Here is a 54,789-nt window from a genome sequence, read left to right as displayed (position 1 = left end):
ATCACGACGGTGGTGCCCGCGGCGTGCAGTTCTCTCAGCAGCCGCATCACCCCCGCCCCCGAGACCGAGTCGAGCGCGCCGGTCGGTTCGTCGGCGAGCAGCAGCGGGGGTTCGCCCGCCACCGCGCGGGCGATGGCGACGCGCTGCCGCTCTCCTCCCGACAGCTCGTGCGGCTCGTGGTCCATGCGGTGGGCCAGGCCGACCCGTTCGAGGGCCGCGGCGGCACGCCGGCGGCGCTCCGCGGCGCGAAGCCCGGAGTACAGGAGTCCGTCGGCCACGTTGTCCAGGGCCGGAACGCCGGACGCGAGGTGGAACTGCTGGAACACGAAGCCGATGCGGCTCGACCGCAGCGCGGACAGCTCTGCGTCGCCGAGCCGTCCCACGTCGTGGCCGTCGATGTGCACGCTCCCCGAGGTGGGCCGGTCCAGGGTCCCGAGCACGTTGAGCATGGTCGACTTGCCGGACCCCGAAGGGCCGACGATGGCGGTGAGTTCGCCCCGCCCGACACGCAGGCTGACCCCGGCGAGGGCGGCGACACCGCCCGCGTAGACCTTGGTGACGTCCGTCAGGGAGATCATGGCGGCGCTGCCGCTGGTGCCGTTCACTTCGGCATCCCCACGGTCGTGCCCTCGGTGATCCCGTCCCCGGTGATCTCGACCTTGCCGCCCGCGAAGAGCCCGGTGGTGACGGGCACGTACCGCGTCGACTTCCCCTTGACGACCTCCACGCCGAATCCGCCCTCCTCCAGTGCGACCAGGGCGGCGACGGGCACGGTCAGGACGTCCTCGCGCTCGCCCGCGGTGAAGGCGACGTCCACCGAGGCGAGGGTGTAGGCACCGGCGGCCTTCTGCGCTTTCCCGCCCTTGAGCCCCACGACCACCTCGATACTGGTCTGCGCCTCCTCGTTCTGGCCGCTGCCCGGCACGATCACCGTGGAGACCTCGTCGACCGTGCCGTCGACGGTGGTGTCGTCGGGGAGCGTGACCTCGACGTCGGCGCCCTTCTTCGCCAGTCCCTGGTCGGCCGGTTCGAGTGCGACGGTCACGGCCCGGTCGGTGCCGGTGTACGAGAGGACCTTGCGGCCGGGGGACGCCGGGTCCCCCTCGGCTGCCTCCAGGCCCTCGACGCGCACCGCGCCGGGCGCGAACACGACGCGGCCGAGCTCGACCCGGCCGGTCTCCTGAAGGCCCCGGTCCTCCTGCCAGGCGCGGACCGCGTCCGCGGTGCCGGAGGTGTACGCGTCGTCCACCGTGAACCCGTCGTAGCCGAGCTTGCTCAGGTTCTTCTCCAACTGCCGTACGTCGGAGCCCTCCTGGCCCTCTTCCAGGGCGCGGTAGGCGGGGCGTTCGCCGTACATCAGGGTCACCGGCTTCTCGTCCACCTCGTACAGATCCTGGCCACGGGTGATCTCCTCGCCCGTGTCGGGCAGCCGGGTGACGGTGCCGGGCAGCCGGCCCGTGACGGTGGCCGCGGGTCCGTGACCGAGCTCCCCGTCTGCGCTCTGGGTGTCCTGGAGCGTCTGCCGGGCCACGTCGGCGGTCTTGGGCGGCAGCCCGCCCGCCGAGTCGCCGCCGGCCGCGCTGTTCCCCCCGAGACCGAGCGTGGCCACGGTGACCCCGCCCGCCGCGACGAGCGCCGCGACGGCGATGGCGACCGTCTTGACGCGGCTGCGCCGACGGGGCCGGCCGGGGCGGGGGGTCACCTTCTCGGCGGGCTCGCGGTCCTCCGCGGACTCGGGCTCGGACTCCTCCGCGGACTCGGGCCCGGGCTGCTCCAAGGGCTCGCGATCCTCCCCCCGCTGCTGCCGCTCCGCCACCCCCTCACTCATCCTTGCCGCCCTCGTCCGGGCGGGCCTCGGCGAGGATGGTGTCGCACTTCTTCTTGGCCTTCGGGAAGTCGGGGTCCTTCGTCAGCTCCCCCTTGAGCATGATCCCGCCGCCCGGTTCCGGGTCCTCCATGTTCACGCCGTTCTTCCGCATGCACTCGGCGAACTCGCGTCCCGCCTCTTCCATCTTGGGGTTGCCGGCCCCACCCCCGTTCGCCTGCGGGTTGTACTTCCGGCAGGCCTCCATGGCCTTCTTGACCGTCGTCTGGTCGGTCTCCGGGCCGAACCTCAGCGCTACGGGCTTGCCCGGCTCCGGATCGTCGACGTCCAGGCCGTTCTCGCGCAGGCACTGGGTGAACTTCACGCCCATCTCCTGCGGGCTCAGGCTCTCTTTCGCGTCCGCCGCGTTCTTCTTGTCGTCGCCCGCCGAGGCCACGCCTTTGCCGTTGTCGTCGCTTCCACAGCCGGTCAGGGCCAGGGCGAGCGCCAGCGGCAGGGCCGCGAGGGCGCTGCCGGTCCGCAGTCGCTTCACGACTGCCTCCTCCTGTCGGGGCCGGTCGTTGCCCGTCCGGCCGTCGGAAGGCGATGCAACGCGGCGCGGCGTTTCCCCCGCGTTTCCCCGTGCCCCTCTCCCCTTTCACAGGAATCACTGACGAAAAGGAAACAGCCCGGCGGCAACCATGGGCCTCCTGACGTCCTGACGCAGCAAGCCGCACGCTGGGGGCCGCACATGCGCGTACTGGTGGTGGAGGACGAGCCGATGCTCGCCGACGCGATCTCGGAGTGGCTGCGGGAGGAGGCGCACGCGGTCGACGTGGCGTACGACGGCGCGGCGGCCGTCGAGCGTGCCGGGGTCAACGACTACGACGTGGTCGTGCTCGACCGGGACCTGCCCGTCCTGCACGGCGACGAGGTGTGCCGGGAACTCGTCGCATCCCCTTCAGCGGCCCGGATCCTGATGCTGACCGCCGCGGCCGATGTCACGGACCGCGTGCACGGGCTGCGGATCGGCGCCGACGACTACCTCACCAAGCCGTTCGCCTTCCCCGAACTCGCCGCCCGCGTCCAGGCGTTGGGGCGCCGCTCGCGCCCCGCCGCGCCGCCCGTCCTGCACCGCGCGGGCATCACCCTGGATCCCGCGCGCCGCGAGGTGTTCCGGGACGGCCGCTACGTACCGCTGGCGAAGAAGGAGTTCGCGGTGCTCGCCGAACTGCTCCGCGCGGACGGGGCGGCCGTCTCCGCCGAGCGGCTCCTGGAGAAGGCGTGGGACGAGAACGCCGACCCGTTCACGGGCGCGGTCCGCCTGACCGTCCTCAAGCTGCGCCGCAAGCTGGCGGATCCGCCGGTGGTGGCGACGGTCACGGGCGTGGGGTACCGCATCCCGTGAGCCGCACGAGCCCACCCGGCCACTCCCGCCGCTCAAGTCGCCCGCGCCGTCCCGGCCTCACCCGTCGCCCCCGACCACTCCCCCGCCTGCCCCGCCGCATGTCCCTGCGCACCCGCCTGTCCCTGGTCTACGGCGGCCTCTTCCTCGTCGCCGGCGTCGTCCTGCTCGGAGTCACGTACGCCCTGTTCAACCAGCAGCTCTCCGGCAGGACGATGAAGTTCGTCAACGCGAGCCCGCCCGGCGCCACCACGGCCGACGAACGCTTCCGCAAGGCCGAGGAGTGGATGCGCGGCCAGCAGGACTCGCTGCACGAGGCGGCGACGACGTCGCTGCTCACCCAGGGCGGCATCGCCCTTGCCGTGGTGGGCTGCGCGGCGACCGGGCTCGGCTGGCTGATCGCGGGCCGGGTCCTGGCGCCGCTGCACCGGGTCACCGACACCGCGCGGCGGATCGCCGCGGCGTCCGGCGCCGACCGCGGGCTGCACGAGCGGATCGCCCTGGCGGGGCCTCAGGACGACGTGAAGGATCTCGCCGACACCTTCGACACGATGGTCGAACGGCTCGACCGGTCCTTCGACGGACAGCGCCGCTTCGTCGCCAACGCCTCGCACGAACTGCGCACCCCGCTCACCCTGGGCCGCGCCCTGGTGGAGGTGGCCATGCACCGCAGATCGGCGTCCGAGGACGTCAGGCAGCTCGGCGAGAACCTGCTCCAGATCAACATCCGGCACGAGCGGCTGATCAACGGCCTGCTGCTGCTCGCGGGTTCGGAGAACGAGATCGCCGAACGCCTGCCGGTCGACCTGGCCGACATCGTCACGCACGTGGTCGCGCAGACCGCGCCGGAGGCCGGGGAAGCCGGAGTCACGGTGCACGAGGAGGCGGCCGAGGCGGTGGTCGCCGGTGACGCGCTGCTCCTCGAACGCCTCGTGCAGAACCTGGTGGAGAACGGCATACGGCACAACACCGGGGCCGGCGGCAAGGTGAGCGTCACATGCCGTACCCGGAGCGGCGGCGGGATCGAGCTGGAGGTGGGCAACACGGGCCCCGCGATTCCGCCGTACGAGATCCCGGTCCTCTTCGAGCCGTTCCGGCGCCTGAACGCCGACCGGCTCGTCACCGCGAAGGGAGCGGGCCTCGGCCTTTCGATCGTCCGCTCCATCGCACGGGCCCACGACGGCGAGGTCACGGCCCGCCCCCGCGAAGGGGGCGGCCTGACGGTGACGGTCACCCTGCCGGAGGCCCGCTAGGCGTCCACGTCCGCCCGCCCGCTGTCCACCGGAGCCGCGGCGGACGGCAGGTGGGTGACGACGAGTACGAGGCCCGTGAGCGTCACGATCCGGGTGGCCGCGTCGAGGCCGTTCCAGTCCTCCGACTGCCACATGGCGAACCATTCGCCGCCGATCCCGATGAATCCCACCCCGAACAGGGCGAGGAGCATCAGCAGGCCGATCGTGCCCGCCCGGCGTGCTCGGCGCAGCCCCTGCGGGCGGCGCAGGGCCCCGGCCCACAGGACCGTCGCCGTGAGAAGGATCAGCGCGGCCAGGGTCTCCCAGACGATGATCCCGACGTACGCGGCGTCCTGGAGCGCGGTGGACTCCACCGCGCGCCACATCAGGTCGTCGTCCTTGAAGGTGGTGTCCATCGCCAGGACATGGCGTACGAACTGCTGGTTGGAGTCGAAGTCGGTGATGTTCCCGAACGCGACGAGCGTGATGTAGAGCGCCACCGTTCCGGTGAGCAGCGTCGCGGCCACGGGCAGCGTCCCGGCCGTGAGTATGCGGTCCGCGGGACGCGTTTTGTTGGCTGGTGTCGGCATGAAGTCCCCTCCCCTGTCCGCCCAGTTGTATCGCGTCCCGTCCGGCACGCGAGCACGCACCCCGGAAGAAGGCCCGGCGGAGCGGGTTCAGGCGTCGATCGCTGCCCGCCACCGGGCGACGGCGTCGGCGCAGACCGGCGCCGACCAGCCGTCGGGCCGCGAGGCGCCGCCGATGTGGAACGCGTCCACGCCGGCCGCCCTGAGCTGCGGAAGGTGGTCGAGGCGGAGGCCGCCGCCCACCAGGATCTGCTGCTCGTAACCCGGTTGGCCGGAGCGCGCGGCCTCGGCGAGCAGCGTGGGCAGGCCCTCGTCCACGCCGGTGGCCGAGCCCGCGGTGAGGTAGGTGTCGAGGCCGGGGAAGTCCCCGAGCTGCTTGCGCAGGGCGTCGCGGTCGGGGGTGCGGTCGATGGCCCGGTGGAACGTCCAGCGGCAGCCGTCGACCGCGCCCGCGAGGGCTTCGACCGCGGCCAGGTCGGGGCCGCCCGTCTCGTCGAGGAAGCCGAGCACGAACTCGTCGGCGCCCTCGCTCCTGAGCTCCCGCGCGCGGCGTACGAGAGTGTCGACGTCGCCCGCGGCGAAGCCGTCGGCGAGGCGCAGCATCACGCGCAGGGAGATGTCCACGGCGGCGCGGATCTCGGCAAAGGTCTCGCGGGACGGGGTCAGGCCGTCCGCGGCCATGTCGGTGACCAGCTCGAGGCGGTCCGCGCCTCCGGCCTGGGCGGCGACGGCGTCCTCGGCATCGAGGGCGATCACCTCCAGGACTGCACGCTTGCTCATGGATGTCTTCCTTCGGGTCCGGGGCCGCGGGGGCGGTCCGCGAAGGTCTCCGCAGAGTCTCCGCAGCCGCCGCACATAGGTCTAGTCCAATTACCCAGCCTACGCGCAGATCAGCCCGGCGCGCCCCAAGCGCACCGGGCTGATCGTAAAGACATGTACATGCCGCCCTTCGTGCCGTCCGTCACGCCGCCCGTTCCCGGGGCTCAGCTCAGCGGCTTGAACCCCCGCAGGCGCAGGCTGTTGCCGACCACGAAGACCGAGGAGAACGCCATCGCCGCGCCCGCGATCATCGGGTTCAGAAGGCCGGCCGCGGCCAGCGGCAGCGCGCCCACGTTGTAGGCGAAGGCCCAGAAGAGGTTCGACTTGATCGTGCCGAGGGTGCGGCGCGAGAGGCGGATCGCGTCGGCCGCCGCGCGCAGGTCCCCTCGTACGAGCGTGAGGTCGCCGGCCTCGATCGCCGCGTCCGTACCCGTGCCCATCGCCAGTCCCAGGTCGGCCTGCGCGAGCGCCGCGGCGTCGTTCACGCCGTCGCCGACCATCGCCACGCTCCGGCCCGCCGCCTGGAGCCGCTTGACGACATCCACCTTGTCCTGCGGCATGACCTCGGCGATCACGTCGTCCGGGGCGATGCCCACCTCGGCGGCGACCGCTGCCGCGACCGCCTTGTTGTCGCCGGTCAGGAGGATGGGCGTGAGGCCCAGGGCCCGCAGCCGCTCGATCGCCTCCGGGCTCGTCTCCTTCACCGCGTCCGCGACCTCCAGGACCGCGCGCGCCTCGCCGTCCCACGCGACCGCGATGACCGTACGTCCGGCCGCCTCGGCCTCCGCCTTCGCCCGCTCCAGATCCACCGGCAGCGGGATCGCCCACTCCGCGAGCAGCGCCTCGCGGCCGACCAGGACGGCGTGCCCCTCGACGATGCCCTGGACGCCCAGGCCCGGCACGTTCGCGAAGTCCTCGGGGACGGGCAGTTCGCCGACCCGCTCGGCAGCGCCGGCGGCCACCGCCCGGGCGATGGGGTGCTCCGAGGCATGCTCCAACGCCCCCGCGAGGCGCAGGACTTCGGCCGCATCGGTGTTCCGCGCCGCATGCGTGGCCAGCAGGGTCATGGTGCCGGTGGTGACGGTGCCGGTCTTGTCCAGGACGATCGTGTCGACCTTGCGGGTCGTCTCCAGGACCTCCGGGCCCTTGATCAGGATGCCGAGCTGGGCGCCGCGTCCGGTGCCGACCATGAGGGCGGTCGGCGTGGCGAGGCCCAGGGCGCAGGGGCAGGCGATGATCAGTACGGCGACCGCGGCGGTGAAGGCCGCCGTCAGACCGGAGCCGTTGCCGAGCCAGAAGCCGAGGGTGGCGACGGCCAGGGCGATGACGACCGGCACGAAGACCGCCGAGATCCGGTCGGCGAGGCGCTGGGCCGCCGCCTTGCCGTTCTGCGCGTCCTCGACGAGCTTGGCCATGCGGGCGAGCTGGGTGTCCGCGCCAACGCGGGTGGCCTCGACGACCAGGCGTCCGCCGACGTTGAGGGTCGCGCCGGTGACGGAGTCGCCCTCGGCGACCTCGACCGGCACGGACTCGCCGGTGAGCATGGAGGCGTCCACGGCGGAGGCGCCCTCGACGACCTTGCCGTCGGTGGCGATCTTCTCGCCGGGCCGTACGAGGAAGCGGTCGCCGACCCTCAAGTCGCCGACGGGGACGGTCTCTTCGCGCCCGCCGTCACGCATGACGGTGACTTCCTTGGCGCCGAGCTGGAGCAGGGCCTTCAGGGCCGCGCCCGCCTTGCGCTTGGAGCGGGCCTCGAAGTAGCGCCCGGCCAGGATGAAGGCGGTGACGCCCGCCGCGGCCTCCAGATAGATGTTCCCGGCGCCGTCCGAGCGGGAGATGGTCAGCTCGAAGGGGTGGGTCATGCCGGGCGTACCGGCCGTGCCGAAGAACAGCGCCCACAGCGACCAGATGAACGCGGCGGACGTGCCGACGGAGATCAGCGTGTCCATCGTCGCCGCGCCGTGCCGCGCGTTCGTGAAGGCGGCCTTGTGGAAGGGCCAGGCCGCGTACGTCACGACCGGCGCCGCCAGGGTCAGGGACAGCCACTGCCAGTACTCGAACTGCAGGGCCGGGATCATCGCCATCGCGACGACGGGCACGGAGAGCAGGACCGCGGCGACCAACCGCTCGCGCAGGGACCGCAGCTCGTCATCGCCGCGCCGGTCGCCGCCGCCCTCGCCGCTCCCGCCACCTCCCTCCTCACTGCGAGGCGGGGCGGGCTCCTGTGCGGTGTAGCCGGTGGCCTCGACGGTGGCGATCAGGTCCTGGACGGCGACGTCCTGGCCGCGGTAGCTGACCTTGGCCTTCTCGGTGGCGTAGTTGACGGTCGCCTCGACGCCGTCCATGCGGTTGAGCTTCTTCTCGATCCGGGCGGCGCACGAGGCGCAGGTCATCCCACCGATGGCGAGTTCTACTTCTGCCACCTCGGTGGTGCCGCCGGTGGTGCCGGGTGTGGTGGGCATGTCCGCGGGCTCCTCGATCGGGGATGGGGGGATACCCGGGCCGGGTACCCTTACCGTCGTGACCATGTATACCCCTAGGGGGTATCATTCGCAAGGGCGTCCCGCTCCTTGACTTCATACCCTATGGGGGTATCTTCGGAGGCGTAAGGGCCTAAGGCATAAGGCATAAGGGACAAGAGATCCACGCGGGAGCTGAACCGTCATGAACACAGGACTGAAGATCACCGCTTTCGCCGCGGCCGTCGCCGCCACCTTCGGCACGGCGTACGGAGTGGGCCAGGGCGTCGACCCCGTGACCGCGGAGAAGGAGAAGAAGCCCGCGAGCGAGCACGGCGGGCACACGGACCCGGGCGGGGAGAAGAAGCCGGGAGGAGGCGAGGAGGCCGGCGGGGGCCACGCGGACACCGTGCCCGGCGGTCTGCAGATCTCCGAGCGCGGCTACTCGCTCGACCTGAAGACGTCCCGCATCGCCGCAGAGAAGCGCGAGGAGCTGCGGTTCACGGTCGTCGAGGAGGGTGCGGGCAAGGACGGGGCCGGGCGGAACGTCACGGCGTACGAGAAGGAACACGACAAGGAGCTGCACCTCATCGTCGCCTCACACGACCTGCGGACGTACCGCCACCTGCATCCGACTCGCGCGGCGGACGGCACCTGGTCGACGCCGGTCGAGCTGCCCGAGGCGGGCGGTTACCGCGTCTTCGCGGACTTCAAGCCCGAGGGCGAGAAGGAGGGTCTGACGCTGGGCGCGGACTTGGCGGTGGCGGGAAGGTACGCCCCGGGGGCGCTGCCCGCGTCCGGTCCGACCGCTGAGGTCGACGGCTACGAGGTTAGCCTCAAGGGCGGGTTGAAGCCGGGCAAGTCCAGTGACGTGACCCTGAACGTGGAGAAGAACGGGCGCCCTGTGACTGACTTGCAGCCCTACCTCGGTGCGTACGGCCACCTGGTCGCCCTGCGCTCCGGCGACCTGGCGTACCTCCACGTACACCCCACCGGCGAGCCGGGCGACGGCAAGACCGAGCCGGGCCCCGCCGTCTCCTTCAAGGCCACGGCGCCGAGTACGGGCTCGTACCGCCTGTTCCTCGACTTCAAGCACGAGGGAAAGGTCCGAACGGCGGCGTTCACGGTCAACGCGGGGGCGGTTCCGCCGGGCAGCGGCAGCAACGAGACCCCGGATCAGGCCCCGGACGCCCACGACCACTAACCTCTCCGGCCCGTCTCAATCTGCGACTGCGGGTGGGTGGGGGCTTGTCGCGCAGTTCCCCGCGCCCCTAAAAACCCCCGCCCCCGCAGGCCAAGCCCCTCAAGGGACGCGAGCCCCGAAAGGGGCGCGAGGAACGGCGCGACAAGCCACACGCAACCCGCAGGTCAAAGCCCTTAAGGGGCGCGGGGAACGGCGCGATCAGCCCCCACGCACCCGCAGCCGAAGCCCCGGAAGGGGCGCGGGGAACTGCGCGACAAACCCCCACGCACCCGCAGGCGAGGCCCATAAGGGGCGCGGGGAACTGCGCGGAACCCCGCCCCGCCCCTCGCAGCAGGCCTAGCTGAAGATCGCGAAGTCCGACTCCCTCGCCCCGGCGAGTTCATACCGCGTCCCCGCAAGCGGCCTCCCCGCACACACCCGAATCAAAGTAGCCGCATCACCGATAAAGCGAGCCGGCGGCGAGGCGCCATCCCCCACCCCGAGAAGCAGAGGCGAATCGAGCCCGTCCACATCAGCGTGCAGCGCCACCGTCTTCACCACCCTGCTCCGCGCCGCGAGCAGCAGCAACGCGTCCGGCAACCCCGACCCCCCGTACGCCCCCGGCAACCCCCACGCCTCCCGCACATCCCCCGCGTGAATCCACTCCCCCAGCGCGACCCCGTCGAGCAGCCCCTCCGACTTGGCGATGATCGGCCCCGCCTCGGTCATCCCGCGTTCCAGCTCGTCCACCACACGGGAGTTGGACCACTCGGCACGCTCGGCGATGTCACGCTCATTGCTCTCCGGCGAGTACACGCCCTTCTCGAAGCGGCTCTCGACCACCCGCATGAGCGCGGAGCCGCAGTGCGCGAGCATATGCCGCACCGTCCAGCCCGGACAGCAGGTCCGGATGTCGTACGCGGCCTCGTCGGCGCCCCGCAACAGCGGTATCAGAACGTCGCGTTCGGTACGCAGAAGGCGGCCGGGCCGCTCGGGGTCATACGTCTCGTCGTCAGTCCTCGCGGTCGTCATAGCGGCAGCCAACCCTGTCGCCGCCGCCCCTGGCAACGGGTGGGCTTGCCCCGGTTTAGGGTCACACCATGGCCGACGACACCCAAGCCGACGACAACCACAGGGACCGCGACCTCCGCGACGGTGACCGCGACCGCGACCTCCGCGCCCGCTGGCACGCCACCCTGCTCGGCGCGAGGGGCGGCACGAGCGGCGACGCGAGCGGCGACGCGAGCGGCGGAACCCCCGACCCCGCGCCCTACGCGGACAACCTCCTCGCACGCTGGTCCGAGCCGCATCGGCGGTACCACACCACCGCCCACCTCGCGGCGGTCCTCGACCACATCGACGTACTGGAAGAGCACGCGGACGACCCCGGACTCGTACGGCTCGCGGCATGGTTCCACGACGCGGTGTACGCGCCGGACCGCTCCGAGAACGAGGAGCGCAGCGCCCGTCTGGCCGAACGCGCCCTGTCCGAGGCCGGGTTGAGCCAAGCGCAGGTCGCCGAGGTGGCGCGCCTGGTCCGCCTCACCGTCACCCACGACCCCGCCGTCGGCGACCGCAACGGCGAGACGCTGTGCGACGCGGACCTGGCGATCCTGGCCGCCGCTCCCGACGCCTACGCCGCGTACGCGTCCGCCGTCCGCGAGGAGTACGCCTTCGTGCCCGACGAGGACTTCCGCGCGGGCCGGGCGGCGGTGCTGCGCCAGCTCCTGGCGCTGCCCAGGTTGTTCCGCACGCCGTACGGGGCGGCGGAGTGGGAGGGTCCCGCGCGCGCGAATCTGGCGACGGAAATTGATCTGCTGAGCGTCTGACGCTCCCGTACTCTCGGCCCATGCTTCACATGGGCGGGGATCAGATCGAGGAAGCCGTGACGTACGCGGCGAAGGTGCTGCGCACGGGGGTGGAGCGCGACTGGAGCGGCAAGGCGGGCGGTAGCGACTGGAGCTGCCTGAAGACGGCAGAGCACATCGCGGGATGCCTGGTCGCGTACGCCGGGCAGCTGACGGGGCGGGCGACCGACACGTGGGTTCCCTTCGAGGTCGCCTTCGACGAGGGGTCGGGCCCCGCGGACGCGATCAGCGTCCTCGAAGCGACCGGCGGGCTGCTCGCGGCGGTGGTGCGGACCACGCCGCCCGGCGTGCGGGCCTACCACCCCTACCCGTCCGGGAGCGCGGACGCGGTGGGTTTCGCGGCGATGGGCGTCGCGGAGGTGCTGCTCCACACGTACGACATCGCGCGGGCGCTCGGCGTCGACGCGGAGCCGCCCGCCGCGCTGTGCGAGGCGGTACTCGCCCGGATCTTCCCGCAGGTCACGCCCGCGCGTACGCCCGGGGACCAGTGGGCGACGCTGCTCTGGGCCACGGGCCGCGGTGCGCTGCCGGGGCGCCCTCAGGTGGACTCCTGGCGCTGGCACAACTCCCTCTCGATCCCCGCCGGGCGGGTCGTCCTGCGGGAGGTGAGCCCCGCGGCGGCCGCGGATCTCGCCGCGGGCGGTACGGGGGGCTTTACGTGGATCGAGGGCGGGCCTTACGAGGGGACGCGGTCGGCCGCGGCAATGGTGACGAAGGCGTACGGCTCCGGGGTGCATCGGCCCGAGTGGGGCATGTTCGTCCTGGTCCGGGCGGAGGACGAGGTCGCCGTGGGCGGCATGGGCTTTCACGGCCCGCCGGACGAGGAGGGGGTCGCCGAGGTCGGCTATGACCTGGCGCCCGCCGCGCGCGGCCGTGGCTACGCCTCGGAAGCCCTCCGCGCCCTCTCTTCCCTGGCGCTGGAGCGCCCCGGGGTCGCGGCCCTGCTGGCACTGACCGAACCCGAGAACACGGCGTCCGGTGCGGTGGCGACCCGCGCGGGCTACACCCCGGCCCCCAACCGAGAAAACCTCCGAGCCTACGTCCGCCCTGCCCGAGGCACTCCCGCCCGCCACTGAAAACGTCCGGGGCCACGTCCGCCACAACTACCCGCCGCTTCGCGGCGATTCTCCCCTCCCACCCACCCGATCACCCCGCATCCAGCCCTGACGCCGGGCAAACGGGCGGGTGGGTGGGAGAGCCTGTGCCCGCAGCCCCACCGGCGCACAGCCAGAGCCGCCAGAGCCCCCGGCACAGGGCAACGCCCCGCCCAAGGAATGCCCCCCGCACCCCCCGGCGTTCACCACAGTTATGCCGTCCCCTGCTCAAAACCCCGCCCAGAACGCCGCTCAGAACCCCACCCCCAAGCCCGGCGCAGCCCCCCGCATGCCCGTAGCCGTCTACATCCTCGGCCTCGCCGTCTTCGCCCTCGGTACGAGCGAGTTCATGCTCTCGGGGCTGCTGCCGCCCATCGCGGACGACATGAACGTCTCCATCCCCCGCGCAGGCCTCCTCATCTCCGCCTTCGCCATCGGCATGGTCATCGGCGCCCCCCTCCTCGCGGTGGCGACCCTGCGGCTGCCCCGCCGTACGACCCTCATCACGCTCATCACGGTCTTCGGCCTCGGCCAGGTCGCCGGTGCTCTCGCGCCCACGTACGAGATCCTCTTCGCGTCCCGCGTCGTCAGCGCGTTCGCCTGCGCCGGCTTCTGGGCGGTGGGCGCGGCCGTCGCCATCGCGATGGTGCCGGTCAACCAGCGCGCCCGCGCCATGGCGGTGATGATCGGCGGACTCTCCATCGCGAACGTGCTCGGCGTACCCGCGGGCGCGCTCCTCGGCGACAACTTCGGCTGGCGTTCCGCCTTCTGGGCAGTCGGCATCGCCTCCGCGATCGCACTCGTCGGCGTGCTGACCCTCATCCCCCGCATCCCGCTCCCCGCCGAGAAGCCGCGTCTGAAGGAAGAGCTCGCCATCTACCGCGACCGGCAGGTCTGGCTCTCCGTCACGATCACCGCGCTCGCGGCGGGCGGCGTCTTCTGCGCGTTCTCGTACCTTTCCCCGCTCCTGACGGACGTCGCGGGCCTCGACAAGGGCTGGGTCCCCACCGTCCTCGGCCTCTTCGGCGCGGGCGCGCTCGTCGGCACGGCGATCGGCGGCCGTTTCGCCGACGCCCACCTCTTCGGCGTCATGCTGAGCGGCGCCGCGGCCTCGACGGTCTTCCTGGTGGCCCTCGCTCTCTTCTCCGACACGGCAGCGGTGGCGATCGTGCTCTCGTTCCTCCTCGGCGTCTCCGCCTTCTACACCGCCCCGGCGCTCAACGCCCGTATGTTCAACGTCGCCGGCGCCGCCCCCACCCTCGCGGGCGCGACCACGACGGCCGCGTTCAACCTGGGCAACACCGGCGGCCCCTGGCTCGGCGGCACGGTCATCGACCTCAAGCTCGGCTACGAGTCGACGGCGTGGGCGGGCGCCGCCATGACGACGGTGGCGATCGCCGCGCTGGCCGTCTCCCTGCGCCTGCACCGCAGGACTCCGAGCCGCGTGGTCACGGCGTCATCGGCGGACGAGCCCACGCAGGCGGCGGCGTCCGCGGAGGCTTCCCGATAACAGTCGCCGGCAGCCGTCCTTTACGCCCGCCCCGCCGGCCCCGCCGGCCTCCCCTTGGGCCTGCGCAACCCCGCCTCCGTAAGCCTGCGCACCAACTCCTTGGAGCCGATCTCGACCGCGCCCGCGCGCACCGCGTCGTCGTAGCGGTGCGAGGGCAGGTCGTAGTGGTCGCGCTCGAAGGCGCGCCGCGGGGCGCCGATGCCCGCCGCGAACGCGTGCAGTTCCTCGTACGAGGAGTCGCTGACCAGGTGGGACCACATACGGCCGTGGCCCGGCCATGTCGGCGGGTCGATGTACACCGTCACGTCAGGCCGCCCACCGGGGCGACCACCACGCCCGCCTTGCCGCACACCCAGTGCGGATCGGGGCCCAACTCCGGCTCCACGTCGAGGGCGTGGGGGTCCCCCGAGCCGCACACCGGGCACAGCGGCCAGCGGCCGTAGCGCTCAAGGAGCCCGTCCTGTACGTCCTGGGCGACGAGGCCCGCGACGTACTCCACGCCCTCGGGCCACTGCTCGACCCACCAGCGGCGGTGCGTCACCGACTCCTCGACCAGTGAGACGACCTCGGCCTCGGCGACCTCGCGCGCCACGAGATCGGCGAGGACAAGTGCACGAGCGGCGTGCAGCGCCTGCTCCAGAGGGTCGATCGCGTCCATGCAGCCATTGTCCACCCCACGCGCAACCCGCCGAAGATCCATCCAGGCCGGCGGCCGAGATCGGGACCAAAGGGGTCTTGACCGACCACCGGTCCGAAAATATCTTTCAGACGTGACCAATGACGTGAAGGAAATTTTCGCGGGTGCCGCGCCCCCCGCCCCGGCCGCCCTCGCGGCCAAGGTGCGGACCCTCGCGCCGTCCATGACCCGCTCCATGCAGCTGGTCGCCGAAGCCGTCGCGGGCGATCCGGCAGGCTGCGCGGCCCTCACGGTCACCGGCCTCGCCGAACTCACCGGTACCAGCGAGGCCACGGTCGTCCGCACCGCCCGCCTCCTCGGCTACCCCGGCTACCGCGACCTGCGGCTCGCCCTCGCCGGTCTCGCCGCCCAGCAGCAGTCGGGCCGCGCGCCCGCCGTCACCGCCGACATCGCCGTGGACGACCCGATAGCGGATGTCGTGGCGAAGCTGGCCTACGACGAGCAGCAGACCCTCGCCGACACCGCCGCCGGACTCGACACCGGCCAGCTCGGCGCCGCCGTCGCCGCGCTCGCCGCCGCGCCCCGCACCGAGGTCTACGGCGTCGCCGCCTCCGGGCTCGTCGCCCAGGACCTCGCGCAGAAGCTCCTTCGCATCGGCCACATCGCCCACGCGCACTCCGACCCGCACCTGGCCGTCACGAACGCCGTCACCCTGCGCCCCAAGGACGTGGCGATCGCGATCACGCACTCCGGGTCCACCGGTGACGTCATAGAGCCGCTGCGGGTGGCCTTCGAGCGCGGGGCGACGACCATCGCGATCACCGGGCGCCCCGGCAGCCCCGTATCGCAGTACGCGGATCACATACTGACCACCTCCACCGCGCGCGAGAGCGAACTCAGGCCCGCCGCGATGTCGTCGCGCACCAGCCAGCTGCTCGTCGTGGACTGCCTGTTCGTGGGCGTCGCCCAGCGGACGTACGACACCGCGGCGCCCGCTCTCGCCGCCTCGTACGAAGCGCTCGCGCACCGGCACAGCCCGCGCGGCGGCAACCGCTGACCACCCGCGGCTGCGGCGGCGAACCGCCGGCCTCCCGCAGCTCCTGAAGAACCCCCCGCCACCCCCCGCCGCACACGAAAGAGCCGCCCCTCATGAGCTCCACGACCGACGCCACGCCCTTCCCCGCACCGCAGAACGGAGGGACGTACGGCGAACTCCGCGCCCAGCTGGAGACCCTCACCACCGAGGCGTTCCGGCCCGAGCTCTCCGAGATCGACAGGCTGCCCACGCTGGAGATCGCGAAGATCATGAACGGCGAGGACACCACCGTGCCCGCGGCCGTCGCCGAGCAACTCCCGGCGATCGCCGCCGCCATCGACGGCACCGCCGAGCGCATGGCCCGCGGCGGCCGGCTCGTCTACGCGGGCGCGGGGACGGCGGGCCGCCTCGGTGTGCTCGACGCGTCCGAGTGCCCGCCCACCTTCAACACCGACCCGACCGAGGTCGTCGGCCTCATCGCGGGCGGCCCGAGCGCCATGGTCACGGCGGTCGAGGGCGCGGAGGACAGCAAGGAACTGGCGGCCGGGGACCTGGACGGGCTCGGACTCACCGCTGACGACGTGGTCGTGGGCATCTCCGCCTCCGGCCGCACGCCGTACGCGATCGGCGCCGTCGAGCACGCGAAGGAGCGGTACGGCGCGCTCACCATCGGCCTCTCCTGCAACGCGGACAGCGGGCTCGCGGCAGCCGCCGACCACGGCATCGAGGTCGTCGTCGGCCCGGAGCTGCTCACCGGCTCCACCCGTCTGAAGGCGGGCACGGCCCAGAAGCTCGTCCTCAACATGCTGTCGACGATCACGATGATCCGGCTCGGCAAGACCTACGGAAACCTGATGGTGGACGTCCGCGCGTCGAACGAGAAGCTGCGCGCCCGCTCGCGCCGGATCGTCTCCCTCGCCACCGGCGCCTCCGACGAGGAGATCGAGGCCGCGCTCGCCGCCACCGACGGGGAGGTGAAGAACGCCATCCTGACCATCCTCGGCGGGGTGGACGGCCCCACCGCGGCCGACCTCCTCTCGTCCTCGGACGGCCACCTCAGGGCCGCCCTGGACACCGCCCGCACGACCCCTCGTACGACCTGACCCCCAGCCGCTGACGAAGAACAGCGCCACCCTGCACACAGCAAGGCACCCCGCACCATGGCAACTGACAAGAACCGCGCCACAGCCGCCGCGATCCTCCCCCTCGTCGGCGGCGCCCGGAACGTCACCTCCATCGCCCACTGCATGACGCGCCTGCGCCTGAGCCTGGCCGACCGTTCGCTGGTCGACGACGAGGCCCTGAAGGCGCTGCCCGCCGTGCTGGGCGTGGTCGAGGACGACACGTACCAGATCGTGCTCGGCCCGGGCACGGTCGCCCGTGTCACCCCGGAGTTCGAGGCCCTGGTGGCGGAGGCCGGGGCGGCGCCCGCGCCGGAACCCACCCGGACCGCCGATGAGCTGGCGGAACAGGGCGCGGCGATGCGGGCGGCCCGCAAGGAGAAGAACGCGACGCCGTTCAAGCTCTTCCTGCGCCGCATCGCGAACATCTTCGTGCCGCTGATCCCGGCCCTGATCGGCTGCGGCATCATCGCCGGCATCAACGGCCTGTTGATCAACCTGGAGTGGCTGCCGGGCATCACCCCGGCGCTCGCCGCGATCGCCTCCGGCTTCATGGCGCTCATCGCGGTGTTCGTGGGCTTCAACACGGCGAAGGAGTTCGGCGGTACGCCGATCCTGGGCGGCGCGGTCGCGGCGATCATCGTGTACGCGGGCGTCGCGAACATCGAGGCGTTCGGCCAGAAGCTGTCACCCGGGCAGGGCGGCGTACTGGGCGCCCTGGGCGCCGCGGTCCTCGCCACGTACGTCGAGAAGTGGTGCAGGCGCTGGGTCCCGGAGGCCCTGGACGTCCTGGTCACCCCCACGATCACGGTCCTGCTCTCGGGCCTGGTGACGATCTTCGGCCTGATGTTCCTGGCGGGCGAGGTCTCGACGGGCATCGGCACGGCGGCGAACTGGCTCCTGGACAACACGGGCGCGTTCGCGGGCCTGGTCCTGGGCGGTCTGTTCCTGCCCCTCGTCATGCTGGGCCTGCACCAGGCCCTGATCCCCATCCACACCACGCTGATAGAGCAGCAGGGCTTCACGGTGCTTCTGCCGATCCTGGCGATGGCGGGCGCGGGTCAGGTGGGCTGCGCGATCGCGGTCTACAAGCGCCTCAAGCACAACACCTCGATCCGTACGACGATCAAGTCCGCGCTCCCCGCAGGCTTCCTGGGCGTGGGCGAACCCCTGATCTACGGCGTCTCGCTCCCCCTGGGCCGCCCCTTCGTCACGGCGTGCGTGGGCGGTGCGGCGGGCGGCGCGTTCATCGGCTTCTTCTCGATGATCGGCGAGAAGGTCGGCTCCACGGCGATCGGCCCCTCGGGCTGGGCCCTGTTCCCGCTCCTTGACGGCAACAAGGGCCTTGGCCTGACGGTCGCGATCTACGGCGGCGGCCTGCTCGTCGGCTACGTGGTCGGCTTCTTCACGACGTACTTCTTCGGCTTCAGCAAGCAGATGCTGGTGGACTTGAACGCGGATGTGGATGCGGGCGAGTCGGTGGTGGCCCGGGGCGAGGCAGCCCCCTCGGCACCGACGCCCGCCGAAGGCGACGACGGCAAGGAGAGGCAGCCGGCGGCGGTCTGATCCTCCCGGTGGCCCCTGGCCCCCAGCATTCGTGGGGCGGCACCCCGCGCATGCCGGGGGTGCCGCCCTCGGCTGATCTCGGGATCATGCCGTGTGTACACGTTGATGCGTACACTTGCGTCATGAGCGAGAACGTCACCATCCGTGAAGCCCGCGCCCATCTCGCCGAGGTCGTCGACAAGGCCGAGGCGGGTGAGGTGACCGTGCTGACCCGTAAGGGGAAGCGCGTGGCGGCCTTGGTCCCCATAGAGGTCCTGGACGCACTCGAAGAGGCGAGCGACGAGCTGGCCGCGCGCGAGGCCGAGCAGCATCGCGACGACCCCACCGTCAGCATGGCCGAGCTCCTCGCAGACCTCTTCGAAGCAGACGGCGGCAAGAGCAAGGGCGACGCCGCGTGAAGTACGCCTTCCGCTTCACCACCTACGCGCAGCGCCAACTCCGCGCCATCGACCGCCAACAAGCCCTGCGCATCCTGACGGCTCTCACCGCACTCGGTGACGATCCACGTCGTGAAGACGCGGACAGCAAGAAGCTCACCGGCCACGATGGCCTGTACCGGCTGCGCGTCGGCAGTTTCCGAGTGGTGTACGAGATCCGTGACGAGGTCCTGGTGATCCTGGTCCTCCACGTGGGCAACCGGCGCGACGTCTACCGCAACCTGTAGCCCGAGGCAGGAAACACGAAATGAGCCACACCCGCTGGAAGCTGGCCCGCGAGAGGAAGCTCCGCGAGGGGTACGCCGAGTCACCCGAGGCCGAGGCCAACCGCGCCGAGATTCGCCTCGCGATGGCTTTCGCCAAGGCCGCCTACGACCGCCGCAAGGAGCTGGGACTCTCACAGACCCAGCTCGCCGAGCGCGCAGGCCTCACCCAGGCAAAGATCTCTCGCATCGAAGGCGCGGACGCGGTCCCCATCCTGCCCCTCCTGCGGCGCGTGGCCACCGCGATGAACGCCTCCCTGAACATCGCCCTGGACGCCGACCACGAAGAGGTCACCTTCACCGCCCTCCCCGCGGCCTGACCCCACCACATCACGCACCCCCGGGGTTCACCGCTCGTCCGCCGCCCTCCGCAGAAACCGCACCAGGTCATCCACGTCGTATCCCAGCTTCGGACCGCGTTCGGCGGCCATCAGGAGCAGTTGGCCCACGATCTCCGCTCCCCAGCCGTCGGTGCCGTCCGAAGACCATTCCCACAGCTTCTCGATGCCCGGGTCCGTCATGAGCAGCCCGTGCTCGGCACGGATCTCGGCACACAGCTCACCCAACGCATCCAGCAGGGTCGCCGCCCGTAAACGGTCAGTCCGAACGCCTCGTGCACGAGAGCGCCAGCCTCGTCATACGTATCCGCCGTCACCGTGACAGCTCTGTCCCCGTCGTCCCCCTCAGCTGTCCTACGCCGTTCGTCCCCTTCTCACCGGGGGTTGTCCGTGAAGGTCCCCGGAATTGTCCGTGATCCGTAACGGACGCCTCCCCACTGCATCCCCCGGCCCCCCTTCCTCGTCCTGCAAGGTGGCCGCGCGCGATCGGGGAGCGGCGAGGGACTGGACGCAAAGGGGCGGACGATGGCACGGCACAGTGGCGGGCGGGGCTGGTACGGCAAGTTGATCGGGGCCGCGCTGGGAGTGACGCTGCTCGCCACCGGCGCGGGGGTGTGGAGCGCGCAGGCCGGTACCACCGACTCGGCACCGGCGGCGAAGAAGCCCGCCGTCAAGCCGGTCTCGAAGACCATCGCGCACGCCTCCGAGAAGGGGAAGCGCGGCATCAACATCACCATCGACGACGGTCCCGACCCCAAGTGGACCCCCCAAATGCTCGACCTGCTGAAGCAGTACGACGTGAAGGCCACGTTCTGCATGGTCGGTACGCAGGCCCAGGCCCACCCCGACATCGTGAAGAAGGTCGTCGCCGACGGGCACCGCCTCTGCGACCACTCGATCTCGCACAACACCGGCATGGACAAGGAGTCCAACGCCTACCAGGCCAAGCAGATCCTCGACGCCGAGCGCATGATCACCAAGGCGTCCGGCGGCGTACGCCCCATGTACTACCGCGCACCCGGCGGCGCGTTCACCCCGTACAGCCGCAAGCTCGCCGCCGACCGCGGCATGCGCCCCCTCGGCTGGAACGTCGACACCAAGGACTTCGAGCGCCCGGGCACGGACGCCATCATCGCCACCGTCGAGAGGGAACTGCCCAACGGGCCGACCCTCCTCTTCCACGACGCCGGCGGCGACCGCACCCAGACCGTCGAAGCCCTCCGCACGCTCCTCCCCCGCCTCAAGGAACAGGGCTACACGTACGGCTTCCCGGTCCGTTGAGCACCCCGGTCGCCCAGGGGACCCTCAAGCACATTGCGCTGACGCAACTCCACGGCGAACCGCTCAGCCGTCACGAAGTCGTTGTCGCCGTGCAGGACGATGAGGCCGTGGTGGGCGGCGGTGGCGCAGATCAGTAGGTCGACGGCCGACAGCGCCTTGCGCGCCCCCTTTTCGGCGGCGCGCAGCTGCACGGCGCCGACCCCTTGACGTTCAACCTCCTCCAGGCCGCAGCCCACCCCACTCGGCAATCCCTGGCCCTGATCGAGTCAGTAGCGCAGGATTACGAGCATGGAGAACAGCACCCCTGAGTACGACCTGAGCGCGGCCATCTGGCACAAGTCCAGTTACAGCCGTGGAGAGGGCGGCGACTGCCTGGAGGTCGCCGCCTGGCGCAAGTCCACGTACAGCGGCGGGGACGGCGGCAACTGCCTCGAAGTAAGCGACGGGCATCCGGAAATCGTCCCCGTCCGCGACTCCAAGAACCCCACCGGCCCGAAGCTCGTGTTCCGCGCCGCCAGCTGGTCCGCGTTCGTCACGAGCCTCAAGACGCCCTAGGAAACGCCCGGCGCGGGAACGCCCGCCGCGCTGCGCGGATTATGCAGTAGTCCGGCGCAAGATTTCGGAAGTACGGCAAAGTGCATCGAACTACAACCAGTAGTCATATGCCGTCGGTAACGTAACCCCCACCTGGTTCCGAGTCGGGTGGGGGTGGTCGGGACCCCGCGCCAGTGGGTCCCGCGTTGATGGTCTCCTTGCCGGAGCAGAAGAAGTCCCGTGATGCAAGGCCTGCCGCTTCGCACCGTGACCCCTACCCGGCGGTCACGGTGGACGCGGCCGGCATCGTGCTGTCCCACAACGAACAGGCCGGTGATCTGCTGGCGCGGATCGATGTCGGCGCGGCCTTGGGCGAGGTCGCGCCCGCATGGCTGAACGAGGCCCACCTGCGGCATGCGAACGGCGCGGGGAAGGAGCTCTCGGCGTGGGCCGGAGGCCGGATCGACGGGCGGCCCGTGAAGGCGCTCGCCGGGCCGGGCGCGGACGGCGCGGTGACGTGGTGGCTGGTCGGGGAGAGCGCTCCGGCGGGTGCCGTAAGGGAGTTGGCGCGTGAGCGGGCCAGATCCGGGCTGCTCCAGGAGCTCTCCTCCGAGCTGCTCGCCTCGCTGAACCTGGAGCGTTGCATGGCGGTGACGGTGCAGCGGGCGGCGGAGCATCTGGCGGACGCGGCGGTCGTGGTCGGGATGGGCGACGGGCACAGCTTTCCCGTGACGCGGTGTGCCGAGCGCGGGCCCGTGGCGCAGGAGCGGGTCATGCTGGAGCCGGGGCAACTGCCGGGTCTCGCGGAGGCGTTGCTGGGGCTGCCGTCGGTGTCCTCCCGGTGGATCGATCCGGGGCAGACGCCGTCCTGGGCCCTGCCCGACGGTTTCGTGGAGGACGCCGGCGACATCGGTTCGGTGGTCGTGGTGCCGTTGCCGGGGCACGGTGTGCCGGCCGGATGCCTCATCCTGCTGCGCCACCGGCGGGAGGCGGCGTTCACGCCCGGCGAGGAGTCCTTCGCCCAGCTCTTCGCCGCGCGCGCGGGCGCCGCCCTGTCCATAGCGCGCAGTTACGCCCGTCAGGCGCACGTCAACGAAGCGATGATGCGGGACCTGCTGCCGCCCGCCCCGGGCCGGGTGCACGGCATCTGCTTCTCCGGCCGCTACCGAGCCTCGGTGGCGGGCGACCGTATCGGCGGCGACTTCTACGACCTGCATCCCGCCGACGCACCGGAAGCCGAAACCGTCGCGGTCCTGGGTGACGTGTGCGGCAAGGGACTCGAAGCCGCCGTCACGGCGGGCAGGGTCCGCCAGGCGCTGCACGCGCTCCTGCCGTTCGCCGCCGACCACGCCCGTCTGCTCACCCTGCTCAACACGGCATTGCTGTCCGCGCAGCAGACCCCGTTCGTGACGCTGGTCGTGGTCTCCGCCGTACACCAGGACTCACGGGTACGGCTGCGCGTCTCCAGCGCGGGCCACCCCGCTCCCCTGGTCGTGCGCGCCTGCGGCCGCGTCGAGGAGGTCCCGGCCGAGGGCACGCTGATCGGCGCCTTCGACGACGTCGAGTTCAAGTCCGCGGAAGTCACCCTGCGGCCGGGGGAGGTCTGCCTGCTGTATTCCGACGGCATCACCGAAGCGCGCGGCGGACCGCTGGGGGACGCGATGTTCAGCGAAGAGAGGCTGCGCTCCGTCCTTGCCGAGTGCGCCGGGATGCCGCCCGAGGTGGTCACCGAGCGCGTGCAGATGGTCGTCGCCCAGTGGGTGGGCGAGGGCAGGCACGACGACATGGCCGTTCTGGCGATCGGCGCACCCCGCGGCAACCGTCCGACGACCGAAGAAGAGCAACCCCCGGAAAGGGGAACCGTGTGAACGGCGACCGGCAGAACGACTCCCTCACCGAGTCGCGAGAGGAACTGTGGCAGGCGCTCGGCGAATTCGACGAGAGCCGGGCCATCGCCGTGGTGCGGCGTGCGCTCGGCACGGCAGACATCAAGCAGACGCACGACATCGACGCCTCGACCGCCGAACAGATGCGCGCCGCGGGTGAGCGCGTCCTGCTCGACCTGATCGCACCGGCGCAGGAGCGGGTGGGTCTGGCCTGGGCTTCGAACGACATCACGGTGGCGCAGGAACACGCCGTCACGGCGATCAGCGAGCGGTGCGTGGCGGCGGTCGCCGACGCCACCGCCCCCGCGCTCTTCGGCCCGTTCACGGGCCGGGTCCTGGTGGCGTGCGTCGACGGCGAGTGGCATGCCATGCCCGCGCTCCTGGTCAGCGAGGTGCTGCGAATGCGGGGCTGGCGTGTCGACTATCTGGGGGCGCAGGTCCCCACCGAGTATCTGGTCGCGCACGTACAACGCACCCGTGCGCAGGCGGTGCTGCTTTCCTCGTCCATCCCGACGCTGCTGCCCGGCGCCCACAACGCGATCGCCTCGTGCCAGAGCGTGGGCGTTCCGGTGCTCGCGGGAGGGGCCGCGTTCGGTCCGCAGGGCTGCTACGCCCGGTTGATGCGGGCCGAGTGGGCCCCGGACGCCCGCGGCGCGGCCACCCTGCTCGGCATGAGCCCGGGAGAGCCCGGCGAGGACGCGGCCCGCCTGCCCGACATGGATCTGCCGCACCTGGGCGACCAGGAGTACTCCATGATCCGCAGGTCCAAGCTCCAGTTGGTCAAGCAGACCCTCTCCGACGTCGAGGAGGGCTTTCCCGAGATGCGCCGGTACACCGCGACCCAGGTGGAACGCACCGTGGAGGACATCGACTTCATCGTCAGCTACCTCGCCACGGCGGTCTACGTCGACGACCCGGGCCTGTTCACCAGGTTCATCACGTGGACCGCGGACATCCTGTCCGCCCGCGGTGTCCCGCCGCGGTGCCTGCACCCCGCTCTGGACTCGCTCCTCGGCCAGCTCAAGGACTTCCCCCGCGCGGTCGGCATCCTCGCCGCCGCCCGTGCCTGATCACGTCACCTTCGGGACATACTTCGCGGGCGCCGCCGGGCAGAAGCTGACCGAGTCGAGCACCTCCCCGGCACACCCGTAACCGGCGCGCACCCCCGTGCCCAGGCCCGGCCGCTCCCGCCCCCGTACCGCACGGGCGAATACGGCCAACGCCCCGCTGTCTGAAAGGGCCCCGCTCGCCCGGTGAATCCCGGTGGCCGTCTATCGAGGGCCACCGCGCGTACCGAGGATGGCACCTGCCCACCTGCCGTCATCGAATCCGCACCACCGGAGGGGACCCTTCATGTCCGAGTTCAACGACACCGGCATGCCCGAGGAAGAGCAGATCGCCGAGGCTTTCGGGAGCGCTGCCCGCGTCACCCTGGCGCCCGGCCCCAGGGAGGTCTACGAGTCCGCGCCCGACCCGGACCAGGAGTGGGCGTTGCCCGAGGGCAAGGCGTGGGTCTATCTCGCCGACGCCAAGAAGGGGCTCACCAAGCCGGTGCTCATCGCGGACGGTTTCAACACCGGGCCCAGTGATCTCGACTTCTCGTGGGAGATCCTGGAGCGCGGCCCGTTCCCCCTCATCGGGGAACTGCGCAAGCGCGGGTACGACGTCGTCCTGCTCGGCTTCGACGAGCGCAGCGCCTCGCTCCTGGACAACGCCAAGGCCGTCAAGTCGGCGGTCCAGGAGGCGATCGCGCGCCGCACCGGCAGCCACCCGCTGACCGTCGGCGGCTTCAGCATGGGCGGTCTGATCGCGCGGTACGCGCTCGCCAGGATGGAGCACGACGGCGACGAGCACGAGACCGAGCTGTACTTCTCCTTCGACAGCCCGCACCGCGGCGCCTGGATCCCGATCGCCCTGCAGTCGTTCGCGCACTACATCCGGCGGCTCAACGCCGCTTTCTCCAACCAGATGAACAGCCCGGCGGCGCGCCAGCTCCTGTGGCAGCACATCTCCGAGTGGGGCGACACCCCCGAGACCGACAAGGAGCGCATCGAGTTCCTCGCCGAGCTTGAGCGGGTCGGCAGCTGGCCGCGCCGGCCGAAGAAAATCGGCGTCGCCAACGGCGTGCGCAGCGGCGCGGGCAACGGAATCGCCCCCGGCGAGCGCGCGTTCCACGGCCGCGGCCTGGCCATCACCGGCACCCACCTGCACACGCAGGGCGCGGGCGAGGACCAGTTGGTCGCGCAGCTGCGGGTGGTGACCCTGCGCAAGCCGCAGATCCGCACCTCGCACCTGCCCGAGATCGACGGCGCGCCCGGCGGCATCCTGGAGGGCTTCGGCATCCTCGCCGACGAGCTGGACAAGATCCCCGCCATCATCGGCCTCGGCTCGGAGGCCGAGATCCGCGAGCACTGCTTCGTGCCCGCCGTCAGCGCGGTCGCCCTGCGCGACATCGACACCCACGAGAAGCTGTACGACCCGTTCCCGGAGGCGTCCGAGGACAGCGAACTCGACGAGTACCTCTGTGCCGACCAGAACGAGGGCCACACCCTGGTGTCCGGGGAACTGTGCACCTGGATCCTGGAGCGCCTGCCGTAGCGTCCGCCGCGCCCCGAACGCCGCAGGGGCGGCACCCTCCCGGAGGAGAGTGCCGCCCCTGCGTACGAGCTACGCGCTCAGGACAGCCGATCCGCGAGGATCAGAAGTCCATGTCACCGCCCGGCATGCCGCCGCCGGCCGGGGCAGCGCCCGCCTTCTCCGGCTTGTCGGCGATGACGGCCTCGGTGGTGAGGAACAGCGCGGCGATGGACGCGGCGTTCTGCAGGGCAGAGCGCGTGACCTTCGCCGGGTCGAGGATGCCCTCGGCGATCATGTCGACGTACTCACCGGTCGCGGCGTTGAGGCCGTGGCCGACGGTGAGGTTGCGGACCTTCTCGACGACGACGCCGCCCTCAAGGCCGCCGTTGACGGCGATCTGCTTGAGCGGGGCCTCCAGGGCGAGCTTCACGGCGTTGGCGCCGGTCGCCTCGTCACCCTCGAGCTCCAGCTTCTCGAAGACAGCGGTGGCCTGCAGCAGCGCCACGCCACCACCGGCGACGATGCCCTCTTCGACGGCCGCCTTCGCGTTGCGAACGGCGTCCTCGATGCGGTGCTTGCGCTCCTTGAGCTCGACCTCGGTCGCGGCACCGGCCTTGATGACCGCAACACCGCCGGCGAGCTTCGCCAGGCGCTCCTGCAGCTTCTCGCGGTCGTAGTCGCTGTCCGAGTTCTCGATCTCGGCGCGGATCTGGTTGACGCGACCCTGGACCTGGTCGCTCTCACCGGAGCCGTCGACGATGGTCGTCTCGTCCTTGGTGATGACGACCTTGCGGGCGCGGCCGAGCAGGTCGAGACCGGCGTTCTCCAGCTTGAGGCCGACCTCCTCGGAGATGACGGTGCCACCGGTGAGGATGGCGATGTCGCCGAGCATGGCCTTGCGGCGGTCACCGAAGCCCGGGGCCTTGACGGCGACGGACTTGAAGGTGCCACGGATCTTGTTGACGACCAGGGTCGACAGGGCCTCGCCCTCGACGTCCTCGGCGATGATCAGCAGCGGCTTGCCGGACTGCATGACCTTCTCGAGGAGCGGAAGGAGGTCCTTCACGTTCGAGATCTTCGAGTTGACGATCAGGATGTACGGGTCGTCGAGCGACGCCTCCATACGCTCCATGTCGGTGGCGAAGTACGCCGAGATGTAGCCCTTGTCGAAGCGCATGCCCTCGGTGAGCTCAAGCTCGAGCCCGAAGGTCTGCGACTCCTCGACGGTGATGACGCCTTCCTTGCCGACCTTGTCCATCGCCTCGGCGATGAGCTCGCCGATCTGGGTGTCGGCGGCGGAGATGGAGGCGGTCGAAGCGATCTGCTCCTTGGTCTCCACGTCCTTGGCCTGCTCGAGCAGGGCGCCCGAGACGGCCTCGACGGCCTTCTCGATGCCGCGCTTGAGGGCCATCGGGTTGGCACCGGCGGCTACGTTGCGAAGGCCCTCGCGGACCAGCGCCTGCGCCAGGACGGTCGCGGTCGTCGTGCCGTCACCGGCGACGTCGTCCGTCTTCTTCGCGACCTCCTTGACCAGCTCGGCGCCGATCTTCTCGTACGGGTCCTCGAGCTCGATCTCCTTGGCGATGGAAACACCATCGTTGGTGATCGTGGGGGCACCCCACTTCTTCTCGAGGACGACGTTGCGACCCTTGGGGCCCAGGGTCACCTTGACGGCGTCGGCGAGCTGGTTCATGCCGCGCTCGAGGCCGCGCCGTGCCTCCTCGTCGAACGCGATGATCTTGGCCATGTGAAGTGGTCCTCCCGGACAGGGGTGGCATGCTCCGGATCCAGTCGGTGCCCGCGACGGACGGCCTGCAAGCCTTGTGGTTCCTTGCCCCACCCGGCCTGCGGGCCTCACCGACCCGATCCAAGTTCTGTCACTCTCACTCGGAGAGTGCTAAGCCCAATGATTAGCACTCGACCCCTGCGAGTGCAAGCGCCTCTCGTGGATCCCGGGGGTACGAGGAGACGTACGAGGGGGCGCGCGTCCGAGGGCGCGCGGGCGAGTGCGGCGGGACGCACGAGGGGCCCGTACCCCTTTCGGGATACGGACCCCTCGTCACTCGCTAAGTCGCTGGCCGATCGCGCCGAGATCAGACGGCGAGCTTGACCATGTCCGCCTGCGGACCCTTCTGGCCCTGCGAGATCTCGAACTCCACTCGCTGACCTTCTTCAAGGGTGCGGTAGCCGTCCATCTGAATCGCGCTGTAGTGGACGAATACATCCGCACCACCGTCGACCGCGATGAAGCCGTACCCCTTCTCCGCGTTGAACCACTTGACGGTGCCCTGAGCCATGCCTAACTCCCCTATTACTGGCCCTTGCACGGACCCGCACTTCGCGGACCCGGGTCAGACCTCACCCCCCCAATGGGTTGTGGAGGCGTGCGCCGGAACGCGTCGACCGCGGCTGAATGTATCTGTCCAACTGCCCTCTGCAACAGGTCAATCAGACGAGAATTCTGGGCATGCCTGATCGGCGATATGCGGATGATTTATCGGAGTTCAGGGCAACTCGGGCCGGACAAATGCCGCAAGAGGGGCAAATGGGCAGTGCACATTGGCTGCTTCTTGTCGCCCTCGGGGCGACTTCGTATATGCGTCAGGCACAAACGGGGAAGCTCGCTTCCCAACTGTACCGCGCTCAACCACATGGAATTGCCCCCTCCGTTTCTCTCGCGGAGGGGGCAAAGCCGATTACGCAGGGTATTTCCTTAAAGAATCAACCACCGGCGACGGCGGGAATGATCGAGACGCCCGCGCCGTCCGGCGTGGCGGTCTCCAGACCCTGCTCGAAGCGGACGTCGTCGTCGTTCACGTAGACGTTCACGAAGCGCCGCAGCTTGCCCTGGTCGTCCAGGACGCGCGCGGCGATACCGGCGTGGTTCTTCTCCAGATCGGCGATGACCTCGGAGAGGTTCGCCCCCTCGGCGGCGACCTCGGACTGACCGCCGGTGTAGGTGCGGAGGATGGTGGGGATGCGAACCTTGACGCTCATGAATTCACCTCGGTAGTTCAGGAGGGGCGCCCGTCTGGGGCGCCCCGTCAGGGGCGCGGGGAACTGCGCGACCAGCCACAGCCGGCCCGCAGTCAAGCGAACAGGCTCAGCCTGCAAGCCCTGCGGCGCGGAACGCGTCAAGGCTGGGCCGGATGGTGGCGGTGGCCTGCGAAGTCTCAGCGACAGCGTCAAGCGTCTTGAGGCCGTCACCGGTGTTGAGCACCACCGTGGTCAAGGCGGGATCGATGAGCCCCGCCTCGATCAGCTTCTTCGTGACGCCGACCGTCACACCACCGGCGGTCTCCGCGAAGATGCCCTCGGTCCGCGCGAGCAGCTTGATCGCGTCGACGACCTGCTCGTCGTTCACGTCCTCCACCGCACCGCCCGTACGGCGCGCGATGTCCAGGACGTACGGCCCGTCGGCGGGGTTGCCGATGGCGAGCGACTTGGCGATGGTGTCCGGCTTCTGCGGGCGGACCACGTCGTGCCCGGCCTTGAAGGCGGTGGACACCGGCGAGCAGCCCTCGGCCTGCGCACCGAAGATCTTGTAGGGCTTGTCTTCGACGAGCCCCAGCTTGATCAGCTCCTTGAGGCCCTTGTCGATCTTCGTGAGCTGTGAGCCGGACGCGATCGGGATGACCAGTTGGTCCGGCAGGACCCAGCCCAGCTGCTCGCAGATCTCGTACGCGAGGGTCTTGGAGCCCTCTCCGTAGTACGGCCGCAGGTTCACGTTCACGAAGCCCCAGCCCTCGCCGAGCGGGTCGCCGATGAGCTCGGAGCAGAAGCGGTTCACGTCGTCGTAGTTGCCCTCGATGCCGACGAGCTCGCCGCCGTAGACCGCGGCCATGACGACCTTGCCCTGCTCCAGGTCGTGCGGGATGAACACGCAGGAGCGGAAGCCGGCGCGGGCCGCGGCGGCGCCGACGGCGCCCGCGAGGTTGCCGGTGGAGGAGCAGGAGAGCGTGGTGAAGCCGAAGGCGCGGGCGGCCTCGATGGCCTGCGCGACGACGCGGTCCTTGAAGGAGTGCGTCGGGTTGCCGGAGTCGTCCTTGACGAACAGCTTGCCCTGCTCGACGCCGAGCTCGCGGGCGAGGTTGTCGGCCTTGACGAGCTTGGTCCAGCCGGGGTTGATGTTGGGCTTGTCGGCCACGTCCGCGGGGACGGGCAACAGGGGCGCGTAACGCCAGATGTTGTCCGGGCCGGACTCGATCTGCTTGCGCAGCGCCTCGGGGTCGCCGGTCGGCAGGTCGTACGCCACTTCGAGGGGACCGAAACAGGCCTGGCAGGCGAAGATCGGGCCGAGGGCGTAGAGCTCGCCGCACTCGCGGCAGGAGAGGCCCGATGCGGGGCCGAGATCAACGGATCCACTGGGGGACGGCGTCGTCGAGGTGGAGGGGGTGGTGTCGTTCGTTGCCACAGTCTGCGCAGCCATGGAGGCGAGGCCCTTTCTCCTCATCTTCCTCGCGACGCATCTCGCCGCGAGACGGAATTGGCACCTTCCCCACCGAGACCTCGCGTGCGCGGTCGGCGGGATGGTTGCCGGGGCTTCAACGGGCCGTATCCCTCTGCCCCTCTGGATGAGCGGTATGGCGCCGGGCTTCAGGGGCCCGGAGCGTTTGTGACGCGATGACCCCGGCATGCGATGGTCATCGGCGTTGTTCAAGACTGTAACCGACGGCCCGGACCCTTGAGATAGGCGTCCGCACCGCGAGATGGATCACATGTAGGTCCCACACAGGAGGAGCCACCCGTGCTGGAAGAGGCCGAGCGCTGGCTGACCAGGCGTTCCTGGTCCGTTGCAGACCGTCCGCTCGGTGCGCTCGTCGACGCCAAACGGGCGTCGGGAGCCTCGGTGAGCGTCGTCCTGCCCGCGCTCGACGAGGAGGAGACGGTCGGCGAGATCGTCGCCGAGATCCGCCGGGAGCTGATCGGGAAGGCGCCCCTCGTCGACGAACTCGTGGTCGTGGACTCCGGTTCCCGCGACCGTACGGCCGAGGTCGCGCGGGCGGCGGGCGCGCGGGTCGTGCACCGGGACGAGATCCTGCCGCGCATCCCCGCCGTACCCGGCAAGGGCGAGGTCCTGTGGCGCTCGCTCCTGGTGACCGGCGGTGACATCGTCGCGTTCGTCGACGCGGACCTGCGGGACTTCTCGGCGGACTTCGTGACGGGCATCGTCGGCCCGCTCCTGACCGAGCCCGACGTGGACTTCGTGAAGGCGATGTACGACCGCCCGCTGGCCGGCACGGCGGACCAGGGCGGCCGGGTCACCGAGCTGATGGCGCGCCCGCTGCTCAATCTGCACTGGCCTCAACTGGCCGGATTCGTCCAGCCGTTGGGCGGTGAGTACGCGGCGCGCAGGTCCCTCCTTGAGCGGCTGCCGTTCCCCGTCGGTTACGGGGTGGAGCTCGGGCTGCTCGTGGACGCGCTGCACACCGTGGGCCTCGACGCGCTCGCGCAGGTCGACGTCGGGGTGCGCAAGCACCGGCACCAGGACGGGCAGGCGCTCGGCCGGATGGCGGCGGCGATCTACCGGACGGCACAGCTGCGCCTCGCGCGCGGCCATCTCGTACGTCCCGAGCTCATCCAGTTCGAACGGGGCGAGCAGGGGTTCGAGCCGCGGACCCATTCGGTCGACACGGAGGAGCGCCCGCCGATGTCCGGCATCGCGGAGTACACGGCACGCCGCGTGGCGTAACCAGGCAAAGCCGGGCATTTTGTCTACATTCCCCACTTATGCGGATCAGACAAGCAAGCCTCAGACATGCAAAGGGACGCGCGCGACGCATCGGCGGCATGGCCATGGCCACGGCCTGTCTCACGGCGGGGATGCTCGGCGCCGCAGCCGTTCCCCCGGCAGCCGCGGACGTGCGCCACGACGCGGCACTGATCGCGAGCTCCGGGACCGTCGCCCACGACCACCACCGCGCGGTCGAGCAGGAGACCGAGCCGGGACAGCTGGCCAAGGCCGGCAGCGACTCGGACACGATGCTGTACGCGGGCCTGGCGATCTCCCTGTGCGTACTGGGCGCGCTCGCGGTGGCGGCGGCGCGCAGCAGGCGGGACTAGGGGTTTTCGGTACGGCCGTACGTTTGAGTCCCGCCCGGAAGGGCTAGGTTTCGGCACATGGTCTCCGAGCACGCCGCAGCCCAGGTCCTCGTCGCGTCCAACCGCGGCCCCGTCACCTACTCCCTGGAGGAGAACGGGGAACTGACGGCCAAGCGGGGAGGTGGCGGACTCGTCTCCGGGCTCAGCGCGATCGGCGACTCCGAGGCCGCCCTGTGGGTCTGCGCGGCTCTGGGCGACGGCGACCGGGAGGCCGTACGACGGGGCGTCGGCGAGCCCGGCGTACGGATGCTCGACATCGACGCGCGGGTGCACGCCGACGCGTACAACGGAATCGCGAACTCTGTCCTCTGGTTCGTCCACCACATGCTGTACCAAACGCCGCTCGAACCGGCCTTCGGCCCGGAGTTCCGCGCACAGTGGGCGTCGTACGAGACCTACAACCGGGCCTTCGCCGAGGCGCTCGCCCAGAGCGCGGCCGACGGCGCGGCGGTCCTCGTCCAGGACTACCACCTGGCCCTCGTGCCGGGGATGCTGCGCGAGCTGCGCCCCGACCTCCGTATCGGCCACTTCTCGCACACGCCGTGGGCGCCGGTGGACTACTTCCGGATGCTGCCGGACGACGTCGCGGAGCAGCTGCTCCGCGGCATCCTCGGCGCCGACCGGGCGGCGTTCCTGACGGGACGGTGGGCGGACGCGTTCAGCGAGTGCTGCGTCGCGATCCTCGGCGGTACGTCGGGTACGCGCATCGGGGTGCACGGGCTCGGGGCCGACGCGGACTTCCTGCGGGAGCGGTCGCGGCGGGACGACGTGGAGGAGCGGCTTGCCGCGCTGCGGGAGCAGATCGGGGGCTCCGGGGCCGGGGACCGGAAGGTGATCGTCCGGGTCGACAGGACCGAGCTCTCGAAGAACATCGTCCGGGGACTGCAGGCGTACCGGGAGCTGCTCGCCACCCGGCCCGAGTGGCGGGAGCGGGTCGTGCATGTCGCCTTCGCCTACCCCTCGCGGCAGGACCTCGCGGTGTACCGCGACTACACGGCGTCCGTCCAGGCCCTCGCGGACGAGATCAACTCCGAGTACGGGGTGGAGGGCTGGACGCCGGTCGTGCTGCACGTGAAGGACGACTTCGCGCGGTCGCTAGCGGCGTACCGCTTGGCGGACGTGGCCCTCGTGAACCCCATCCGGGACGGGATGAACCTGGTGGCCAAGGAGGTTCCCGTCGTCTCGGACGAGGGGTGCGCTCTCGTTCTCTCCCGGGAGGCGGGGGCGTTCGAGGAGTTGGGCGAGGATGCGGTGGTGGTGAACCCGTACGACGTTTCGGGCACGGCTGCGGCCCTGCATACGGCGCTGACGATGCCGCCGGGGGAACGGGCGGAACGCACGAAGCGTCTCGCCGCGGCGGCTACTGCTCTGCCCCCGGCCCAGTGGTTCCTGGACCAGCTGCGGGCGCTGGGGGACTGACCTTCTTCGTCCCCAACTCCGCCCCTTCCCGAAAACTCGCCGGCGCGAGGGCCTTGTACGTGCCGTCATCACCGGCTTCGCCGAGTTCGCCCTCAAACGCCGGACGGGCTGGATATTCCAGCCCGTCCGGCGTTTGAGGACGCCCCCGCGGTCAGGGCAGCTTGGCGGCGATCGCTGCCAGCAGGGCCACGACCCCCTCGGGCCCGTCCACCACAAGATCCGCTCGCTCCGCCAGCTCGGCGACCTCCGCGCTGCCACTGCACACCAGCAGCCCCCGCACCTGATCGGAACGCAGCTTCTCCACCGCGGCGAACGCGGGCAGGTCGCCCAGGTCGTCCCCCGCGTACACAACGGTCTCCGCGCCGACTTCGCGTACGTAGTCGGCGAGGGCGACGCCCTTGTCCATGCCCGGCGGGCGCAACTCAAGGACCAGACGGCCGGGTTCGACGATGAGCCCGTGCCGGGACGCCAGCTCGGCCAGCGGTTCGCGCAGCGCCTCGAACGCCGCCTGCGGATCGGCCGCGCGCCGCGTATGCACGGCGACCGCCCGCCCCTTCTCCTCTATCCACGACCCGCGCCAGGCACCGATCCCGTCCAGGAAGCCGGGCAGTTCGGCCCGCACGGCCGCCACCCCGGGGTGGGGTTCGGCCGCCTGCACCGTGGAGGAGACGGCGTCCCAGCGCTCGGCGCCGTAGTGCCCGAGGACGACGAGGTGTTCGAGGCCGGCCACGCCCGCGAGCCCGCCGTAGCGCACCGCCACGCCCGCCGGGCGGCCGGTGACGACCGCGACGGAGCACACCTTCGGCGCGAGCGCGGCGAGGGCGGGAACGGCGCCGGGGTGGGCCCGTGCCTGCTCGGGGTCGGGCACGATCGGCGCGAGCGTGCCGTCGAAGTCGAGCGCGATCACGGCTTTCCCGGGCCGTGCGAGGAGCGCGGCAAGGCCCTCGCGCCCGGCAGGCGTCACGGGCTCGGGCAGCTCGGCGGAGAACGCGGAGAACAGAGGGTCACCCATGGATCCGACCCTACGCTCAACGCTCCGCGCGCCGGGACTCCCTGACCCGCCGGAGCCGGTTGACGGTCACCGGATCGTGCGCGAGGGCGCGGGGGTCGTCGAGCAGGGCGTTCAGGAGCTGGTAGTAGCGGACCGGCACCAGGCCGAGCTGCTCGCGCACCGCCCGCTCCTTGGCGCCGGGACCACTCGCCCAGTCCCGGCGCTCCAAAGCGAGGATCGCGCGGTCGCGCTCGGAGAGGCCGGTGTCCGGGAACGTGTCGCCCCTCGCGTCACTCCCCGCCTCGCACCCCGCGTGGTCGTCCGTGCCGTCCGTCATGCCCGACACGCTATTCCGAGTTCTCCTCGGCCGCCGCCTTGGTCTGGATCTGGCTGAGGATCGACTGCGGATTGCCGTTCGGGCCGACGGCCTTGCCGATGTACTTCTTGACCTCGACGGACACTTCCGCCCAGGACGTCTTGCCCACGGGGTACAGCTGCGAGGTGGGCAGCTCGTCGAGGAACTCGGCGAGCGCCTTGTCGTTCTTGTTGCCCGTCATCTCCTGCGCGGCGGAGGTGGTCACGGGCAGCAGGTCGTACTCGCGCGAGAAGTCCAGGACGTTCTTCGTGCTGTAGGTGAAGTCGAGGAACTTGCCGATCTCCTCGCGGTTGCCGCGCTGCTTGAAGGCCATCATCCAGTCGGCGACGCCCATCGTGGCCTGCGCGTGGCCGTTCACGCCGGGCATCGGCACCATGCCGTACTTCACGCCCTTCTTCGCGGCCATCTGCATCAGCGTGGGGTGGCCGTTGAGCATGCCCACGTCGCCGCGCGTGAAGGCGGCGAAGGCCTCGGCGCGGTCGAACTCGGCGGGGGGCGTGGGACCGGTCAGGCCCTTGCCGACCAGCTCGTCCTTCAGCCAGGTGAAGGTCTTCACGTTCTGGGCGGAGTCGATGTTGTACGTGCCGACGTTGTCGGTGTAGCCGCCGCCACCGCTGAGCAGCCACTGCATCGTCTCGGCCTGGGCTTCTTCCGGGCCGAGCGGCAGGGCGTAGGGGATCTTTACGCCGCGTGCCTTGAGGGCCTTGGCGTCGGCCGCCAGGTCGGTCCAGCTCTGCGGCGGGGTGAGGTTCGCGTCCTTGAAGATCTTCTCGTTGTAGAAGAGCAGGCGCGTGGAGGAGGCGAACGGCATGCCGTACTGGACGCGCTTGACCTCGCCCGCCTCGGAGAGGGGTGCCATGAAGTCGGCCTGGGTGGCGATGGAGACCAGGTCTTCGGTGCGGTACAGCTTGTCCTGCGCGGCGTAGTCGGCGTAGGCGCCGATCTGGGCCATGTCGGGGGCGTCGCCCGCCTTGACCATTTCCTTGACCTTGCGGTCCACGTCGGTCCACGAATAGACCTCGACGTCGACCTTGATGCCGGGGTTGGCGGCCTCGAACTTCTCGGAGAGCTTGTCCCAGTACTTCTGGGAGCTGTTGTCCTTGGAGTCGCCGTAGTCGGCGGCCACCAGTTTGAGGGTGACGTCGCCGGACTCGCCGGGACCGCCGCAGCCGGCGAGCACCGCCGCCATGCCCAGTGCGGCTATCGCCGCGGTCACTCCTGTCGCGCGCCGCTGCACAGCTGTTCCCACCCTCGATGATCTTCGTGAACTGCGATTTTCCCCCGTGTACGGACACGAGGTCTACACCACCTCAGTATCGCTTGTGCAACGGCGTGCTCTGGCCGGGGGCCTGTCGCGGGTACGGGACCCGGGCGGGGCCGATCACCCCGCGACATCCCCGCACCCCCAAAGGGGCCTCGTGCGGGCAAACTCCCGGAGTGGACTAGACCTCTCGCAAGTGACGCGCGAGACTGTCCCCCGTGAGACATGTCATCGCCCTCGATGTGGGCGGCACCGGAATGAAGGCCGCCCTGGTCGGGGCGGACGGCGCGCTTCTGCACGAGGCGCGGCGGGCCACCGGCCGGGAGCGCGGGCCCGACGCCGTGGTCGAGTCCATCCTCGGCTTCGCCGCCGACCTCCGCGCCCACGGGATCAAGGAGTTCGGCGAGCCCGCCGCCGCGGCCGGCGTCGCGGTCCCCGGAATCGTCGACACCGAGCGCGGCATAGCGGTCTACGCCTCCAACCTCGGCTGGCGCGACGTACCCATGCGCGAGCTCCTGAGCCGCAGGCTGGAGGGCGTGCCCGTCGCCCTCGGCCACGACGTCCGCACCGGCGGTCTCGCCGAGGGGCGGATCGGCGCGGGCAAGGGCGCCGACCGGTTCCTCTTCGTGCCGCTCGGCACGGGCATCGCCGGGGCCATCGGCATCGGCGGCGGCATCGAGCCCGGCGCGCACGGCTCGGCGGGCGAGATCGGGCACATCATCGTGCGCCCCGGCGGCCCGCCCTGCGGCTGCGGCCAGCGCGGCTGCCTGGAGCGGCTCGCGTCGGCCTCCGCGGTGAGCGAGGCCTGGGCGGCGGCCAGCGGCGATCCGGAGGCGGACGCCGCGGACTGCGCGAAGGCGGTGGAGTCCGGCGACCCGCGCGCGCGGGAGGTCTGGCAGAACGCCGTCGACGCGCTGGCCGACGGCCTCATCACCGCCCTCACCCTCCTGGACCCGCACACCCTGATCATCGGTGGCGGTCTCGCCGAGGCCGGGGAAACGTTGTTCACGCCCCTGCGGGCGGCCATGACGGCCCGCATCGTCACGTTCCAGACCCAGCCCCTCATCGTCCCGGCCGCCCTCGGCGACACCGCGGGATGCCTGGGCGCGGGCCTGCTCGCCTGGGATCTCCTCGAAGGAACCGACCCCGACCCCGCCCGATCCACGGAGGTAACCGCCTGATGGCCACTAGCAAAATCCTCGCCGGTGCTCAGGTGGTCCTGCCCACCGGGACCGTTCCCGGCGGCCGGGTGCTCGTCGAGGGCACGCGCGTCACAGGGAGCGCTCCCGGGGACGCCGAGGTCGTCGAACTCGCCCCCGACCACTGGGTGGTCCCCGGATTCGTCGACATCCACAACCACGGCGGCGGCGGAGCCTCCTTCACCTCCGGCACCGTCGACGACGTGCTCAAGGGCATTCACACGCACCGCCTGCACGGCACCACGACCGTCGTCGCGTCGACCGTCACCGGCGAGATGGACTTCCTCGCCCAGCGGGCGGGGCTGCTGAGCGAGCTGGCCGAGCAGGGCGACCTCGCGGGCATCCACTTCGAGGGGCCGTTCATCTCGCCGTGCCGCAAGGGCGCGCACAGCGAGGCGCTGCTGCGTGATCCCGACCCCGCCGACGTACGCAAGCTGATGGACGCGGCCCGCGGTCAGGCGAAGATGTTCACGCTCGCCACCGAACTGCCGGGCGGCATCGACTCCGTACGCCTCCTCGCCGAGCACGGCGTGATCGCGGCCATCGGCCATACGGACGCGTCGTACGAGCAGACGGTGCAGGCCATCGACGCGGGCGCCACCGTGGCCACGCACCTCTACAACGCGATGCCGGGCCTCGGGCACCGCGAGCCGGGTCCGATCGCCGCGCTCCTGGAGGACGAGCGGATCACGGTCGAGCTGATCAACGACGGCACGCATCTGCACCCCGCCGCGTTCGAGCTGGCCTTCCACCACGCGGGCGCCGCCCGCACCGCGCTCATCACGGACGCGATGGACGCGGCGGGCTTCGGCGACGGCCGGTACATGCTCGGCCCGCTGGAGGTCGAGGTGAAGGACAGCGTCGCGCGCCTCGTCGAGGGCGGCTCGATCGCGGGCTCCACCCTCACCCAGGACCGCGCGTTCAAGCGCTCGGTGACCGTCGACGGTCTTTCGGTCGACGACGTCGTGCGGGCCATCTCCGCCAACCCGGCCAAGCTCCTCGGGATGTACGACAAGGTCGGCTCCCTTGAGCCCGGCAAGGACGCCGATCTGGTCGTCCTGGACGCGCGGTTCGAGCTCAAGGGCGTCATGCGCAAGGGCGAATGGGTCGTCACGCCCGCCCTCTGAAAGGCGCCGTGGGGAAGGCGGTTGGTCCGGACCCCTGGGCCAACCGCCTTCTTTTTGGCATGATCAGCCGCGAAAGAGGACAGCAGCAAGCGCGTTCTCCAGTGAATTCGGGGGTGGGCGACAAGTGATTCTGACGGTCACGCTGAACGCCGCCCTGGACATCACCTACCGCGTCCCGGCCCTCACCCCGCACGCCTCGCACCGCGTCACCGAGGTCATCGAACGCCCCGGCGGCAAGGGTTTGAACGTCGCCCGCGTCCTCGCGGCCCTCGGCCACGACGTGACGGTGACCGGCTTCGCGGGCGGCGACACGGGCCGCACCCTGCACGACCGCCTCACGCGCGAACTCCGCGTCACGGACGCCCTCGTGCCCGTCGACGGCGCGACCCGCCGCACGCTCGCCGTCGTCGACGCGGCGACCGGCGACACCACGCAGCTGAACGAACCGGGCCCGACGGTCTCGCCCGCGGAGTGGTCGGCGTTCCAGGAGTCGTACGAGGAGTTGCTGCGCCGCGGCCCCGCCGCCGTCGCGCTCTGCGGGAGCCTGCCGCCGGGAGTCCCGGTCGGCGCGTACGCCGTTCTCGTACGGGCCGCCCGGGCCGCCGAGGTCCCGGTGCTCCTGGACACCAGCGGCGAGGCGCTGCGCCGCGGTCTCGGCGCCCGCCCCGACATCATCAAGCCGAACGCCGACGAACTGGCCGAGCTGACCGGCTCCCACGAACCCGCCCAGGCCACCCGCGACGCCCGCCGCAGGGGCGCGCACGCGGTGGTGGCATCGCTCGGCGCCAGGGGTCTGCGCGCGGTCACGCCGGAAGGCACCTGGCAGGCGGCCCCGCCCGCCCGCGTGCACGGCAATCCGACCGGCGCCGGTGACTCGGCGGTCGCGGGCCTGCTCTCCGCCCTGGTGGAGGAACTGCCGTGGCCGGACCGCCTCGCCCGGGCCGTGGCCCTCTCCGCGGCGACCGTCGCGGCCCCCGTGGCGGGCGAGTTCGTGCCCTCGACTTACGAAGACCTGCTCGCGCGGGTCGCGGTGACCGGCGAGGCCACCGCGGCGTAATGACGCGCCGCACCGCGTGAGCGACGCACAACGGGCCGCTCCGGCCCGGGAATTGGGGATTCATCGTGCCACTCGTATCCACCGGTGACCTGGTATCCGACGCTCGCGCGGCGGGGCGCGGGGTCGCCGCGTTCAACGTGATCACGCTGGAGCACGCGGAGGCGATCGCCGCGGGCGCCGAGCAGGCGGGCAGCCCGGCGATCCTCCAGATCTCGGAGAACGCCGTGAAATTCCACGGCGGCAGCCTGTCCGCGATCGCGGCGGCGGCGACGGCGGTGGCGAAGGCGTCATCGGCCCCGCTCTCCCTGCACCTGGACCACGTCATGGACGTGGAACTGCTGCGTGCCGCGCACCCCGAGGGCTTCAGCTCGGTGATGTTCGACGCGTCGAAGATGTCGTACGGAGAGAACGTCAAGGCGACGGCGGACGCGGTGCGTTGGGGCCACGAGCGGGGCATCTGGATCGAGGCCGAGCTGGGGAAGGTGGGCGGCAAGGAGGGCGAGGCTCCCCTGGACGCGCACGCGCCGGGCGTTCGCACGGACCCCGCGGAGGCGGCGTCTTACGTCGCGGACACCGGCGTCGACGCCCTCGCGGTGGCGGTCGGCTCCTCCCACGCGATGACGTCCCGCACGGCGTCCCTGGACCACGAGTTGATCACCGCCCTGACGAAGGCAGTCCCCGTACCGCTGGTACTGCACGGCTCAAGTGGCGTACCGGACGCGGAGATCCGGGCGGCTGTGGCGGCCGGCATGGTGAAGATCAACGTGGGCACAGCGCTGAACACGGCCTTCACGGGAGCGGTCCGCGATTACCTCGGCGCCCACGAGACGGGCGTCGACCCCCGGAAATACCTCGCCCCGGCTCGCGAGGCGATGGCCGGGACGGTGGCGGGGTTCCTCGGGCTGCTGAAGTAGCCCCGAGGAACCCGTGCGGGCGTGGAGGGTCAGCCCTTGCTGCCCTTCACGAGCCACATCTGGTCGATGTTCGCCCCGGTCGTGCCGCACAGGTCGCTCTGTGCGCAGGTGAGCGTGATCGCGTTGGTGCCCTTGGTGAGCTGGACCACCGCCCAGGTGTTGGTCCAGCCCTTCTCCCAGTTCCCCTCGTCCGCACCGGCGAAGTTCTTCATGTTGAGGGGCCGGGTCTGCTTCTTGCCGTTCACGAGGATGGTGGCGTTCGAGTCCTTGCCGGGGACGCCGTAGTTCACGCGGAGGCTGTACGAGCCGGCCTTGGGGATGCCGTTGACGGTCCACGTGACCTGGGCGCCGACCTTGTCGAATCCCCCGACGTAGACACCACCCTCGGACTCCGCGCCCTCTATGTCCGAGGCCGTGGTCGTGCCGCCCTCCAGCTTCAGGGCCTTCGCGTCCGTCTTCGGGAGGTCGGCCGCCGGCTTCTCGGGCTTCTTCGTCGGCTTCTCGCTGGGCTTGACCGTCTCGGCCTGCGTCTGTCGGCCGCCCGCCGTCGCGTCCTTGCCCTTGTCGTCGTCCCCGCCGAAGATCATCGCGGCACCGATCCCGATGGCGACGACCGCGACGACCGCGATCGCGGCGATCAGGAGGCCCTTGGTGTTGGGGCCGCCGCCACGGCCGCCGGAGCCACGGGACGCCGGGGCCTGGCGCGTCGTGGGCGCCCCGCCGGGCTGCGTCTCCGGAGCGGCGTAGTGGGCGTTCGGCTGGCCGTAGGCCTGCTGCTGCGACGGCACCTGCTGGCCGTACGCGGGCGCGGCCTGCGTGCCGTAGGCGTTGGGCCGACGGTCACCGACCGCGCGCACGTGGTTGTACGAGGACCGGGGACCGGGGTATCCGTAGCCGCCCCCGCCGCTGGGCGGGGTGGCGCCGGCCGCCCGTCCGTCTTCGTACAGATAGCCGAACGGATCGTCTTCGCCCTCCGGCGGGTTCGGCGCGTGTTCGCCGTTATTGCCGGGCGTCATTCCCAGGTCACTCCCTCACATCGCTGACCGGGGGAGCCTACCCGCTTCGAGTGAGCCCACGGGGTGTCGTTGGCCTCATCCGGCACGCCTGTGCTGTTTGGCACGGGACCGTTTCTCCACGTACATCCGCTGGTCAGCGGAGTGCAGCACCTCGTCTGCCGACATCCCGCAGTGGGCCCACCCGATGCCGAAACTGGCACCCACCCGGACCGCGCGGCCGTCCACCCTGATCGGCGGAATGATCGCGTTGCGCAGTCGCACGGCGAGGTCCTGCGCGTCGGCGCGGCCGAGCCCGTCGGCGAGGACGACGAATTCGTCACCGCCGAGCCTGGCGACCGTGTCCCCGTCGCGGACGCCGCTGGTCAGCCGCCTGGCCACCTCGATGAGAACCGCGTCACCCGTGTGGTGCCCGAAGCGGTCGTTGATCGACTTGAAGCCGTCGAGGTCGCAGAAGAGCACCGCGAGGCCCTTCGTGCCGTCGTCCGCGTCCCCCGGCCCTTCCGGCGGCGCGACCGTGTGCACGTGGTGGTCGAAGCCTTCGCCGCTCTGCTGCATGCTGTGCGCGTTGTCCGAGCCGTAGTCGAAGCTGTGCTGCCCGTCGGCGCCGTACACGCCGTCGTACGCCGCGTCCAGGGAGTCCACCGCGCTCGGCTGGCCCGCGTGCGGCCTGCGACAGAGGCGGGCGCTGAGGCGGGAGCGCAGCTCGGCGGAGTTCGGCAGGCCGGTGAGGGCGTCGTGCGAGGCGCGGTGGGCGAGCTGGAGCTCGCGGCGCTTGCGCTCCTCGACGTCCTCGACGTGGGTGAGCAGGAAGCGCGGGCCGTCCGCGGCGTCCGCGACGACGGAGTTGCGCAGGGACACCCAGACGTACGTCCCGTCGCGCCGCGCGAGGCGCAGCTCGGCCCGGCCGCCCTCGGCGGAGGTCCGCAGAAGCGTGCCGATGTCCTCGGGGTGGACCAGGTCGGAGAAGGAGTAGCGGCGCATCGCGGAGGCGGGGCGGCCGAGCAGGCGGCACAGCGCGTCGTTCGTGCGCAGGATGCGGCCGTGCTGGTCGCCGCCCATCTCGGCGATGGCCATGCCGGAGGGGGCGTACTCGAAGGCCTGGCGGAAGGATTCCTCACTGGCCCGCAGCGCCTGCTGCTCGCGCTCAAGGCGGACCAGGGCGCGCTGCATGTTGGCGCGGAGCCGGGCGTTGCTGATCGCGATGGCGGCCTGGAAGGCGTACATCTGGAGGGCCTCGCGGCCCCAGGCGCCGGGCCTGCGGCCGTTGCGGGGCCGGTCCACGGAGATCACGCCGAGCAGCTCGCCGCCGGACGCGCCCGTCGCGTACATCGGCGCGAAGAGGCGGTCGGCGGGGTGCCACTCGTCCTCGAACCGGGGCTCGGGGCCGTCGGTGTACCACTGCGGGACGTCGTCCTCGTCCAGGACCCAGCCCTCGGTGTACGAGATGAACCTCAGGGCGCCCCAGGGCTCGCCCATGGCGAGCCGCTTCTCCCAGGCCTCACGCGAGCCGACGCGGCCGGTGATGAGCGCCTCGGCGGCGGTGTTGCCCGCGAAGGCGGCGACGACGAGATCGCCGTCCGGGCGCACGAGATTGACGCACGCCAGTTCATAGCCAAGGCCATTGACCACGCCGTCGGCGACGGTCTGCAGCGTGTCCGCCAGGCTCCGGGCCGTGTTGAGATCCGCCACCACCTGATGCAGCTGCCGCAGGGTCGCAAGACGGACGTACGGCTCCGACTCGGTCTCCATTGCTCGCTCTCCCCGAGACCTCGACAGCAACTCCAGGATTCGCAGCGCCCTTAGTGTTCTCTCAGTACCTGAGTTCTCTCAGTGTCTGATTGCCACCGTCACTGAATCACAGCGAGCAGCTTGCCCGGTACACAGGGTCAACAAAATATGGGTCCTGTGACTCAAGTCACAGATGGGAAGCCTTCGTTGGTCCAGTCCACTTGCCCGCCGGACGACCCGCGAGGCGCCCGGGCCCTCCTCGGCCCTCGGACCTAGGCCCGGCCTCGGCCGTCGGCCCGATGTGGCGCGGGGAGGGGCCGGGCTAGCGTCGGGGGCGTGGTTCCCGTACTGAAGACATCCCATGAGGGCGCTCCCGCGACTCTCCCCGCCCCACCCTCCCCGGCTTCCCCGTCCCCCGGCGGGCATCCTGTGGGGGTGAGCAACGAACAGTTCCGCGCCGCCATGTCCCGGCTCGCCGCGGGTGTGGTCCTGGTGACCGCCTGCGAGCCCTCGCTGGACGCGGACGATCCGCACGCGCCGGTCGGCGAGGACGTGGGCATGACCGCGACGGCCTTTCTCTCCGTATCGCTCGATCCGCCGCTCGTGCTGGTCAGCCTGCGTGAGGGCTCCCGGATGGACGACCTGCTCGCCGAGCAGCCGCTGTGGGGCGTCTCCGTGCTCGCCGAGAGCCAGCGGCACATCGCGGGCCGGTTCGCGATGAAGGGCAGGATCAGCGACCGGCTGCTCTTCGAGGACATCGCCTACACCCGGGGAGCGGCGTCCGGGGCGCCGATGATCGGCGGCGCGCTCGCGACGCTGGAGTGCCGGACCGAACAGACGGTTACAGCGGGTGATCACACCCTCGTCATCGGGCGAGTACTTTCGGCTGATCTGCCGAGCGCCGACGGCGGTCCGCTGACGTACTTCAAGGGGAAGTACCGACAGCTGGGCTGAGGCCCGTCCGCGAAATTACCGGTGAGTGGACCTTTTTCGCGTCGAGTTTCCCGTCGGCTTTCCCGTCCGGCGGACTTTGCTGGCGCACAGTTCGCGGCGGAGACCGCCTCAGACGGCCGCGGACGGGCGCGGGCGGCCGCCGTGCCCGTCGCCCCGTGTGACCGGGCTCAGCCCCAGCCCTCGCCCGACCTGCCGCGCTTGGTCTGGCTGCGCTGCTTCTTCTCGCGCAGGCGCCGCTCGTTGATCCCGCGGGGGATCTTCGTGGCGCGGCGGGGGCGCGGGGGCGGTGCGGTGGCCTCGGCGAGCAGCGAGGCGAGGCGGGTCGCCGCCATCTCGCGGTTGCGCCACTGGGAACGGTGCTCGGAGGCCCGGACGCTGACGACGCCGCCGACGAGCCGGTTCGCGAGCCGCTCCAGGGCGCGCTCCTTCCACACCGGGGGCAGCGATTCGGTGTTGGCCAGGTCGAATCGCAGCTCCACCTGCGAGTCGCTGGTGTTGACGTGCTGACCGCCCGGCCCGGAGGACCTGGAGAAGCGCCACATGAGCTCGGCCTCGGGCAGGGAGACGGAGCCGCGGATGACATAGGGACCGGACATGCGTCCTATCGTCCCGCGTCTGTCCGGTCCACGTCACCCGCATTTCCGGCGTGCCGCGCTTGCGTCGGCCGTCCGTCGGGGGCGCGCCACTCCTGTGGCGTATGTGACGTCAGAGGTTGGCAAAGAAAGTAAAAGGACCTGGAACCTCTGGGACCCCGGTCGACGTTCATAGGGGTGACGGTAGCTTCGTCCACAGTACGAAGCCCGTTCGTACGCAACGAGGGAAGGGACTCCCAACAATGGCAGTAAGCCTGTCCAAGGGTGGCAACGTCTCGCTCACCAAGGAGGCTCCGGGCCTGACCGCCGTCACCGTGGGCCTCGGCTGGGACGTCCGCACCACCACCGGCACCGACTTCGACCTGGACGCCTCGGCCATCGCGGTGAACCCGCAGGGCAAGGTCTACTCGGACGGCCACTTCGTCTTCTTCAACAACAAGGCGACGCCGGACCAGACCATCGTGCACACCGGTGACAACGTCACGGGCCAGGGCGAGGGCGACGACGAGCAGATCAACGTCAACCTGGCCGGTCTCCCGGCCGACGTCGACAAGATCGTCTTCCCGGTCTCGATCTACGACGCCGAGAACCGCTCGCAGAACTTCGGCCAGGTGCGGAACGCCTTCATCCGCATCGTCAACCAGGCCGGCGGCACCGAGATCGCCCGCTATGACCTGAGCGAGGACGCCGCCACCGAGACCGCCATGGTCTTCGGCGAGCTGTACCGCAGCGGTGCGGAGTGGAAGTTCCGCGCCGTCGGCCAGGGCTACGCGTCCGGTCTCGTCGGCATCGCGCAGGACTTCGGCGTCAACGTCTGAGGTTCACCGGCCAGTTCGTAGGCCGACTCACGAGGGCCCCCGGCGGAATCTCCGCCGGGGGCCCTCGCGTTTCGCCGTCTCCCCGTTTTCCCTTTTCTCCCGCACCCCGCCTCGGTCGTTGCTTCCGCTTTTCCCCGCGCCCCGCCCCGGTCGTTGCTTCCGCGCCGCGGCGGCAGCAGGATCGGGCAGCACCACCCATCACTTGAGGGAGTGTGAGGGCCATGGCGACCGTGGTGCTGGTCGGGACGCTCGACACCAAAGGCGCGGAGTACGCCTGGCTGCGCGAGCGGCTCAGGGAGTACGGCAGCGACACCCTGCTCGTCGACACCGGCATACTGCCGCCACTGCCGCCACCTGCCCAGTCCCCCGCCGCCGACGTGTCCGCCGACGTCTCGGCCGAAGCCGTGGCCCGTGCCGCCGGGCACGACCTGGCGAAACTGCGTGCGGCGGGCGAACGGGGCGCGGCCGTGGCTGCGATGGCGGACGGCGTCACCGAGGTGGTGCTCGACCTGCACCGGCGGGGCAAGCTGCACGCGGTGCTCGCCGCCGGGGGCAGCGGCGGTTCGTCGATCGCCGCGCAGGCGATGCGCGCGCTGCCGATCGGGGTGCCGAAGGTCCTGGTCAGCACGATGGCGGGCGGCGACGTATCGCCGTACGTGGGGAGCAGCGACATCACCCTGATGTACAGCGTCGTGGACATCTCCGGCATCAACGCGGTCTCCCGGCAGGTCCTCGGCAACGCGGCGGCGGCGGCCTCGGGCATGGCCCGGCGCTATGAACGCAACCACGACGAACTCGCGGGGCGCGGCCGCAAGGTGGTCGCCGCGACGATGTTCGGCGTGACGACGCCCGCGATCGACGCGGCCCGCGCCCGGCTCGACGAGCTCGGCTACGAAGTGCTCGTCTTCCACGCGACGGGCTCGGGCGGCCGGGCGGTGGAGAAGCTGGCGTCGGACGGCCTCCTGGACGGCGTACTTGACCTGACGACCACCGAACTCGCCGACGAACTGGTCGGCGGCGTCCTCTCGGCGGGCCCCGAACGCCTCACCGCCGCGGGCCGCGCGGGCATCCCGCAGGTGGTCGCTCCCGGCGCCCTCGACATGGTCAACTTCGGCCCGGAAGCGACGGTTCCGCAGCGCTTCAGGGAGCGCACCCTCCTCGTCCACAACCCCACGGTCACCCTGATGCGCACGACCGCCGAGGAGATGGCCGCGCTCGGCGCCACCCTGGGCCACCGGCTCGCCGCCGCGCGCGGCCCCGTCGAGTTCTTCTGGCCGCTGCGCGGGGTCTCGGCGGTGGACGCCGAGGGCGGCCCGTTCCGGGACACGGCGGCGGCCGAGGCCGGCCTCGGCGCGCTGCGGACGGCGGTGCGGGGCAGCGGCGTACGACTGCACGAGGTGGACGCGCACATCAACGACGCGGGGTTCGCGGTGGCGATGGCGGAGCGCCTCGACGAGCTGATCGGCGCACGCGCGCTCCGGCAGACGCCCTGACAACCAAACACCCTGAAACCGCCCTCAGCCTCCCAGCGAAGGAGCACCCCGATGACCCGCACCATCACCCGCGCCGAGGCACTGTCCCGGCTCAACGCCCAAGTGGCGACCGGCCACCCGGTGATCGGTGCCGGCGCGGGTACCGGGCTGTCCGCCAAGTGTGCGGAGGAGGGTGGCGTGGACCTCCTGATCATTTACAACTCCGGCCGCTACCGGATGGCGGGCCGCGGCTCCCTGGCCGGGCTCCTCCCGTACGGCGACGCGAACGCGATCGTGGTGGACATGGCCAGGGAGGTGCTCCCGGTCGTCAAGGACACCCCTGTCCTCGCCGGGGTGTGCGGCACGGACCCGTTCAGGGACATGGGCCGCTTCCTGGACGAGCTGAAGCGGATGGGCTTCACCGGCGTCCAGAACTTCCCGACGGTCGGCCTGTACGACGGCACGTTCCGCACCAACCTCGAAGAGACGGGCATGGGATACGGCCTTGAGGTGGACATGGTCCGCGAGGCCCGCGCCCGCGACCTCCTGACGACCCCGTACGTCTTCGACCCCGGCCAGGCGGCCGACATGGCGCGGGCCGGGGCGGACGTCCTGGTCCCCCACGTGGGCCTGACGACGAAGGGCGCGATCGGCGCGGGCACGGCGATGACCCTCGACCAGGCGGCGACGGCCGTCCAGGAGATGCACGACGCGGCCAAACGCGTGAACCCCGACATCCTGGTCCTGTGCCACGGCGGCCCCATCGCGGAACCGGACGACGCGGCCCACGTCCTGTCCCGCACCACCGGCATCGTCGGCTTCTTCGGGGCGTCCTCGATCGAACGCCTCCCCACGGAGCGGGCCATCGTCGACCAGACCCGCGCCTTCAAGTCCCTGAAGGCGCACGGCTGAGGCGGTTAACCTGCGCCGCATGATCCTCGAACCGCTCACTCCAGCCGAGGACGGCGCGCTCCCCGGCGAGCTGCTCACCGAGCTCACCGCCCTGTACGCGTCGAACCACGTCTTCCACGCCCTCTCGGGTGATTTCCCCGACCCGGACGACATCCGCCCCGAGCAGGTCGCCGCCGCGCTCGCGGACGAGCTGTCCGTGCCGGGCGCGGAGGTGCTCGTCGCTCGTTCCGGGGGGCGGGTCGTCGGGATCGGCATCACGCTGGACCGCCATCCCGACCCCGCCGACCCGGACCCGTGGATCGGGCTGCTGATGGTGGACGCCGGGCAGCAACGCCGGGGTTTTGGGCGGGAGTTGGCGGGGCTGATCGAGGAGCGCTTCCGGGCTGACGGACGCACCGGGACGCGTCTCGCCGTGCTCGCGGGGAACGACGCCGGGCTCGCCTTCTGGAAGTCGCTCGGCTACGAGGCCATCGACCACCGGCGCGACCTCGAAGTGGACCGCCCGTGCGCCGTCCTGCGCAAGCCGCTGCTGTAGTCCGCCGCGATCGGTCGGGCGGGCCGGCGGGCGGGCTGGCCGGCGGGCGGGCTGGCCGGGAGGCCGGGAGTACGCCGCCGCTGGTGGCGTGACGTCCTACGGGCGCTCCGGCTTCCCGTCCCCGTACAGCCACGGACCCCAGATCGCGCGCACCTTCTCGCGCGCCGCCTCGCCGCCCGCGTGCTTCTCCACGTACCGCGTGAAGTCCTCGGTGTCCGCGTTGCCGTGGCGGTGGGTCTTCGTCCAGCCCTGCACGATGTCGTAGAAGGTGTCGTCGCCGACCGCCTGGCGGATCTTGTGGATGACCATGCCGCCCCGCTCGTAGACCGGGCTGTCCGAGATCTCCGCGGCGGACGGCGGCTTCGCGGGCGGGAAGGCCCAGATGGCGTCGTTGTCCTCTTTGTCCTCGTAGTAGTCGTCCGCGTAGATCTGGTCGAAGGTCTCCTGCACGCTGTCGCCGTCGTGGTCCTCCTCCCAGAGCCACTCCGCGTACGTCGCGAAACCCTCGTTGAGCCACATGTCCCGCCAGGACTTCGGCGTCACGGAGTTGCCGAACCACTGGTGGGCCAGCTCGTGGACGACGAGGGAGGTGTCGGGGGCGCCGGGATAGGTGGGCCGGGTCTGGGTCTCCAGGGCGTATCCCGCGTCCCCCTCGCCGGCGACGATCGCGCCAGACGACGAGAAGGGATAGGGCCCGAAGTTCAGCTCCTGCCACTCCAGGATCTCGGGGATGCGGTTCAGCGCCTTCGCGCTCGCCTTCGCCTCGGCCGGCTCCACCGCCGTCAGCACCGGGATGCCGGACTTCGTCGTCGACCTCTTCACCTCGTACGGCCCGATCGCGACCGTCGCGAGATAGCTCGCCATCGGCTCCGCGCTGTGCCAGGCGAAGGTGGTACGGCCGTTCTTGGTCGACTCGCGGGTCAACTCCCCGTTGGAGATGGCCTTCAGGCCCTTGGGGACGGTGACCCGTATGTCGTACGAGGCTTTGTCGGAAGGGTGGTTGTTGGACGGAAACCACGCCATCGAGCCCGTCGGCTCGCCCAGCGCGAGGGCCCCCTCCCCCGTGCGCAGCCAGCCTTCCTCGGAGTCGTCCGCGTCGGTGACGGTCTCCGGACTGCCGGAGTAGCGCACGACCGTGCGGAACGTCTCGCCCTCGTCGAGGTCGTCCGGGGGCCGGATCGTCAGCTCCTGCCCGTCGCGGTGGAAGTTCGCGTCCTTGCCCTCGACGGTGACGCCCCGCACGTCCAGGCCCTTGAGGTCGAGGTTGAAGGCGCTGAGGTCCCGGGTGGCGCGTGCCGTGACCTCGGTGGTGGCGGTGAGGTGGCGGGCGTCGGGGTCGTAGCCGAGGGTCAGGTCGTAGTGCGCGACGTCGTAACCGCCGTTGCCCAGCTTGGGGAAGTACGGGTCGCGCACACCGTCGGCTCCGGGTGTGCCGTGCACTCCGGAGCCGCTGCAGGCGGTGAGGGCGAGAGCGGTGAGGGCGGCGGCCGAGGTGCCTCGGAACGCCGTGGATCGTAGGTGCACGGCTGTGATCTTATGCGGCATATGTTCGGGGTGCGAGCGGCTCCGTAAGGGGCGTGGGGGAGCGCGGGGATGGTGGAGAGCGCGGGGAGCGAGGGGAGCGCGGGGGCTCAGAGAACCGCGATGCCCAACGGCCGCTCCCCCGCCGGGAGGCGCCGCGTATCTGCGCTCTCCAGGTCGATGACGGTGATCCCGTTCCAGAAGCCGTCGCGGGTGAAGCCGCCGGTGACATAGGCGGTGCGGCCGTCCCCGGAGACGGCGACGTCCTCGTGCGGCCCTTCCAGCGGGAAGACCTTCTCCCTGCCGTCCTTCGTGCGCATGGTCAGCGAGGGCCCCTTGTCCGACGAGGGGTCGATGGGTCCCGTGCCGACCGCGAACAGCGTCCCATCGTCGGTGATCTGCGCGCCGTGCTGGTGGGTGTTGGCCGTCATCGGCTCGATCACGGACTCTCCGGTGCGCGGGTCGAGCACGACGAGTTTCTCGCCCTCGAAGGGGAGCAGGAGATTGCCGTCCGAGGGGCGTACGGCGGCGTAGTGCGGCTTGAGCCAGGAGCCGAGGCCGCCTTCGGTGCCGTAGGGGGCGACTTCGATGCGGCGGGGCTTCAGGGAGTCGGCGCGTACGACGGTCACGTCGAAGGAGTCGTGGTTGGTCGCGTAGACCTCGCCGCCGTCCTTCGACACGTCCACGTCGAAGGGGCGCCGGCCCACCGGCACGGTGTCGGTGACCTCGCGCTTCTCTGTGTCGATGACCTCCAGCGTGCCGTTGCCGTCCGGCACGTTGACGCCCACGTAGGCGTGGTCGCCGTCCGGGGAGAGCGCGATGCCCATGCCGCCGCCGCGGTACTCGCCGGTCGTCGCGGGTCCGCTTTCGGTCTCGTACGGGACGCGGTCGACGCGTTCGCGGGTGCGGGTGTCGACGACGGCCACGGCGTCGGCGGTGGCGACCCAGGCACGGCCGTCTTCACCCACCGTGAGCCCGTAGGGGGCCTTGCCGACCCGCACGGACTCGATGGGGCCGCGTTCGGGGTCGACGAAGGTGACGGTGTCGGAGCCGAAGTCGGCGACCAGGAGGGTGCCTTCGGGGGTGCGTTGCCGGTCGGGGAGGGTGGCGGTGGACGTATTGCGGGAGGGCTCGGTGGTGCCGGTGGTGCCGGCGGAGGCGGGGCCGCTTCCGCCGCAGCCCGCGAGGGCCGAGGCCGCCAGGAGAGCGGCGCCGGCGGAGAGCGCCACGCGGGGCAGGCAGGGCAGGCGGGGCAGGCGGGTCATTCGAGGCACGCGGGGCACACCGGGCACGCGGGGTGACTGTGGCGCCCGTAGAGGCGACCGTGCCGCCCGTACGGGCTTCATGAGGCGTCCCGCAGCAGCGCGGCGATCTCCGTGAAGCCGAGGCGCTCGGCGTGCGCGAGGGGCGTGACGCCGTCCCGGTCGGCGAGACCGGGCGTCGCGCCCGCGGCGAGCAGCAGCGCCACGATCTCCTGATGCGCCGGGCCGCCCTCGCCTAGGATCACGGCCTCCAACAGGGCTGTCCAGCCCAGGTCGTTGACGTGATCGACGTCGATGCCGGGGACGCGCAGGACTTCCCGTACGTACGCGACATGCCCGCGTTCCGATGCGGGGATCACGGAGATCCCGCCGAAGCGGTTGCGCAGCTTCAGGTCGGGCCCCGCGGGCAGCAGGACGTGCAGCATGGCGACGCTGCCCGTCACGCCGGTGGCCAGCCAGGGGCTGTCGGCGCGATGGTCCTGCGCGTCGACGTCAGCGCCGGCGGCCACCAGGACGCGGGCCGCTTCCACGTGGTCGCCGAGTGCGGCGAGCAGCAGGGGCGTGCGCAGCTCGGTGTCACGGGCCTCGACGCGGGCGCCCGCGTCGATGGCGGCTCTCACCTCGGCGGTGTTCCCGGTACGAGCGGCGTCGAGCAGCCGCTGGTCGTCGGCGGTCCTTGCCATGAACGTTCTCCTCGTCGTCATGAACGTCCCTCTCGTCGTCGTACGGACCGGGAACAGCCTCAGCATGATGAGATCCGGGTGGCTTCGGCGTGCGGTGCGCGGTGTCGGTGGCGTGGGGCCTTATCGGCCGAGCGCCGCGACACCGGCCTTCGCGAACTTCTCGTCCAGGTCGCCGCTGGGGGCGCCCGCGACGCCGATGCCCGCGATGGGCGCGCCCTTGGCGGTCACCGGGGCGCCGCCCGCGAGGAACAGGGTGCCGGGGATGTCCTTCAGGTTCGGGGCCTGCTCCAGGCGCTTGGTCAGCTCGGAGGTGGGCGCGTTCCAGGAGACGGCGGTGTACGCCTTCTTCACGGCCGACTCGGGGGACTGCGGGCCCGCGCCGTCGCCGCGCAGCTCGACGATGGTGTTGCCGTTACGGTCCACTACGGCGACGGAGACGCGCTGGTTCTCCTTCTTCGCGGCGTCGAGGGCGGCCTGGGCTGCCTTGGTCGCGGCGGCGACGTTCAGGTGCGTCGACTGCGTCAGGTTCTTGTTGCTCGCGTCGGCGGCGACGGCGGCCTTGGGGGCGGCGGCAGGTGCCTCGGCGCTGGCGGAGACGGCACCGAAGGTACCGGCGCCGAGGACGGCGGCGGTGGCGGCGATGGTCAGGACGCGGGCACGGCGGGAGATCTTCTGCATTGGGGGCTCCTCGGGGGTGAAGGCGGGGATCGCGGGGTCCGGAGACCTGGGTGATCCGGAGACCGGGATGGTCCGGTGATCCGGCGATCCAGAGACCGGGACGATCCGGTGATCCGTTGATCGGGGGAGGTTGTTTCCTCTGCCATCAATCCTCCGGGCGTATCCGGGCCGAGCCCTCGACGTACCGGCTGCTGCCTGCCTGCGGCTCGGTGGACACGAGGGTCAACCGATCGGTTGACCCCTCGGTGGTCCCGCCGGGTCACAATGAGGTTGTTTGCGCAGTTCAGCAGCGAGGTGGAGGGAGCAGAGCCGTGGGACATGACGAGAGCGCCTCCGAAAACCCCGCCGCGCCGCGGCAGATCTCCCCCACAAACGGCGGCCCCACAAACCGCGGCTCCACAAACCGCGGCTCCACAAACCGCGCCCCCGCCGACCCCGACTCACGCTGGCTCGCAGCCGTCATGCACGCGGCGTTCTACCTGCTCCTCGCCACCTCGCTGGCCCGCTTCCTGCTGCGTCACCCCGGCGGCGCGCGCGTGCCGTGGATCATCGCGCTCTCCGTGGTCCTCGCCGTCCTGTACGCCCTCCCGCCGCTCGCCTCCGCCCTGCGCGGGCAGCGCGCCACGCCCTACTGGTCCGGCCCGGCAGCCGGCGTCCGCCCCACCCCGCGCCGCCTCACCTGGCTCGCCCTGGTCGTCGGGGTCTGGCTGGTCCTCGTCATCCTCGCGCCGAGCTTCGGCTGGTGCGCGGTGCCGCTCTTCTTCACCGGGCTCCGGACGCTGCCGCCACGCCCCGCCCTGGTCCTGGTGGCGGTCCTGACCGGCTGCGTCATCGCCTCGCAGCTACGGCTCGCGGGCCGCTACGACCCGGACCTGATCCTCGGCCCGCCCGCCGTGTCGGCGATCGCGACGGCCGTCTTCGCCTACATGCAGCGCCAGGCGGCCCGCCAGCGCGAACTGATCGACGACCTCATCCGCACCCGCCGCGAACTGGCCGCCACCGAACGCCGCGAAGGCACCCTCGCCGAGCGCCAGCGCCTGTCCATGGAGATCCACGACACCCTCGCGCAGGGCCTGTCCAGCCAGCAGATGCTGCTCCAGGCCGCCGAGCGCGTCTGGGACACGGACCCGGCCAAGGCCCGTACCCACGTCCGTACCGCCGAGTCGATCACCGAGCACGGCCTCGCCGAGGCCCGCCGCTTCGTGCACGACCTCGCACCGGCCGACCTCGCCGACGGCGGTGGCCTGGACGAGGCGCTGCGGACACTGGCCGCGCGGACCGCGCAGGACGCGGGCCTCACCGTCCGCTTCCACTCCGAGGGCACGCCCGCCCCGCTCCCCGACCGCACGCAGTCCGCGCTCGTACGCATCGCGCAGGGCGCCCTGGCCAACGTGACGGAGCACGCCGGCGCGAGTGCGGCGGCGCTGACGCTCACGCACCTGGACGACCAGGTGGTACTCGACGTCGCGGACAACGGCTGCGGCTTCACGCCCACCGAACCACCGCCCACCGAACCACTGGCCGCCGAACGACCTCCCACCGAACCACTGCCCGCCGAACGACCGCCCGCCCCCGACCGGCGTGGGCACGGGCTGCCCGCGATCCGCGCCAGGGCACGGCAGCTCGGCGGCACCCTGACGATCGAGTCGGCGCCGGGCGAGGGCACGGTGCTCTCCGTCTCGATCCCGCTCTCTCCCCGGGAGACCCCATGACGCCCCCCACGTCCGCCACGCCCCCGGTCCGCCTCCTGGTCTGCGACGACCACATCGTCGTACGCGCCGGACTCCTGGCCCTGCTCGGCAGCGCGCCGGACATCGAGGTGGTCGGCGAGGCGGGTACGGGCGAGGAGGCGATCGCGCTCGCCGCGAAGCTGGCGCCGGACGTGGTCCTGATGGACCTGCAACTGGGCGAGGGAATGGACGGCGTAGAAGCAACACGCCACATCACAGCTTCACAAGCCCCCGCACCCGCACCCCACGTCCTGGTCCTCACCACCTACGACACGGACGCCGACATCACCCGGGCCATCGAGGCGGGCGCGACGGGCTACCTCCTGAAGGCCGAACGCCCCGAGGAACTCTTCGCCGCGATCCACGCCGCCGCGCAGGGCCGCACCACGCTCTCCCCGCCGGTCGCCTCCCGCGTGATGGCCCGCATGCGCAAGCCGCTGCCCACCCTCACCGACCGCGAGCTCGACATCCTCGCCCAGCTCTCACGGGGGCTGGGCAACCGGGACATCGCCCGCGCCCTCTTCATCAGCGAGGCCACGGTCAAGACCCACCTCGGCCGCATCTACGACAAACTCGGCGTGGACACGAGAGCGGGTGCCGTGTCGGTGGCAAAAGAGCAACGCCTGCTGCCCTGAGCGGCACCGGCCGGGCCCTGCCCGCACCGCATGACACCATCTCTACGTGCTCGACATCGGCTACGCCCTCTCCCGCCGCTTCCCCGACCCCCCGCAGTTCGACTACCGCAACGCGGACGTCCACGCGCTGCGGCACGACCTGTTCTGCGGGGACGTGTATCTCGCGGAC

General features: G+C 71.2%; 57 protein-coding genes and 1 riboswitch (2 of these 58 only partly in view). Of the genes, 32 read left to right on the top strand and 25 right to left on the bottom strand.

Annotation, left to right across the window (positions count from 1 at the left end; all coding sequences use genetic code 11):
* The 3 genes in view from IE226_RS26130 to IE226_RS26120 are tightly spaced (at most 23 nt apart) and all read right to left on the bottom strand, a layout consistent with a single transcriptional unit that may run on beyond the window.
* Nucleotides 1–578, bottom strand: the 5' portion of a protein-coding gene (locus tag IE226_RS26130) for an ABC transporter ATP-binding protein (protein WP_190083911.1). The gene continues 118 nt to the left of window position 1, outside the view; 578 of the gene's 696 nt are visible here — the first part of the coding sequence; it begins with the start codon at nt 576–578; its stop codon lies off the left edge, out of view.
* A 23-nt stretch (nt 579–601) separates the two neighbouring features.
* Nucleotides 602–1,828 carry an efflux RND transporter periplasmic adaptor subunit gene (locus IE226_RS26125; protein ID WP_190083813.1) on the bottom strand — a complete coding sequence of 409 codons (1,227 nt, stop codon included), beginning with the start codon at nt 1,826–1,828 and terminating at the stop codon, nt 602–604.
* Nucleotides 1,821–2,357 (bottom strand): hypothetical protein, encoded by a 537-nt coding sequence (locus tag IE226_RS26120; protein WP_229871546.1) that lies wholly within the window; start codon nt 2,355–2,357, stop codon nt 1,821–1,823. Before IE226_RS26120 ends, IE226_RS26125 begins: the two co-directional genes overlap by 8 nt.
* 198 nt (nt 2,358–2,555) lie before the next feature.
* Between IE226_RS26120 and IE226_RS26115 the strand changes: the two genes are divergently transcribed.
* On the top strand, nt 2,556–3,212 hold the full coding sequence (locus IE226_RS26115; RefSeq protein WP_190083812.1) for a response regulator transcription factor: 657 nt from the start codon (nt 2,556–2,558) through the stop codon (nt 3,210–3,212).
* 98 nt (nt 3,213–3,310) lie between these two features.
* Nucleotides 3,311–4,462 carry a sensor histidine kinase gene (locus IE226_RS26110; protein WP_190083811.1) on the top strand — a complete coding sequence of 384 codons (1,152 nt, stop codon included), beginning with the start codon at nt 3,311–3,313 and terminating at the stop codon, nt 4,460–4,462.
* Here IE226_RS26110 and IE226_RS26105 read toward each other — a convergent pair.
* From IE226_RS26105 to IE226_RS26095, 3 genes are all read right to left on the bottom strand, one after another.
* Entirely contained in the window at nt 4,459–5,031 is a 573-nt protein-coding gene (locus IE226_RS26105) for a DUF2165 domain-containing protein (protein ID WP_190083810.1), read from the bottom strand. The two genes, IE226_RS26110 and IE226_RS26105, sit on opposite strands and share 4 nt — an antisense overlap.
* Before the next feature lie 87 nt (nt 5,032–5,118).
* The gene (locus tag IE226_RS26100; protein WP_190083809.1) at nt 5,119–5,808 is read right to left on the bottom strand and encodes a copper homeostasis protein CutC; all 690 of its coding nucleotides are present in this window, start codon (nt 5,806–5,808) and stop codon (nt 5,119–5,121) included.
* Between the two features lie 203 nt (nt 5,809–6,011).
* On the bottom strand, nt 6,012–8,309 hold the full coding sequence (locus tag IE226_RS26095; protein ID WP_190083808.1) for a heavy metal translocating P-type ATPase: 2,298 nt from the start codon (nt 8,307–8,309) through the stop codon (nt 6,012–6,014).
* Between the two features lie 202 nt (nt 8,310–8,511).
* On the opposite strand from IE226_RS26095, the gene IE226_RS26090 reads away from it, so the two are divergent.
* Complete coding sequence (locus IE226_RS26090; RefSeq protein ID WP_190083807.1) at nt 8,512–9,510, top strand: DUF8832 domain-containing protein; 999 nt, start codon at nt 8,512–8,514, stop codon at nt 9,508–9,510.
* A 336-nt stretch (nt 9,511–9,846) separates the two neighbouring features.
* Here the strand turns inward: IE226_RS26090 and IE226_RS26085 are convergent, their stop codons facing one another.
* The gene (locus tag IE226_RS26085) at nt 9,847–10,521 is read right to left on the bottom strand and encodes a maleylpyruvate isomerase family mycothiol-dependent enzyme (protein ID WP_190083806.1); all 675 of its coding nucleotides are present in this window, start codon (nt 10,519–10,521) and stop codon (nt 9,847–9,849) included.
* 68 nt (nt 10,522–10,589) lie between these two features.
* On the opposite strand from IE226_RS26085, the gene IE226_RS26080 reads away from it, so the two are divergent.
* From IE226_RS26080 to IE226_RS26070, 3 genes are all read left to right on the top strand, one after another.
* Nucleotides 10,590–11,318: an HD domain-containing protein gene (locus tag IE226_RS26080; protein ID WP_190083805.1), complete on the top strand. Its 729-nt coding sequence runs from the start codon at nt 10,590–10,592 to the stop codon at nt 11,316–11,318.
* Nucleotides 11,319–11,338: 20 nt separating this feature from the next.
* Nucleotides 11,339–12,433 carry a GNAT family N-acetyltransferase gene (locus IE226_RS26075; RefSeq protein WP_190083804.1) on the top strand — a complete coding sequence of 365 codons (1,095 nt, stop codon included), beginning with the start codon at nt 11,339–11,341 and terminating at the stop codon, nt 12,431–12,433.
* 307 nt (nt 12,434–12,740) lie between these two features.
* Entirely contained in the window at nt 12,741–13,961 is a 1,221-nt protein-coding gene (locus tag IE226_RS26070; protein ID WP_190083803.1) for a Cmx/CmrA family chloramphenicol efflux MFS transporter, read from the top strand.
* Between the two features lie 20 nt (nt 13,962–13,981).
* Here the strand turns inward: IE226_RS26070 and IE226_RS26065 are convergent, their stop codons facing one another.
* Both IE226_RS26065 and IE226_RS26060 read right to left on the bottom strand, forming a co-directional pair.
* Nucleotides 13,982–14,266 carry a DUF4031 domain-containing protein gene (locus IE226_RS26065; protein WP_190083802.1) on the bottom strand — a complete coding sequence of 95 codons (285 nt, stop codon included), beginning with the start codon at nt 14,264–14,266 and terminating at the stop codon, nt 13,982–13,984.
* Nucleotides 14,263–14,619 carry a DUF8819 family protein gene (locus IE226_RS26060; RefSeq protein ID WP_190083801.1) on the bottom strand — a complete coding sequence of 119 codons (357 nt, stop codon included), beginning with the start codon at nt 14,617–14,619 and terminating at the stop codon, nt 14,263–14,265. Before IE226_RS26060 ends, IE226_RS26065 begins: the two co-directional genes overlap by 4 nt.
* Nucleotides 14,620–14,731: 112 nt before the next feature.
* On the opposite strand from IE226_RS26060, the gene IE226_RS26055 reads away from it, so the two are divergent.
* From IE226_RS26055 to IE226_RS26030, 6 genes are all read left to right on the top strand, one after another.
* Nucleotides 14,732–15,655 (top strand): MurR/RpiR family transcriptional regulator, encoded by a 924-nt coding sequence (locus IE226_RS26055; RefSeq protein ID WP_190083800.1) that lies wholly within the window; start codon nt 14,732–14,734, stop codon nt 15,653–15,655.
* 92 nt (nt 15,656–15,747) lie between these two features.
* On the top strand, nt 15,748–16,737 hold the full coding sequence (gene murQ / locus IE226_RS26050; protein ID WP_190083799.1) for an N-acetylmuramic acid 6-phosphate etherase: 990 nt from the start codon (nt 15,748–15,750) through the stop codon (nt 16,735–16,737).
* A gap of 57 nt (nt 16,738–16,794) precedes the next feature.
* Entirely contained in the window at nt 16,795–18,321 is a 1,527-nt protein-coding gene (locus IE226_RS26045) for a PTS transporter subunit EIIC (protein ID WP_190083798.1), read from the top strand.
* Nucleotides 18,322–18,443: 122 nt separating this feature from the next.
* Nucleotides 18,444–18,719 carry a type II toxin-antitoxin system Phd/YefM family antitoxin gene (locus IE226_RS26040; protein ID WP_190083797.1) on the top strand — a complete coding sequence of 92 codons (276 nt, stop codon included), beginning with the start codon at nt 18,444–18,446 and terminating at the stop codon, nt 18,717–18,719.
* Nucleotides 18,716–18,985, top strand: a complete 270-nt coding sequence (locus IE226_RS26035) for a type II toxin-antitoxin system RelE family toxin (protein WP_190083796.1) — start codon at nt 18,716–18,718, stop codon at nt 18,983–18,985. The genes IE226_RS26040 and IE226_RS26035 overlap by 4 nt, the downstream gene beginning before the upstream one ends.
* Before the next feature lie 20 nt (nt 18,986–19,005).
* Nucleotides 19,006–19,341, top strand: a complete 336-nt coding sequence (locus IE226_RS26030) for a helix-turn-helix domain-containing protein (protein ID WP_190083795.1) — start codon at nt 19,006–19,008, stop codon at nt 19,339–19,341.
* 27 nt (nt 19,342–19,368) lie between these two features.
* Here the strand turns inward: IE226_RS26030 and IE226_RS26025 are convergent, their stop codons facing one another.
* The gene (locus tag IE226_RS26025) at nt 19,369–19,587 is read right to left on the bottom strand and encodes a hypothetical protein (RefSeq protein ID WP_229871545.1); all 219 of its coding nucleotides are present in this window, start codon (nt 19,585–19,587) and stop codon (nt 19,369–19,371) included.
* 297 nt (nt 19,588–19,884) lie between these two features.
* On the opposite strand from IE226_RS26025, the gene IE226_RS26020 reads away from it, so the two are divergent.
* Nucleotides 19,885–20,640, top strand: a complete 756-nt coding sequence (locus tag IE226_RS26020) for a polysaccharide deacetylase family protein (RefSeq protein ID WP_190083794.1) — start codon at nt 19,885–19,887, stop codon at nt 20,638–20,640.
* On the opposite strand, the gene IE226_RS26015 is transcribed toward IE226_RS26020, so the two are convergent.
* Entirely contained in the window at nt 20,613–20,831 is a 219-nt protein-coding gene (locus IE226_RS26015; RefSeq protein ID WP_229871544.1) for a PIN domain-containing protein, read from the bottom strand. The genes IE226_RS26020 and IE226_RS26015 overlap by 28 nt on opposite strands.
* Nucleotides 20,832–20,928: 97 nt before the next feature.
* Between IE226_RS26015 and IE226_RS26010 the strand changes: the two genes are divergently transcribed.
* The 4 genes from IE226_RS26010 (at nt 20,929) to IE226_RS25995 (ending at nt 25,658) form a co-directional block, all read left to right on the top strand.
* The gene (locus IE226_RS26010; RefSeq protein WP_190083792.1) at nt 20,929–21,195 is read left to right on the top strand and encodes a DUF397 domain-containing protein; all 267 of its coding nucleotides are present in this window, start codon (nt 20,929–20,931) and stop codon (nt 21,193–21,195) included.
* A gap of 188 nt (nt 21,196–21,383) precedes the next feature.
* Entirely contained in the window at nt 21,384–23,042 is a 1,659-nt protein-coding gene (locus tag IE226_RS26005; RefSeq protein ID WP_190083791.1) for a PP2C family protein-serine/threonine phosphatase, read from the top strand.
* Nucleotides 23,039–24,130, top strand: coding sequence for a cobalamin B12-binding domain-containing protein (locus IE226_RS26000; RefSeq protein ID WP_190083790.1), 1,092 nt, complete (start codon nt 23,039–23,041; stop codon nt 24,128–24,130). Before IE226_RS26005 ends, IE226_RS26000 begins: the two co-directional genes overlap by 4 nt.
* Nucleotides 24,131–24,413: 283 nt before the next feature.
* On the top strand, nt 24,414–25,658 hold the full coding sequence (locus IE226_RS25995; protein ID WP_229871542.1) for an esterase/lipase family protein: 1,245 nt from the start codon (nt 24,414–24,416) through the stop codon (nt 25,656–25,658).
* Between the two features lie 100 nt (nt 25,659–25,758).
* Here IE226_RS25995 and groL read toward each other — a convergent pair whose 3' ends face one another.
* The 4 genes from groL to thrC form a co-directional block, all read right to left on the bottom strand.
* Nucleotides 25,759–27,384: a chaperonin GroEL gene (groL, locus tag IE226_RS25990; RefSeq protein WP_190083789.1), complete on the bottom strand. Its 1,626-nt coding sequence runs from the start codon at nt 27,382–27,384 to the stop codon at nt 25,759–25,761.
* Nucleotides 27,385–27,730: 346 nt separating this feature from the next.
* Nucleotides 27,731–27,934 carry a cold-shock protein gene (locus IE226_RS25985; RefSeq protein WP_005315736.1) on the bottom strand — a complete coding sequence of 68 codons (204 nt, stop codon included), beginning with the start codon at nt 27,932–27,934 and terminating at the stop codon, nt 27,731–27,733.
* A 424-nt stretch (nt 27,935–28,358) separates the two neighbouring features.
* Nucleotides 28,359–28,634, bottom strand: coding sequence for a MoaD/ThiS family protein (locus tag IE226_RS25980; RefSeq protein WP_190083788.1), 276 nt, complete (start codon nt 28,632–28,634; stop codon nt 28,359–28,361).
* Nucleotides 28,635–28,740: 106 nt separating this feature from the next.
* Nucleotides 28,741–30,066, bottom strand: a complete 1,326-nt coding sequence (gene thrC, locus IE226_RS25975) for a threonine synthase (RefSeq protein ID WP_190083787.1) — start codon at nt 30,064–30,066, stop codon at nt 28,741–28,743.
* 17 nt (nt 30,067–30,083) lie between these two features.
* Nucleotides 30,084–30,218, bottom strand: a riboswitch (SAM riboswitch).
* A 166-nt stretch (nt 30,219–30,384) separates the two neighbouring features.
* On the opposite strand from thrC, the gene IE226_RS25970 reads away from it, so the two are divergent.
* The 3 genes from IE226_RS25970 (at nt 30,385) to IE226_RS25960 (ending at nt 33,158) form a co-directional block, all read left to right on the top strand.
* On the top strand, nt 30,385–31,329 hold the full coding sequence (locus IE226_RS25970) for a glucosyl-3-phosphoglycerate synthase (protein ID WP_190083786.1): 945 nt from the start codon (nt 30,385–30,387) through the stop codon (nt 31,327–31,329).
* Nucleotides 31,330–31,427: 98 nt separating this feature from the next.
* The gene (locus IE226_RS25965) at nt 31,428–31,700 is read left to right on the top strand and encodes a hypothetical protein (RefSeq protein ID WP_190083785.1); all 273 of its coding nucleotides are present in this window, start codon (nt 31,428–31,430) and stop codon (nt 31,698–31,700) included.
* 57 nt (nt 31,701–31,757) lie between these two features.
* Complete coding sequence (locus IE226_RS25960) at nt 31,758–33,158, top strand: alpha,alpha-trehalose-phosphate synthase (UDP-forming) (RefSeq protein ID WP_190083784.1); 1,401 nt, start codon at nt 31,758–31,760, stop codon at nt 33,156–33,158.
* 151 nt (nt 33,159–33,309) lie between these two features.
* Here IE226_RS25960 and otsB read toward each other — a convergent pair whose 3' ends face one another.
* The 3 genes from otsB to IE226_RS25945 are packed head-to-tail and all read right to left on the bottom strand — an operon-like array spanning nt 33,310 to nt 35,762.
* Nucleotides 33,310–34,170, bottom strand: a complete 861-nt coding sequence (otsB, locus tag IE226_RS25955; RefSeq protein WP_190083783.1) for a trehalose-phosphatase — start codon at nt 34,168–34,170, stop codon at nt 33,310–33,312.
* A 16-nt stretch (nt 34,171–34,186) separates the two neighbouring features.
* A complete protein-coding gene (locus IE226_RS25950; protein ID WP_190083782.1) occupies nt 34,187–34,486 on the bottom strand; it encodes a DUF3263 domain-containing protein in 300 nt (99 codons plus the stop codon).
* A gap of 10 nt (nt 34,487–34,496) precedes the next feature.
* Nucleotides 34,497–35,762 (bottom strand): extracellular solute-binding protein, encoded by a 1,266-nt coding sequence (locus IE226_RS25945; RefSeq protein ID WP_444546085.1) that lies wholly within the window; start codon nt 35,760–35,762, stop codon nt 34,497–34,499.
* A gap of 242 nt (nt 35,763–36,004) precedes the next feature.
* Here IE226_RS25945 and IE226_RS25940 point away from each other — a divergent pair, with 242 nt between their 5' ends.
* From IE226_RS25940 to IE226_RS25925, 4 genes are all read left to right on the top strand, one after another.
* Nucleotides 36,005–36,967: an ROK family protein gene (locus tag IE226_RS25940; protein ID WP_190083781.1), complete on the top strand. Its 963-nt coding sequence runs from the start codon at nt 36,005–36,007 to the stop codon at nt 36,965–36,967.
* Nucleotides 36,967–38,112: an N-acetylglucosamine-6-phosphate deacetylase gene (nagA, locus tag IE226_RS25935; RefSeq protein ID WP_190083780.1), complete on the top strand. Its 1,146-nt coding sequence runs from the start codon at nt 36,967–36,969 to the stop codon at nt 38,110–38,112. The genes IE226_RS25940 and nagA overlap by 1 nt, the downstream gene beginning before the upstream one ends.
* A 124-nt stretch (nt 38,113–38,236) precedes the next feature.
* A complete protein-coding gene (locus tag IE226_RS25930) occupies nt 38,237–39,169 on the top strand; it encodes a 1-phosphofructokinase family hexose kinase (protein ID WP_190083779.1) in 933 nt (310 codons plus the stop codon).
* 65 nt (nt 39,170–39,234) lie between these two features.
* On the top strand, nt 39,235–40,083 hold the full coding sequence (locus IE226_RS25925) for a class II fructose-bisphosphate aldolase (RefSeq protein ID WP_190083778.1): 849 nt from the start codon (nt 39,235–39,237) through the stop codon (nt 40,081–40,083).
* 29 nt (nt 40,084–40,112) lie between these two features.
* Here the strand turns inward: IE226_RS25925 and IE226_RS25920 are convergent, their stop codons facing one another.
* Complete coding sequence (locus IE226_RS25920) at nt 40,113–41,099, bottom strand: CBM35 domain-containing protein (protein WP_190083777.1); 987 nt, start codon at nt 41,097–41,099, stop codon at nt 40,113–40,115.
* A gap of 75 nt (nt 41,100–41,174) precedes the next feature.
* On the bottom strand, nt 41,175–42,848 hold the full coding sequence (gene cdgB / locus IE226_RS25915; protein ID WP_190083776.1) for a diguanylate cyclase CdgB: 1,674 nt from the start codon (nt 42,846–42,848) through the stop codon (nt 41,175–41,177).
* Between the two features lie 441 nt (nt 42,849–43,289).
* Between cdgB and IE226_RS25910 the strand changes: the two genes are divergently transcribed.
* Complete coding sequence (locus IE226_RS25910) at nt 43,290–43,781, top strand: flavin reductase family protein (protein WP_190083907.1); 492 nt, start codon at nt 43,290–43,292, stop codon at nt 43,779–43,781.
* 167 nt (nt 43,782–43,948) lie between these two features.
* On the opposite strand, the gene arfB is transcribed toward IE226_RS25910, so the two are convergent.
* A complete protein-coding gene (gene arfB / locus IE226_RS25905; RefSeq protein ID WP_190083906.1) occupies nt 43,949–44,386 on the bottom strand; it encodes an alternative ribosome rescue aminoacyl-tRNA hydrolase ArfB in 438 nt (145 codons plus the stop codon).
* A 230-nt stretch (nt 44,387–44,616) separates the two neighbouring features.
* Between arfB and IE226_RS25900 the strand changes: the two genes are divergently transcribed.
* From IE226_RS25900 to IE226_RS25885, 4 genes are all read left to right on the top strand, one after another.
* Nucleotides 44,617–45,192: a TerD family protein gene (locus tag IE226_RS25900; RefSeq protein WP_190083775.1), complete on the top strand. Its 576-nt coding sequence runs from the start codon at nt 44,617–44,619 to the stop codon at nt 45,190–45,192.
* Between the two features lie 221 nt (nt 45,193–45,413).
* On the top strand, nt 45,414–46,685 hold the full coding sequence (locus IE226_RS25895; protein ID WP_190083774.1) for a Tm-1-like ATP-binding domain-containing protein: 1,272 nt from the start codon (nt 45,414–45,416) through the stop codon (nt 46,683–46,685).
* 51 nt (nt 46,686–46,736) lie between these two features.
* A complete protein-coding gene (locus IE226_RS25890) occupies nt 46,737–47,576 on the top strand; it encodes a phosphoenolpyruvate hydrolase family protein (protein ID WP_190083773.1) in 840 nt (279 codons plus the stop codon).
* A gap of 19 nt (nt 47,577–47,595) precedes the next feature.
* Complete coding sequence (locus IE226_RS25885) at nt 47,596–48,111, top strand: GNAT family N-acetyltransferase (RefSeq protein ID WP_190083772.1); 516 nt, start codon at nt 47,596–47,598, stop codon at nt 48,109–48,111.
* 96 nt (nt 48,112–48,207) lie between these two features.
* On the opposite strand, the gene IE226_RS25880 is transcribed toward IE226_RS25885, so the two are convergent.
* The 4 genes from IE226_RS25880 to IE226_RS25865 form a co-directional block, all read right to left on the bottom strand.
* Nucleotides 48,208–49,656, bottom strand: a complete 1,449-nt coding sequence (locus tag IE226_RS25880) for a M1 family metallopeptidase (RefSeq protein WP_190083771.1) — start codon at nt 49,654–49,656, stop codon at nt 48,208–48,210.
* Between the two features lie 86 nt (nt 49,657–49,742).
* Nucleotides 49,743–50,897 (bottom strand): YncE family protein, encoded by a 1,155-nt coding sequence (locus IE226_RS25875; protein WP_190083770.1) that lies wholly within the window; start codon nt 50,895–50,897, stop codon nt 49,743–49,745.
* Between the two features lie 77 nt (nt 50,898–50,974).
* Complete coding sequence (locus IE226_RS25870; RefSeq protein ID WP_190083769.1) at nt 50,975–51,577, bottom strand: ankyrin repeat domain-containing protein; 603 nt, start codon at nt 51,575–51,577, stop codon at nt 50,975–50,977.
* 120 nt (nt 51,578–51,697) lie between these two features.
* Nucleotides 51,698–52,255 carry a GlcG/HbpS family heme-binding protein gene (locus tag IE226_RS25865; RefSeq protein ID WP_190083768.1) on the bottom strand — a complete coding sequence of 186 codons (558 nt, stop codon included), beginning with the start codon at nt 52,253–52,255 and terminating at the stop codon, nt 51,698–51,700.
* A 311-nt stretch (nt 52,256–52,566) separates the two neighbouring features.
* Between IE226_RS25865 and IE226_RS25860 the strand changes: the two genes are divergently transcribed.
* The 3 genes in view from IE226_RS25860 to IE226_RS25850 are tightly spaced (at most 46 nt apart) and all read left to right on the top strand, a layout consistent with a single transcriptional unit that may run on beyond the window.
* Nucleotides 52,567–53,967, top strand: a complete 1,401-nt coding sequence (locus tag IE226_RS25860; protein ID WP_229871539.1) for a sensor histidine kinase — start codon at nt 52,567–52,569, stop codon at nt 53,965–53,967.
* The gene (locus tag IE226_RS25855) at nt 53,964–54,620 is read left to right on the top strand and encodes a response regulator (protein WP_190083767.1); all 657 of its coding nucleotides are present in this window, start codon (nt 53,964–53,966) and stop codon (nt 54,618–54,620) included. The genes IE226_RS25860 and IE226_RS25855 overlap by 4 nt, the downstream gene beginning before the upstream one ends.
* A gap of 46 nt (nt 54,621–54,666) precedes the next feature.
* On the top strand, nt 54,667–54,789 hold the 5' end (the start) of the coding sequence (locus IE226_RS25850; RefSeq protein WP_190083766.1) for a hypothetical protein. The gene runs 375 nt beyond the window's last position; 123 of the gene's 498 nt are visible here — the first part of the coding sequence; the start codon lies at nt 54,667–54,669; the stop codon falls past the right edge of the window.

The organism is Streptomyces longisporoflavus (genome assembly GCF_014649775.1).
Classification (GTDB): Bacteria; Actinomycetota; Actinomycetes; order Streptomycetales; family Streptomycetaceae; genus Streptomyces; species Streptomyces longisporoflavus.
The sequence above is the reverse complement of the archived record's forward strand: the minus strand, read 5'-3'. Positions and strand labels throughout refer to the sequence as shown.

Excerpts from the sequence above, each read along its gene's own strand:
- IE226_RS26125 (WP_190083813.1), bottom strand. The coding sequence starts at position 1,828 with ATGAGTGAGGGGGTGGCGGAGCGGCAGCAGCGGGGGGAGGATCGCGAG.
- IE226_RS26115 (WP_190083812.1), top strand. The coding sequence starts at position 2,556 with ATGCGCGTACTGGTGGTGGAGGACGAGCCGATGCTCGCCGACGCGATC.
- IE226_RS26110 (WP_190083811.1), top strand. The coding sequence starts at position 3,311 with ATGTCCCTGCGCACCCGCCTGTCCCTGGTCTACGGCGGCCTCTTCCTC.
- IE226_RS26105 (WP_190083810.1), bottom strand. The coding sequence starts at position 5,031 with ATGCCGACACCAGCCAACAAAACGCGTCCCGCGGACCGCATACTCACG.
- IE226_RS26100 (WP_190083809.1), bottom strand. The coding sequence starts at position 5,808 with ATGAGCAAGCGTGCAGTCCTGGAGGTGATCGCCCTCGATGCCGAGGAC.
- IE226_RS26095 (WP_190083808.1), bottom strand. The coding sequence starts at position 8,309 with ATGCCCACCACACCCGGCACCACCGGCGGCACCACCGAGGTGGCAGAA.
- IE226_RS26090 (WP_190083807.1), top strand. The coding sequence starts at position 8,512 with ATGAACACAGGACTGAAGATCACCGCTTTCGCCGCGGCCGTCGCCGCC.
- IE226_RS26085 (WP_190083806.1), bottom strand. The coding sequence starts at position 10,521 with ATGACGACCGCGAGGACTGACGACGAGACGTATGACCCCGAGCGGCCC.
- IE226_RS26080 (WP_190083805.1), top strand. The coding sequence starts at position 10,590 with ATGGCCGACGACACCCAAGCCGACGACAACCACAGGGACCGCGACCTC.
- IE226_RS26075 (WP_190083804.1), top strand. The coding sequence starts at position 11,339 with ATGCTTCACATGGGCGGGGATCAGATCGAGGAAGCCGTGACGTACGCG.
- IE226_RS26070 (WP_190083803.1), top strand. The coding sequence starts at position 12,741 with ATGCCCGTAGCCGTCTACATCCTCGGCCTCGCCGTCTTCGCCCTCGGT.
- IE226_RS26060 (WP_190083801.1), bottom strand. The coding sequence starts at position 14,619 with ATGGACGCGATCGACCCTCTGGAGCAGGCGCTGCACGCCGCTCGTGCA.
- murQ (WP_190083799.1), top strand. The coding sequence starts at position 15,748 with ATGAGCTCCACGACCGACGCCACGCCCTTCCCCGCACCGCAGAACGGA.
- IE226_RS26045 (WP_190083798.1), top strand. The coding sequence starts at position 16,795 with ATGGCAACTGACAAGAACCGCGCCACAGCCGCCGCGATCCTCCCCCTC.
- IE226_RS26040 (WP_190083797.1), top strand. The coding sequence starts at position 18,444 with ATGAGCGAGAACGTCACCATCCGTGAAGCCCGCGCCCATCTCGCCGAG.
- IE226_RS26030 (WP_190083795.1), top strand. The coding sequence starts at position 19,006 with ATGAGCCACACCCGCTGGAAGCTGGCCCGCGAGAGGAAGCTCCGCGAG.
- IE226_RS26020 (WP_190083794.1), top strand. The coding sequence starts at position 19,885 with ATGGCACGGCACAGTGGCGGGCGGGGCTGGTACGGCAAGTTGATCGGG.
- IE226_RS26010 (WP_190083792.1), top strand. The coding sequence starts at position 20,929 with ATGGAGAACAGCACCCCTGAGTACGACCTGAGCGCGGCCATCTGGCAC.
- IE226_RS26005 (WP_190083791.1), top strand. The coding sequence starts at position 21,384 with ATGGTCTCCTTGCCGGAGCAGAAGAAGTCCCGTGATGCAAGGCCTGCC.
- IE226_RS25995 (WP_229871542.1), top strand. The coding sequence starts at position 24,414 with ATGTCCGAGTTCAACGACACCGGCATGCCCGAGGAAGAGCAGATCGCC.
- groL (WP_190083789.1), bottom strand. The coding sequence starts at position 27,384 with ATGGCCAAGATCATCGCGTTCGACGAGGAGGCACGGCGCGGCCTCGAG.
- IE226_RS25985 (WP_005315736.1), bottom strand. The coding sequence starts at position 27,934 with ATGGCTCAGGGCACCGTCAAGTGGTTCAACGCGGAGAAGGGGTACGGC.
- IE226_RS25980 (WP_190083788.1), bottom strand. The coding sequence starts at position 28,634 with ATGAGCGTCAAGGTTCGCATCCCCACCATCCTCCGCACCTACACCGGC.
- thrC (WP_190083787.1), bottom strand. The coding sequence starts at position 30,066 with ATGGCTGCGCAGACTGTGGCAACGAACGACACCACCCCCTCCACCTCG.
- IE226_RS25965 (WP_190083785.1), top strand. The coding sequence starts at position 31,428 with ATGGCCATGGCCACGGCCTGTCTCACGGCGGGGATGCTCGGCGCCGCA.
- IE226_RS25960 (WP_190083784.1), top strand. The coding sequence starts at position 31,758 with ATGGTCTCCGAGCACGCCGCAGCCCAGGTCCTCGTCGCGTCCAACCGC.
- otsB (WP_190083783.1), bottom strand. The coding sequence starts at position 34,170 with ATGGGTGACCCTCTGTTCTCCGCGTTCTCCGCCGAGCTGCCCGAGCCC.
- IE226_RS25950 (WP_190083782.1), bottom strand. The coding sequence starts at position 34,486 with ATGACGGACGGCACGGACGACCACGCGGGGTGCGAGGCGGGGAGTGAC.
- nagA (WP_190083780.1), top strand. The coding sequence starts at position 36,967 with ATGGCCACTAGCAAAATCCTCGCCGGTGCTCAGGTGGTCCTGCCCACC.
- IE226_RS25920 (WP_190083777.1), bottom strand. The coding sequence starts at position 41,099 with ATGACGCCCGGCAATAACGGCGAACACGCGCCGAACCCGCCGGAGGGC.
- cdgB (WP_190083776.1), bottom strand. The coding sequence starts at position 42,848 with ATGGAGACCGAGTCGGAGCCGTACGTCCGTCTTGCGACCCTGCGGCAG.
- IE226_RS25910 (WP_190083907.1), top strand. The coding sequence starts at position 43,290 with ATGTCCCGGCTCGCCGCGGGTGTGGTCCTGGTGACCGCCTGCGAGCCC.
- IE226_RS25900 (WP_190083775.1), top strand. The coding sequence starts at position 44,617 with ATGGCAGTAAGCCTGTCCAAGGGTGGCAACGTCTCGCTCACCAAGGAG.
- IE226_RS25895 (WP_190083774.1), top strand. The coding sequence starts at position 45,414 with ATGGCGACCGTGGTGCTGGTCGGGACGCTCGACACCAAAGGCGCGGAG.
- IE226_RS25890 (WP_190083773.1), top strand. The coding sequence starts at position 46,737 with ATGACCCGCACCATCACCCGCGCCGAGGCACTGTCCCGGCTCAACGCC.
- IE226_RS25885 (WP_190083772.1), top strand. The coding sequence starts at position 47,596 with ATGATCCTCGAACCGCTCACTCCAGCCGAGGACGGCGCGCTCCCCGGC.
- IE226_RS25880 (WP_190083771.1), bottom strand. The coding sequence starts at position 49,656 with ATGCCGCATAAGATCACAGCCGTGCACCTACGATCCACGGCGTTCCGA.
- IE226_RS25875 (WP_190083770.1), bottom strand. The coding sequence starts at position 50,897 with ATGACCCGCCTGCCCCGCCTGCCCTGCCTGCCCCGCGTGGCGCTCTCC.
- IE226_RS25870 (WP_190083769.1), bottom strand. The coding sequence starts at position 51,577 with ATGGCAAGGACCGCCGACGACCAGCGGCTGCTCGACGCCGCTCGTACC.
- IE226_RS25865 (WP_190083768.1), bottom strand. The coding sequence starts at position 52,255 with ATGCAGAAGATCTCCCGCCGTGCCCGCGTCCTGACCATCGCCGCCACC.
- IE226_RS25855 (WP_190083767.1), top strand. The coding sequence starts at position 53,964 with ATGACGCCCCCCACGTCCGCCACGCCCCCGGTCCGCCTCCTGGTCTGC.